The following is a 57671-nucleotide window of genomic DNA, read 5'->3' as shown; positions in this document are numbered from 1 at the left end:
CGTGGGCGACGGCGAAGAGGCGCCTCAGCTCATCACGGTCCCACTCCCCGGTGGACGGATCCTGCGGGACCTCCGGCGCATCGGGTTCCTCCGAGAGGGCGTCGTGCAAGGTCAGGCCGCCCGGACCGCACGCCACCAGCAGGGCCGCGATCGTATCCGGCATGCCCATGAATCCACCGTCCGCCCCGTCGCGAGCGTCCTTGCCGAACAGTGTCGCGGTGAGCACGGCGTGACCGAACTCGACGAACGCGTCGGGATTCTCGGACGCCGGGACGAAGCGGACCGGCCCCGTCTCGCGCCGCACCCAGCCGGCGCGGATCTCCAGCCACCCCCCGTCCAGCAGTGCGATCCACGGCCCGGCGAGCTCTGGGTGGTCCCACATGCTCCGCACGCCCCGCTCGATCCCCATCTGTTCGAGCAGGGCGGCAGAATCGGCGCGGCCGAGGGCGTCGGTACCGGTGACCCGGCGCCCGTCGCCGACGAACTCCAGGACAGCCACCGCCCGCTGGACGAAGGCGTTGGCGGCGAACGCCTCGCGCTCCTGGCCCGGGTCGGTACCGGCCAGCGGAGTGCCGATGTCCTCGTCCGGGGACGGCAGGAACCAGGGCCACGCCGAGGTCGACACGCCGGAGGCGGGGCTCTCGCGCGGCGCGGTGTCCGGATCGAACGGCGTCGAGGGATTCGCCAGCCGGCCGGTCTCGCTGAGCTCGAGGCGCTCCTCGTCGGGCAGCGAGTTGTACCAGTTCATGTAGATGGCCAGCTCGGCGTCGTCCTCGAGGTCGACGCCCTGGGCGAGGCCGTAGCCGAGGATGTTCGTGGAGAACGAGCGCCGGGACGGATCGTCGGCCGCCTCCAGCGTTGCGAACTCGAGGCTGCCCAGCAAGGTGGGGGCCTCCTGGGGACGCATGGAGTCGGGATCCCACCTGCCGGTCGCCCGCAGGTAGGCGAAGAACTGCTTCAGGGTGGGAACCAGATCCATCACCTGCTCGCGCGGCTGGATGACTGTGCGCGGGACGACCTCGGTCAGCAGCGCCGTGGTCTGCTCCTCCCGCCACACGCCGGGCTCCGGGCTGCCCTGCTGCTCGGCCTTCAGCCGCAGCAGGGTCTCGAGGGTCTGCACCTCGGTGGCGACATCGGCACGCTCGTCATCGCTGCTGCGCCATGTCCCGTACTCGGCCAGCACCTGCTCTCTTTCCCGTTGCCACTGCTGCCGTGAGGCCGAGTCGTGCTCGTCCTGCGGGTGCCCGTGGCGCTTCTTGTCCGACATCCCTCCAGCATGACGCCCTGACGGCCATCCGGCCACCATGGCCGGGACATCGGGATTCATCCAGCGTTCATCGAGTGACCTCACAGAGGTCGCGTCCGGTCCTTAGGTTGGGAGCGCTTCCAGTCCTCGATCCCCCTGGGAACCTCCTCATGTCTGCATCCTCCTCATCTCCCGCCCCTCTCCTCCCCGCCGGTGGCCCGGCCACGTCATCGGGCTCATCCCTGACCAGGCTGCTCTCCCTGGTCGCAGCTTTCGCGCTGCTGACGCCCTCGCTGCTCGCCCTGCAGGCGCTGCAGGCCCCGTCGGCATCCGCCGAGGTCACCGACGAGCAGCTCGCCGAGGGCGGCGTCCTGCCGGATACCCGCAACTACCGGGTCGCCCCCGGGCTCGAGCTGACCAACTTCTCCCGCCTGGAGTCGGGCGGGTGGAACGAGGGCAGCGTGCTGACGGCGGACCTGCGCGAATCCAGTCTCTCGATGGACGTCGCCGACGGAGGGTCGGTCTCCGGTCGCGCCCCGTTGCAGGACGTGATGACCTCTGGTCCGCAGGGCGACCAGGCGGTCGCCGCCGTCAACGGCACCTTCTTCGACATCAACCACTCCGACGCCCCGATCTACACCTCCGTCTCCCGTGACGGGGTCCGGATGGGCTCGCCCACGCCCCGCCCGGCCTTCACCGTCGCCGACGGCCAGGCCGCCGTGCAGGCACTCTCGGCCACCGGCACCCTGACCCTGGACGACGGCAGCAGCCAGGAGCTCGCCGGAGTCAACAACCCCTCGATCTCCGAGGACGGCATCGGCCTGTACACCGCCGCCTGGGGCGACTACACGCTGGATCGGCCCGTCGGCGCCCCCGATGCCCCAGCCGGGAAGGTGGCACGCGCGAGCGTCGTCGACGGTGTGGTCACCGAGGTCAGCGGAATCCAGGAGACCGCCGGGGATCCCGACATCGCCGACGGCGAGCAGGTGCTGCTGGGCCGTGAGGCGGGGGCCGACGCGGTCGCCGCTCTCGAGGTGGGTCAGAGCGTCGAGATCGAGGTCGGCCCCAGCGAGGACGTCGATCTCGGCATCGCCGGTTCCCATCAGATCCTCGAGGACGGCACAGTGCCGGACATGGGCTCGGGCTCGCTGGTGACCGGGGAGCACCCGCGCACCGCCGTGGGCGTCAGCAAGGACGGCTCCGAACTGTTCGTCATGGTCATCGACGGCCGCTCGTCCTCCTCGCGCGGCATGACGCTGCCCGAGGCGGCCAAGATCCTTCAGGACATGGGCGCCTACAACGCGCTGAACCTCGACGGCGGCGGCTCCTCGGCCCTGGCCGCACGCACGGCCGGCAGCGAGAGCTCCGCCATCTGGAACAGTCCCTCGGACGGCGAGGTGCGACAGGTCCCCAACGCGCTCGTGTTCTACTCCGAAGCCCCCGCCGAAGAGCTCAGCGACGTGCAGGCGACCCCGGCGATCGACGAGGCCGACGCCGTCTTCCCCGGCATGCGGCGCACCTACGAGGCCACCGGCCTGGGCGCCAACCTCGAACCGCTGATGGCCGACGGCTCCTTCACCGCCGACGGTCCCGCCCGGGTCGAGACCTCCGACGCCGAGGGCGCCGTCGTGCGCGGCACCGAGCAGGGTGAGGCGACGGTGACCTACGCCGCGGAGGGTCACGAGGCCCGTCAGCAGCTGCGCGTGCTCGGCGATCCCGTCGTCCTGCAGGCCGATCGGCGCGCCGTGAACCTCGCCGACGCCGAGGATTCCGCGCAGCTGACGCTGTCCGGCCTGGACAGCGACGGCCAGCGTGCCCGCATCGAGACCGGAGACGTCGAGATCGACGTCGAGGGAGACTTCGAGGTCGCCGCCGACGGTGTGGGCAGCTGGTCGGTCCGCGCGACCGGCGACTCCGGCTCCGGCGCCGTGACCTTCACAGCAGTCGGCCTGTCCACCACGGTCGCCCTGACCCAGGGCACCGAGACCCAGCCGGTCTTCGACCTCACCGATCCGGCGGCGTTCAGCACCGCCACCGCCCGCGCCAGCGGTGAGATCGCCGCCGCCGACGGTCCGGTCGGCGAGGACGGCGCTGCCACTTCCGCGATCGGCATGACCTACGACTTCACCGCCTCGACCGCCACTCGTGGCTTCTACCTGGTGGCGAACGAGCCGAAGCAGGTCGAGGGCACGGCGCTCGCCTTCACCCTCGATGTGCGAGGGGATTCCAGCGGGGTGTGGCCCCGGCTCCAGGTGCGCGATGCGGAGGGCACCGTCACCAACCTCGACGCGGAGAACATCACCTTCGACGGCTGGCAGCAGGTGCGGTTCACCGTGCCCGAGGGCCTCGCCCAGCCACTGACCGTCGAGCGCCTGCGGATGATGGAGACGCGCCCCGAAGCGCAGTATCAGGGGGACATCGCGGTGGCGAACCTGCAGACGGTGACCACTCCCGTCGCGGACACTCCCGAGGAGCCGCGCGTCCACGATGCCGCCCTGCTCAGCCACGGGAGCGTGGCCGATCGCCCCCAGCAGATCGCCGTGATGAGCGATGCCCAGTTCATCGCCGCGAACCCGGACAGCGGTGCCGTCGAGGGCGCCCGGCGCACTCTGCAGGAGATCAAGGCTGCCCAGCCGGACCTGCTGGTGATCAACGGTGACCTCGTCGACGAAGGCTCGCCGGAGGATTTCGCGCTGGCCCAGCAGATCCTCGACGAGGAGTGGGGCGAGGACATCCCCTACGTCTACGTGCCCGGCAACCACGAGATCATGGGCGGAGACATCGCGAACTTCGAGGACGCCTTCGGGCCGGTCACCACCGAGCGGAACCTGGGGCGCACCAAGGTCGTCACGCTCAACACCGCCTCCGGCACCCTCGCCGGCGGCGGGATCGACCAGATCGCCCAGCTCGAGGAGACCCTGAGCGAGGTCGCCGCCTCGGACACGCTCACGGGCGTGACGGTCTTCTTCCACCATCCGCCGACGGATCCGCTGCCGAGCAAGGCCAGCCAGCTCGCCGACCAGCGCGAGGCGCGGGCGGTGGAGGACGCGCTGGCGGAGTTCCGCCGTTCCTCCGGGAAGTCGGCGGCGCTGATCAACTCCCATGTGGGCGTCTTCCACGGCTCGGCGGTCGAGGGCGTGACCAGCCTGATCAACGGCAACTCCGGGAAGTCGCCTGCCGGCACCCCGGAGACCGGCGGTTTCACCGGGTGGACGATGCTGGGGATCAGCCCCGGCGCCGGTGTGGTGGGACAGGACCCCACCACGGCCGACCGGGTGAACTGGCTCGCCGCCGAGACCCATCCGTGGGTCGATGAGATCTCCCTGGAGGCGAGCTCGGAGCTGCCCGTCGGTGGCGTCGGCTCCGCCGCGGCGTCGTTCACGCAGGACGGCCGCACCGTGCCGGTGGCCTGGCCGGTCACCGCGCAGTGGGGCGGTGAGGGCGTGCAGGTCGACGGTGGCTCACCGACCTCTTCGGCCGACGGGGCAGAGATTGCGACCGTGGCCTCCGGTGACGCGCCGGAGCAGGCCGACGCCGGCGCCGTGGTCCGGGTGAACCCGGTGACCGGCGAGATCACCGGGCTGCGCCCAGGTACCGCGACGGTGCAGGTCACGGTGAACGGCCGCAGCGCCGAGAGCACCGTGACCGTGGTCGGTGGCGAGCCCGGACCGGGCCCGGACAAGCCCGGCAATGGTCATGGCAACGGCAACGGCAACGGTCACGGCAACGGCAACGGCCAGGGGAACGGCAACGGGAAGGGGAACGGCAAGGGCTCCGGCCGGAGCCCCGCGCCCGCGGACCCGCAGGATGAGGAGTAACCCGCGGCCCTTCCCCTGATGCGGACGCGGCCGCCCGGAGAGATCCGGGCGGCCGCGTCCTTGTCCGCTTCCACTGCCGGCGCACATCGGCGCAGGCTCTGAAGAGTCCCCTCAGGGACAGCTCACATCAGACCAGTTCGATCGTGGCGTCCTTGTCGTTGAGCACGATGACAGGAGTGATGGTCGGATGCCCGGCGTTGCGGATCGCTCCCAGGTCGACCCGCAGCAGGGGCGTCCCCGCGCTGACGCGCTGGTCGACCTCGACGAGCGGGGTGAAGCCCTCGCCCTTCATCTGCACGGTGTCCAGGCCCACGTGGATCAGCAGCTCGGTGCCGTCGTCCAGCAGCAGCGCGACGGCGTGCCCGGTCTCGAACACATGCTTGACGGTGCCGGCGGCGGGGGCGACGACCTCGCCGTCGATCGGCTCGATGGCGATGCCGGGACCCATGATCCCTTGCGCGAACGTCGGGTCCGGCACGTCGGCCAGTGCAACCTCGGCGCCCTGGAGCGGGCGGCGCAGACGCACCAGGTGACCGGCCCGCGTCATGGTGGCGAGGCCGCCGGCCGGCGCATCGGCCGCGGCGGAGCCCTCGTCCCCGCCGCGCTCCGGCTCGGCGACCGCGGCGGGATCAGCGACGGGGGAGGCCTGCCCGCTCATGATTCGGTCCATCGCGTCCTTGACGAACTGGACGTTCAGTCCGTAGATGACCTGGACCGAGCCACCACCGGGCTTCATCGTGCCCGCAGCCCCGGCGCGCTTGAGCGCCGCGTCGTCGATCACCGAGGGATCGGCGACCTGCATCCGCAGACGGGTCGCGCAGTGCTCGAGGTCGAGGATGTTGTCCTTGCCGCCCAGGGCACCGAGGAACGAGGTCGCCGTAGCGAGATACTTCTCGTCGCCGGTGGCGGCGTCTCCGCCGGCCGGGGCGCCGACGAGGTCCTCGTCCTCACGGCCGGGCGTCTTCAGATCGAAACGCTTGATGATCGCGTAGAACACCACGAAGTAGACGACGAACCAGAACACGCCCATCACGGGGATCAGCCACGGGTTCTGAGCCATGGGATTGACCCAGCCGAGCACCAGGTCGATGAAGCCGCCGGAGAAGCCGAAGCCCATGCGTACCGGGAGCATGGCGCTGACCGCCATGGAGATGCCGGTGAACAGGGCGTGGACGACGTACAGACCCGGGGCGAGGAACATGAAGGAGAACTCGAGGGGTTCGGTGACACCCACGAAGAAGGACGCGATCGCGCTGGAGAGCAGCACGCCGGCGGCGATCTTGCGGCGCGAGGACTTCGCGGTCACATACATCGCCAGCGCCGCGCCGGGCAGCCCCAGCATCATCACCGGGAAGAATCCGGTCATGTACTGGCCGGTGACCCCGTAGGTGCCGGAGCCGTCCAGGAAGTTGTTGAGGTCGTTGATCCCGGCCACGTCGTACCAGAACACGGAGTTCAGCGCGTGGTGCAGGCCCAGCGGGATCAGCAGACGGTTCAGGAATCCGTAGATGCCCACACCCAGCGGGCCGAGGGTCAGGATGAACTCACCGAAGTCGACCAGGCCGCCATAGACGAGGGGCCACAGGAAGAACAGCGCCAGTGCCAGAACCAGCGAGATCCCGGCGGTGATGATCGCGACGGAACGGCGGCCGGAGAAGAAGGCCAGTGCGTCGGGCAGCTTCGTGTCCTTGAACTTGTCATAGGTGTAGGCGCCGATGAGCCCGCACAGAATGCCGACGAAGACATTCTCGACCTGGCCGTAGGCCGGATCGACGGCGCCTTCCTCGATGCTCCGGAACAGCGCCACGCTCTCCGGGCTCAGCAGCGTGGTCACCGTCAGCCACGAGACCAGACCGGCCAATGCGGAGGTGCCGTCGGGCTTCGTGGCCATGCCGATGGAGACACCGATGGCGAACAGCAGCGCGAGATTCCCCAGCAGCGCACCGCCGGCGGTGGTGAGGAAGACACCGGCAAGATTGTTCTCGTCGCCGGTGGCGGTGAGGATCCAGTAGCCGAGGCCATTGAGGATGGCGGCGACGGGGAGAACGGCCACTGGCAGCATCAGGGATCTGCCGAGTCGCTGGAAGAACTTCATCGAAACCTCTCAGGGTTGTGAGCGCACCGAAAGTACCCGGCGGCGTCGCCGCGCGGTGCGCTCAAGGGATCAAGCACCTATTGTGCACACCTGTTGTGTTCTGGGCCCCGCCGGCGCCCCTCTGGACCGATCGAGATGACCTACGCCATAGGAGTCATGCCCGCCGGTGCGCCGCCGGCCCCGCTACAGCGACTTGAGCCGCACGTTGCCCTCGTCGAGGCGCTTCTGCGCACGGGCGATCGTGTGTGAGTCGTAGGTCCCGGTGGAGCGGGCGTGATTCAGGGTGTCCTGCTGGGCGTCGAACAGCAGCTCCATCAGTTCGGGGTACTGAGCGCGCACCGGATCGTCCTCGCGCTCGCTGCCGCCCCGATCCGTCAGCTTCGCGTACATCGTCTGGGCCCGCTCGATCACCGCCGGGTCGAAGGGGGTGCCGTCCCTGCGCCGGAGATCCGGGTTCTCGAGCACCTGACCGACGGCCGCCTCCCCCAGCTCGGTGAGCAGCAGGGACAGCTCGCGCTGGGCCTGCTCCTCGTCGGTACCGCGGACCCCGAGCACACGGATCAGCAGCGGCAGCGTGCTGCCCTGGCCCACCAGGGTCACCAGCGCCACGACGAAGGCGACCAGGATCAGCTGCGTGCGATAGGGGAAGTCGGTGGGCAGCGACTGGGCCGCGGCAAGGGTGACCACGCCGCGCATGCCGGACCACGCCAGCACGGCCCCGCCGCGCCAGCCGAGGCCGTTGCCGGCATAGAAGCGGGCGTCCGCATGGTGACGCTGCAGCCAGCGCCGGATGCGCGGCCCGCGAGGGTGCTGCTGGAAGCGCTCGTCCTCGGAGACGTGCTCGAGGATCTCGCCGAAGCGGCGGGCGCGCTCCTCGTGGTCGGAGCGACGCGCACGGGCGGTCAGCACCAGCGGGATCACGAATCCGGCGCGGACGATCCCGAGCACGACGGTCAGCGCCAACCCGATCCACACCGCGTTCCAGACGGACAGGCCGACGTTCTCGACGTCGTCGACCAGGGTGACCAGCTGCAGGCCCATCAGCAGGAACACCCCGTTCTCCAGCAGCAGCTGCACGGTCAGCCAGTTCGTGCGTTCGGCGTTGCGGTCCTGCACGCTGAGGCGCCGCACGCCCATCGCTCCGGTGACCAGCCCGGCAGCGACCACAGCGAGCACTCCGGAGGCATCGGCGAGCTCGGCGGGAAGGAAAGCGATGAAGGGGACGACGAAGGAGATCGCCGTGGTCAGCGCCGGCTGGTCGATCTTGGAGCGGATGCGTACCGCCAGGAATCCGACGGCCACTCCGACGAGGACTGCGACCACCACGGCGTAGACGAAGTCCCCGGCGGCCTCCCGGAAGGAGAAGGCGCCGGCCGTGGCGGCGACCGCGGTGCGCAGGAGAACCAGCGCGGTGGCGTCGTTGACCAAACCCTCTCCCTCGAGGATCGTCAGCAGACGCGGCGGCAGGCCGAGGCGCTTGCCGATCGAGGTGGCGGCGACAGCGTCGGGCGGGCTGACGACGGCCCCCACGGCTACCGCCGCCGCGAAGTTCAGGTCGGGGAAGATCCACCACAGCACACCGCCGATCGCGAAGGCGGAGACCAGCACCAGGACCACCGATAGAGCGCCGATCGTGCGCAGGTCCCGTCGGAAATCCATCACCGGCATGTTCACTGCCGCCGAGTACAGCAGCGGCGGCAGCACGACGGCGAGGATCAGGCCCGGCTCGGGCGCGATCGGTGGCATGCCCGGCACGAGGCTGAGTCCGAGGCCGACGAGGACGAGCAGGATCGGGGTGGCCAGGCCCAGCTTCTTCGCGAAGTACGACGCCGCGACGATGATCAGCACGGCCACCACCGCGACCATCTCGAACTGCTCGAGCTCCACAACGGTTCCTCACGCTCGGGGGCGGATGTACGTGAGGGGCCTGGGCCGGTGAGTGCCGCGGTCCCCCGAATCCGACGTTCTCGTCACCCGATCCTAGGCGTGCCCGCTGGTCACCTTCTCCGTGCCCGTCGGTCGCTGCACGCTCGGCTGCCGCACTCCGCCACCCGGAGACGGCCAGGCACGTCCTCGCCCCCTGCCCAGGTCACCGCAAGTTCTCGCAATGTCCAAGCACAGGACACCTCGACGTCCCGCATTCCGGCGGCAAATCAGTGGAAACTAGGTGCACAGGCACGCCACACTGCAGATGCTCGGTCCGCTCCGAGGGTTCCGCCACAGGGCCGAGTGGATCGACACTCGCGTCCGTCGGAAGGAGGTGGCGGCGATGTCACAGGTCCGGGTCTACAACCTCGGCTACGACCCCGAGACGGGGATCGGCGAGCTGCTGCACACCACCACCGTCCGCCACGCCTTCGGCATGATTCGCCGCGAGGTGGCCAACCCCGTCGAGCTGACGATGGTGATGGACCGGATCGTGCCCACGGCGCTCGAACTGACTCGCGAGCTCAGTGGCGCATGGGTCGAGGGCGGCGGACGGCGTTCGATCGGCTTCTCGTTCCGCGCCATCCACGAGCGCGATCACTGGACGTGCGCCTATTGCGGTCGCAGCGTGTCGAAGACTCCCGCCACGGAGGCGCTGCTGGCCACCGTGGACCACATCATGCCGATCTCGCGCGGCGGCCCGTCCTCTTGGCTCAACCTGGTCTCGGCGTGCAAGGAGTGCAACAACCGCAAAGCCGATCGCACGCCGCAGGAAGCAGGCATGGACCTGCGCTTCGAACCGTACGACCCGGCGCGGGCGTACCGCGTCGGCGGGCATGTCGAAGCGTTGCCCGTCCTGGCCGTCGCCTCATAGGATCGCCGCCTCCTGGGCTCAGCCAGCTCAGAAATCCATGGAATGGGCGGAGCCTGCGCCGATGCGGCGCAGGTGGACGCGGCGAGCCAGTCGAATGGCGGGCCGGATGGTCATCTGGATGCTCCCGATGAGGAACAGCCAGGTCCCCAGAGACATCAACTGCTCGGAGAAGAAGCAGATCGAGCCGATGATGAACCAGAGCCCGATCAGCACATCGTTGGCGATGCTCGCGGCCTCGTACCTGTTGCTCAGCTCGAGCTCGTGGCGACCGATGCGCAGCTCCAGCGCCGCGTTCCCGTGGTCCTGCTGATGCCCCATGTCCGCTCCCTCGAAACCGGCTCCACACGTGCCCGGGTGACATCCTCTCACCGGCCGCTCGCTCTCTCTCGCCTGCCGCGGGACCGTACCGCAATGCGCAAACCGTCACACCTCCACCCGTTTATCTCATAGAAGAGATACGGTGTGGACCATGACCGTCAACGAGACGTATCTCGCCCGCATCGGCACTCTTATCCGCGACGCCCGTCAGCACTCCGGCCTCACGCAGGCCGAACTCGCCGCTCAGCTGAAGACCAGCCAGAGCGCCGTGAACCGCATCGAGAAAGGCCAGCAGAACTTGACTTTGGAGACTGTCTCGAAGATCGGTTCCGCTCTGGACTCGGAGCTGGTCGGGCTCGGCACCTCCGGCCCCAGCCACCTGCGCGTGCAGGGGCAGACGACCCTCAGCGGTTCGATCGAGGTCAAGACCAGCAAGAACGCCGGCGTGGCCCTGCTGTGCGCCTCGCTGCTGAATACCGGCACGACCGTCCTGCGCCGAGTGGCCCGGATCGAGGAGGTCAATCGCCTGCTCGAGGTGCTCACCTCCATCGGCGTGAAGGCGCGCTGGCTCAATGCCGAGAACGATCTCGAGCTGCATGTTCCCGAGCAGCTCGATCTCGCGTCCATCGATGCCGACGCTGCCCGCCGCACGCGCAGCATCATCATGTTCCTGGGCCCGCTCATGCACCGCGCCGAGAAGTTCCAGCTTCCCTACGCCGGCGGCTGCGACCTCGGTACCCGCACCGTCGAACCGCACATGACCGCCCTGCGGCCCTTCGGCCTGGACGTCGTAGCCACCGAGGGTCATTACCAGGCTACGGCGACGCCGGGTGTCGGTCCGCGCCGTCCCATCGTGCTCACCGAACGCGGTGACACGGTGACCGAGAACGCGCTGCTGGCAGCAGCCACGTACGAGGGCGAGACGGTCATCCGCAACGCCAGCCCCAACTACATGGTCCAGGACCTGTGCTTCTTCCTCGAGAAGCTCGGCGTGCGGATCGAGGGCATCGGCACCACCACGCTGACGATCCACGGTGCCTCCGACATCCGCACCGATGTCGAGTACGCCCCCAGCGAGGACCCGATCGAGGCCATGAGCCTGATCACCGCCGCGATCGTGACCCGCTCGAGCATCACGGTGCAGCGCGTCCCGATCGAGTTCATGGAGATCGAGCTGGCGATCCTCGAGGAGATGGGCTTCCGCTACGACCGCTCCGCAGAGTACGTGGCCCGCAACGGGCAGACGCGTCTGGTGGACATCACCACCCAGCCCTCGGATCTCAAAGCCCCCATCGACAAGATCCACCCGATGCCGTTCCCCGGCTTGAACATCGACAACCTTCCCTTCTTCGCCGTGATCGCCGCAACGGCGGAGGGGCAGACGCTGCTGCACGACTGGGTCTACGAGAACCGGGCGATCTACCTCACCGAGCTGACCAAGCTCGGGGCCAACATCAAGCTCATGGATCCGCACCGGGTGCTGATCGAGGGCCCGACGCATTGGAGCGGCACGGAGATCGTGTGCCCGCCGGCTCTGCGGCCGGCCGTGGTGATCCTGCTGGCGATGCTCGCCGCGAAGGGCACCTCGGTGCTGCGCAGCGTCTACGTCATCAATCGCGGTTACGAGGATCTTGCCGAGCGGCTGAACGCTTTGGGTGCTCGGATCGAGACCTTCCGCGACATCTGAGCCCGGGCGACAGCCCTCCGCGTTCACTGCTCGCGACGGTCGTCCCCGTTCACTGCTCGCGTCGTCCCCGTTCACTGCTCGCGTCGTTCCCGTCGTGACACGCAGCTGCGCGGCCCGCTCACGGCTCCAGAAGTTCGCGGATCCGTGCGGGATCGAGCAGCGCCGGGGCCGTGCCGTCTGCCTGCAGCACCGACCGGGCCAACCGCCGCTTCTCGTCCTGCAGGGTCAGGACCTTCTCCTCGATCGTGCCGGAGGCGACGAACCGGTAGACGCTGACCGGTGAGGTCTGGCCGATCCGGTGGGTGCGGTCCACGGCCTGTTCCTCCACCGCGGGGTTCCACCACGGGTCCAGCAGGAAGACGTAGTCGGCCTCGGTCAGGGTGATTCCGGACCCACCGGCCTTGAGGCTGATGAGGAAGGCGTCCTGGTCCCCGTGGCGGAACTCCTCGAGCACGCGTTCTCGATCCCTTGTGGTGCCATCGAGGTAACTGGTGCTGATCCCGGCGCCCTCGAGGATCGCCTGGACGATCTTGAGGTGGCCGGTGAACTGGCTGAACACCAGTGCGCGGTGCCCTGTGGCCGAGGTCTCGCGCAGCCGTTCGACGAGTTCTGCGGTCTTGGCGGAGGGCTCCTCGACGGTGCCGGGATCCGTGGCGAGCAGCCGCAGTCGGGTCAGGCAGGCGAGGATCTCGACGCGATTCCGGTCAGGATCGGCGAGCAGGCCCATGATCCGCAGGCGCTCCCGGTTCAGGACGCGGGAATAATGGTCGGCGGCCTGCGGATGCAGGGGCTGTGTCAGCACGTCCTCGGACTTCTGGGGAAGATCGGTCGCGACCAGTTCCTTGGTGCGTCGCAGCATCGACGGAGCGATGCGCGTGCGCAGCTCCGCCAGGAGCTGGGCGTCGCCGGCCTTCTCGATCGGCTTGCGCCAGGTGGCGTTGAACTCCGCCAGCGAGGGCAGCAGCCCCGGCGCCGTCAGGGCCAGCAGCGCCCACACGTCCTGCAGCGAGTTCTCGACCGGAGTGCCGGTGATCGCGAAGGTGACCTCGCGCCTCAAGTGCCTCACGGTGCGGTGCAAGCGCGAGAGCGGATTCTTCGCCGCCTGGGCCTCGTCGAGCACCACAGCTGCCCAGTCGACACCGCTGTAGACGTCCTCATCCAGGCGCAGCAGCTGGTGGGAGACGACGTAGACGTCGGCCGGCTCCTCGTCGGCCACCGCCCCGGGCAGGCGCTGGGTGATCACCCGTACCCGCAGGTCGGGAGTGAACAGCTCGCTCTGCTGCGCCCACGTGGACAGCACGGAGCGCGGTGCCGCCACCAGCACGGGTCGCTCGTCGCGGCGCCGGTGTCGACGGATCGCCGCCAGCAGCTGGAGGGTCTTGCCCAGCCCCATGTCGTCCGCCAGGATCCCGCCGAGCCCGACGTCCCATCTGGCAGACAGCCACTGGTAGCCCTCCAGTTGATAGGGGCGCAGGGTGGCGTGGACGCCCTCGTCGAGCGGTTCCTCGGAGAGGTCGGCCGGGATGACGGCGCCGAGCCCCTCGCGCCACTGCTCCGCCTCGCGCTGCAACCTCGAGAGGTCGTGCAGCTCTTCCAGGAGGTCGAGGTCGTGTCGATTGATGCGCAGCCGGCCCTCGTCCGGAAGCGCGGCCGCCCTCTCGAGCAGCCGGCGCAGCGCCGCCATCTGCGGTGTGAACAGGTCGAGGTAGTGGCCTGCGGGTGTGACCAGCAGCGGTTCGCCGCTCAGCAGGGCATGGATCAGGGTACTGACCGCTACCCGCTCGTCGCCGACCCTGATAGCACCGGACAGGTCGAGCCAATCCCGCCGGTCGGTCTGGATGATGTCCCAGTCGATCGTCGGCTGCTCCTCCTCGACGAATTCGGGCGCGTCCTCCGTGGTCAGCACGATCGCGAGGTCGTGCTCGGACAGAGCACGCTGGACGGTGAGCGAGAAGCGGCACGCCTCGACGAGGTCGAGGTCGCGCGGGGCACGGTCGAGCCAGCGCTCGAGGCCGTCGATATCGCGCTTCAGTCGTGCCAAGGTCTCGAGTTCGTCGCCGGGACGTCGCCCGCCGTCGATCGAAGGCGCGAGCTCGAAGACATGGCGCATTCCGTCGCCTCCCCCGTATGTCCACCCCCAGGTGAGTCGGAGTCCGTGCGTCGAGCGTGACGTCAGGGTCGCGACCAGCAGGATGGGGCCGGGAAGCTCCGGAGGTTGACCGCTGAGTTCCCCGGGCGAGTGGACTGGGCTGCGCTGGACGTGCACCGGTGCCACATCTCGCAAGGTCGGCAATGCCCTTTCGGTGAAGTCGTCGATATCTCCGCGGGGAACCCAGAGATCGCCCTGCTGGGCGAGCGCGATGAGAGAGGGATCAGCCACGACCGGGGCCACCACGGTGTTCTCCGTCGCGGTGGCCAGCACGGCATGCACCGGCCGTCCCAGCAGTCGCCATCGCCGGATGCCCCGGCTCCGGGGCCACACCGGCTGGGCGCGCACCGTCAGCCCGTCGCCGGCCGCAGCCACTCTGGTCTCGAATATCACCGGCTCCCGATCCAGGTGCAGATCGCCCTCGGCCTCGACCTCGAGTCCGACGTCGACCGCGCTCTCCAACAGGGACCAGATCTCCGGGCCGACGTGATCCAGCGGCACTTCCCGGGCTTCGAGCGTGCGAAACCGCATCAGGGTGCGCAGCACGGATTGCTGCTCGGGCGGCAATGCGTCGAGGTTCTTGCGGATCTCGTCCCAACCGAGGGTCTGGTGCCACGTGCCTTTCTGGGTCCGACGCGACGGCCGCACCGCCACGCCGCAGTCCGCGTAGGTACCGGGGCGGTCGATGGTCCCGATCACCAGCCCGGTCACCACCGGTGTGTCCGCCGGGCGGCCGCCGGTCGACGAAGCGCGTCGGTCGCGACCCTCCAGCGCGGCGCTCACGGGCTCACGCCAGAGCGTGCGCGTACGGCCTTCAGCCAGGGCACGCAGGGCCGTGGCCACGTGCTGGCATCGGCCGCGGCCGCATGAGCACTGCGAGGGTGAACCTGCCACGTACAGCGGATTCTGCACGTGTGCCGTGGTGCCGTCGGGAAAGACCAGCTCAGCGCGCAGGTGTTTGGAAGGCGTCGCGCACGCCGGGATCACCCCGTGCTCCAGCTCCTGCCCGGCGCGTTCCCACTGCCAGGGCTGCAGATCCATCTGCGCAGGGCGGATCCCGGACCACAAGCCGTGGTCGCGACCGACGGGCCCGGATGAGCCGCCCTCACGAGCGGCATCGAGGTCGTCGTCGGCATCGGGCCGGTCCGGGTGTTCGTCGAGCATGCGGCGAGTGTGGCAAGCCGCCGATCCCGCTCGTAGGGGCCTGTGGACGCGTAGTGGTTGGGGAGGAACAGTTGCGGCTTCGTCCTGCCCTCGGGCGCTGGGGTCCCGGCAACGGGCCTTTCCGCGATTCCCGCCCGTACGAGGAGCATTCCGCGTCGGCCCCGCGAGCCAGCTCACTGTTCGCTGAGCGCCGCCTCCAGTCTCTCCACGAAGGCCACCTGAGCCGGGTTCAGCTTCTCGCGCGCAACATCTGGTGAGCACCACATCGCCCGGTCGACCTCGGGGAAGCTCTGGACGCGCCCGGATCTCGGTGGCCAGGTCATCTCGAACGTGTTGCTCTGGACCGTCGTGACGTCGACATCGCCTTCGACCGCGTAGCCGGTCACGATCTTTCCGCTCTTCAGCCGCACCTCGCCGAGGTCGAGCACCGGACCGTCGGGCGGCGGGCTGCCCATCTCCTCGGCGAACTCGCGCCGCGCCGCGGCCACAGGCTCCTCGTCGGGGTCGTACAGCCCTTTGGGCAGGGACCAGGCGCCGGCATCCTTCGCGGCCCACAGCGGTCCGCCGGGATGGACGATGAGCACTTCGAGCCCGTTGCTCCTGGTGCGGTGGACGAGGAGCCCGGCGCTTCTCTGCGTTCGTGATGAGGGCACCCGACCAGTGTGCCTGACCGTTATCGACAAGAGGCCCGGGTATTCACGCCGCAGCGTCTATCGGGGTCCGCGTGAGCGACGGGCGAGTCGGCGCATCGGCGGCCGGGACGGGCTTCCCGTGTCGGGCGGCGAGATCGGTCACGAGGCGCTGGAGATGGGTCTCGAAGGCCACCAGTCGACTGACCAGCACCACCACCGGCACGCCGACGCCTGCCGCGGCGAGGCCTTCATGGTCACGAGCGGTCGTGAGGGCCGGCGAGAGGGACAACCCGTCGACGTGGTCGCGCAGCGCCTGGACGGTGGCGGCGCTGAGGCCGTGGACCTCGCTGCGGATCGGGTCGGCCGCGGTGATCCGTGGATCCGCTCCCTTGGCGCGGTGCCAGTCCGCCAGAGGACCGCTCCCCTGCCAATCGGCGACCACGGCGGCGAGGGCATGCAGCACGGGCAGAGGCAGCGGCTGTTCGCGCCGGTACAGCGCGTCATATGCCTCGCGCGTCCCGGCCAGAACCTCGGGCGTCAGGTCAGCGAGCGAGCCCTGCTCGTCGGGCGAGTCACGAAGAATGGCATCGAGAATCTGATCGGCTTCCAGGGCGGAATTGATTCGGCTCATAGATTCACCTTATGCCCGCCAGAAGCTGCACTATAAGGTCCGGACACGTGACCCCGAGCACATCGCCCGGACCTCGATGTTCGACCGGCACAGTCGCTGTGAGATCAGGCCAGGCGTGCCGGCGGGCCGGTGTGCTGCACGTCGCCGATGAACCACATGTCCGTGCCGGCGCCACCGGTGTCGCCTCCGGCGACGAGGTCGCGGCCCTGCGAGGCGACCGGGAGTTCGCCGAGCGCACGGCTGCGACGCAGCAGGCCCGAGAACCAGGCGACGTACCCCGGATCGTCACTGGTGGCCTCGACCGGCGGGATCACGGCGAGGATTCGGTCTGCGATCGTCTCGGCACTGGTCCGGGTGACCAGTGTCGACTCCGCGAAGCTCCACTCATCGCGGAGATCTCCGCCGAACGAGCCGCGAGCAACCTTCATGACGTCCCGCAGCTGGTCGAGGGAGTCGCCCACCTCAGCGTCCCGCCCGACGTGCACACGCAGGTGCATGCCCGACGGGGACAGGGTGGGGAGGAATCTGATCCGGTGGTAGCCGCGCTCGTGGAGCACCGCCACCGCGTCCATGATCCGCCAGACGATCGCGCAGGTCGCGGCTCGCCCTGCCAGGGAGTCGTAGACGGAGACGGGGAACGGCACCGTGTAGTAGGTCCGCTTCTTCGCCGCCGCGAGCCGCTCGCTCAGCATGTCACCCGAGAGGTCGAGCAGCCGCATCCGCAGCGGATCACCGGAGCGGACGTTGTCGACCACGTAGAGATGGAAGTTGCGTTGGGTCCGCCCGGTCTCCACCTGGGGCTCCTCGAGCCAGAGGTCATCGCCGCGAGCGGATTTTCCGTAGGCCTTGACCTCGATCAGCCGCTCCTCGCCCGTCCCGTCGTCGGTGCTGACCATGTCGGCGGGGCTGCCGGGCACATGGCGGGTGTCGCGTGCCGTCCGGCCTGCGGCTGCTTCGTACGCGGTCACGAATTCGACCGCGGCGTCCTCGACCTGTCTGTTCGTCATCGAAGTTAGACGCGTACTGCGCGGTGCGGGGCTCATGTGCTGATCATGTCAGGCACACCTGCCGCGCGATACCGATCCGGGCCGCTCACCCCTCCAGCCACCTCGGCTCGACCAGCGTGGTGCGGGGCCCGGCTCCGTCCACGCGCAGCAGACGCACGAGCTCCTGGACCGCGAGCTCGCTGATCTCGACGCGCCGCGGGTCGATCTGGGGCACGGCGGCCAGCAGCGGGCTGACGTCCCGAAGGTCCTCTCCGCTCAGCGCGATCAGCATGCGGGTGTCATCGACCAGCGCGCCATCGGCGGCCATGGCGAACAGCGCCTGGCGCACCCCGGTGATCCCGAACAGGGCCGTGCGCTCACCGGGCCGCGTCAGCCGCAGAGCCCGGTGGGGGATCTTCGCCAGCGGCCCGGCGTCGAGAACCACGTCGAGGTCGGTCTCGTCGGCGTAGTCCTCGATGCCGGCGAGGAAGCGGGCGACATCATTGCGCTCGCGCTTTCTCCCGGGGGCACCGAACAGCAGCAGGCGGGCGCACCTCTCCTCGACCGCGCGATCGACGATCATGCGGCCCAGCAGCTCGAAGTCCAGATCGACGACGGATCCGTGGGGGAACTCGTCCGGCTTGCCGATGGTCACGAACGGCAGACCGGAATCGATCACAGCGTTCACACGCTCGTCGTGCCGGCCCAGCTCCATGAGGATCAGCGCCTCACACACGCCAGTGCGGACCACGCGATCGATGCCGCGCGCGCCCTCCTGCGCGGTCACCAGCAGGATGTCGTAGCCGTAGCGCTGGGCCTCACGGGCGATGGCGCCGATGAACATCATCAGCACGCCATCGTCCGCGTCGGCCTCAGGGACCATCAGTCCGATCACGCCGCTGCGCTGGGAGCGCAGGGTGCGGGCACCGGAATTGGGGTGGTAGCCGAGCTTGTCGATCGCGTCCTCGACCCGCCGGCGGGTGGCCTCGGAGATGGGGCGGGAGCCGGTGAGCACGTAGCTCACCGTCGATTGGGAGACACCGGCCAGACGGGCGACGTCCTGGCTCGTCGGCGGCTTCTTCCTCACGGGTGCGGCTCCTCCCCCATCGTCGCGATGCTGCGCCCGTCGAGCTAGTGCATGCTCAGACCGGAGGTGCCAGTCTTCCACGTGGCCAGCGCCGTGCTGCGCCCGTCGGCCGCATCCAGGAAGCGGGCGGACTCGAGCGCCTCATCCAGCACCTCGGCAAGCTGGACGCTGCGACCCTCGTCCGCCGCGCGCACGGCCGCCTCGACGATCGCCTGGGTCCATATGTTGCCGTGGACCTCGCTCGCCGGCCTCGCCCCGGTGCGCAGCGCCTCGCAGAACTCGGCGAGGGATGCGTCCAGCTCCCAGCGGGCCCCGGCCGACGGTTCGCGGCCGCTCACCGGGTCCGCACCTTCGCTCTGGGCCGACGGTGGCCGCTCACCGTCCCAGGCGACGGATCCCCGCGGGCAGCTGATCGTCCATTCACCGTTCCAGCTCGTCTCCCGGCCCGGCGCGCACCAGGAGCCGCTGTACGTATGCACCGCGCCGCTGTCGTAGGTGATCACCACGGTGGCGGCCGCGTCGCCCGCGTACCAGCTCCATGGCGGGTTCGATGAGTTCGCGGTGACCGAGACGGGGTTGCCGTCCACGAGGACGCGCCCGGCGTCGAACGCATGGATCGCCATGTCGATGATCAGCGGATGGGACATCTCCTCGCGGAAACCGCCGAAGCGCGGCGCCCGGTAGAACTGCGTGTCGAGGATCCCGGCGCCGCCGAGCTCGTCGGCGAGGCGCCGGGCCTCGTGCAGGTGCGGGTTGTTGCGGCGGGACTGGGAGACCATGAACAGCTTCCCCGTGGTCTCGGCGTGACCGGCCAGCGAGACGGCCTCGGCGAGGGTGGCCGCGCAGGGCTTCTCCCCCAGCACCGGGTAGCCGGCGTGGAGGGCGTCGGCGGTGACCGGGTGGTGCGCGGCCGGGATCGTCACGTCGATGAGCGCATCGGCGCCCGACTGGCGAGCAATGGCCAGCGGATCCGTGCCGGCGAGGATCCCCGGGCGTTCGTGCTCGGGGACCACGTCGGTGACGGCGTTCTTGGCGGTCCCGTCGATCACGTCGGCGACGCCGACGAGCTGCGCGGCCTCGGAGGCGAGCACGGTACGGATCCATGCCCGCCCCATCCCGCCGGCGCCGACGACGACGACTCTCACGGGCGAGTGCTCGTCGCCGGTGGCCGCGGTCGTCCCGGCATCTGTACGGGACCCCTCATGTGCAGACCTGTCGGCGGCGCTCATGCGCCCTTCCCGGCGGCCGCGGCGTCACCCACACCCTGGCCCGCGGTCCCCTTGACGAACCATTCCGTCTCGAAGCGGTCCAGCACCGGCACCTGGCGGTCCGCGACGGCCGGCCGGGCCCACCCGACCCCGTTGGCGATCACACGGCGTACCTCGGGCTGCTGGTAGACGGGGTAGTCCTGGTCGCCGGGGCTGAAGTAGAAGATCTTGCCCTTGCCACGGCGGAACGTGCACCCGGAGCGGAATACCTCGCCGCCGCTGAAGGAGGAGACGAACACGAGCTCGTCGGGCACGGGGATGTCGAAGTGCTCCCCGTACATCTCCTGCTCGGGAATGATGATCGGGTGCGGGATGCCTTCGGCGATGGGGTGGCTGGGGTTGACGGTCCACACCAGCTCGCGGTCGGCCTCGTTGCGCCAGCGCAGGGTGCAGGTGGTGCCCATGAGGCGGGTGAAGGGCTTGGACCAGTGCCCGGAGTGCAGCACGACCAGCCCCATGCCGGCCAGCACGTGCTTCTGCACGCGCTCGGCGACCTCGTCGGAGACCTCGTCGTGAGCCATATGGCCCCACCAGGTCAGCACATCGGTCTCGGCCAGCACCTCCTCGCTCAGTCCGTGCTCGGGGTCATCGAGCAGTGCGATGCGCGTGGTGACGTCCTGGCCGTGGTGCTCGACGATGCCGTCACGGATGGCGGTGTGCATTCCGTCGGGGTAGATGTCCCGGACGCGCTGGTCGCGCTTCTCGTGGCGGTTCTCGCCCCACACGGTCACGCGCAGAGGCGGTGCGGTAGCGGAGGCGGAGGACGATGCAGCAGGGGTCGACATGGGTTGTCCTTTCGAAGGGGATGGTGGAGAGGGTCGGGCCTATTTCACGGCGCCGCCCGTGGCACCGGCGGCCACGTACTTCTGGGCGACGATCATGAGGATCACCGCGGGCAGCGAGGACAGCACCGCCGTGGACATCACGGCGCTCCAGTCGGTGTCGTTGGTGCCGATGTAGGTGTACAGGCCCAGCGTCACGGGCCGGATCGATTCGCCCGTGGTCAGGGTCAGGGCCATCAGGAAGTCGCTCCAGGCGAACAGGAACGAGAAGATGCCAGCGGTGATCAGCGAGTTGCGGCTGACCGGCATCACGATCGACCAGAACGCCCTCACGTGACCGCAGCCGTCGACGCGAGCGGCTTCGACGATGGAGGCCGGGAACGTCTCGAGGTAGGCGCGCATGATGAGGATCGCGAACGGGATGCCCTGCGAGGCGTCGGCCAGGATCAGGCCTGGGATCGAGTTCACCATCCCCAGCGGCGTGTAGACGGTGTACAGCGCGTTGGCGATGACGATGCCGGGAATCATCTGGCTGATCAGCACGAAGAACAGCAGCGCCGCGGTGCCCCGGATGCGGAACTGGGCGAGCGCATAGGCGCACGGGGCCGCGATCACGACGGACAGGGCGCACGCGCCGATCGCGACGATCAGCGAGGTGATGAGGTTCGGGCCCTGATCGGCGATCGCGCGGGAGTAGCCCGAGAAGTCCGGGTTCAGCGGGAGCCATTGGATGTTCAGGCTGTTGCCCGCCGGGGCGAGGGAGGCGTTGACCATCCAGTAGACCGGGAACAGCATGATCGCGACCAGGACGATGCCGATCACGGTGTGGAGGTAGGAGCGGCCCGGTCGGGTGCGGCGCGGGGCGCCGGAGAGGGCGGGCCCTGCGGAGTGACCGGCGGGCGAGACGGGAGCGGCGGTGCTCATCGGGGTCATCCGTTCTTCTCGGCGCGGGCGTTGGCGCGCAGGTAGACGAGGCTGAAGGCCAGGGCGATGAGGATCAGGATGTTGCTGAGCGCGGCGCCCTGACCGAAGTCGAACTCGACGAAGGACATCTCGTAGCTGCGGGTGGCGAGGGTCTGGGTGGCGTTGGCCGGGCCGCCGCCGGTCAGTCCGATGATCAGGTCGAGGACCTTGATCGTGTAGATCACCCCGAGCAGCAGCACCACGCTGACGACCGGCCGCAGCATCGGCAGGGTGATGTTCCAGAACGACGTCCAGCCCGTGGCGCCATCGAGCTGGCCGGCCTCGTAGAGCTCATCGGGAATGGATTGCAGGCCGCTGTAGAGCAGGACCACGTTGAACGGGATGCCGAGCCAGATGTTCACGATGATCACGGCGATCAGCGCTGTATCGGAGCTGTTCAGCCAGGGGATCGGGTCGGAGATCAGTCCGATCCCGGTGAGGAACTCGTTCAGTGCCCCGTTGTCCTGCTCCAGGATCCATCGCCACACCGCTGCCGAGACGATCATCGGCAGCAGCCACGGCAGCAGCAGCAACGAGCGCAGGAACCCGGACAGGGGGAACTTCTTGCGGAAATACAGTGCCAGGCACATGCCGAGCACGAACTGCCCGATGATGGAGCCGACCGTGAACAGTCCGGTGTTGCCCAGGGCCCGCAGGAAGATCGGATCGGAGAACGTGGCGGCGTAGTTGTCGAGGCCGACGAACGGGGCCTGGCCGTTGAAGAACGTCGCGAAGTCGTAGTTCTGGAAGCTCATCACGACGTTCTTGATGATCGGGTATCCGAAGAACAGGACCATGTAGAGCGCGGCCGGGGCGATGAACGCGTAGCGCACCATGAGGTCCCCGCGATGGCGGCGCCGCCTGGGCGTCCGAGGCGCTCCGCCGGACTCCGCGAGCCCCGACCTCGCGGCGGTGGGCTGGGTGGTGGTCATCATCGATCTCCTCAGCTGACGGTCTTGGTGGCTTCGTCGAACGCGTCCGCCGGGTCGGTGTCATCAACCAGAACCCGCTGGTTGGCGGTGTAGATCGCCTTGGCGGTGCGGGGCCAGTCGGGGCCGAGCTGCGCCGTGCGGGAGCGGGCGGAGGAGACCTGGTCGACGAAGGTCCTTAGGTCGGGGTTCTCCTCGGCGAACCGCTCCGCAGCGTCGGCGTCACCGGGGATCGTGTTGCGCTCCCCCGCCATGTACAGCTGATTCTCCGGAGCGACGAAAGCCTTCAGCAGCTCGGCGGCCTTGCGCTGCTTCTCCTCGTTCCCCGTGATCGGAACGGTCCACACCTCGCCGCCCAGGGGTGCGACGGAGTCGTGCTCGGCGGTGGGCACCGGGATGGTGACCACGTCCCACTCCAGCTCCGGGGTGTCCGCGGTCAGGCCGGCGATGTTCCACGGCCCGTTGATGCACATCGCGGCGTTGCCGGCCTTGAACTGGTCGATCACATCGCCCTGGCCCCAGTTCACGACCGAGCGCGAGGCGAGCCCATCGCGAACCATATCTGACCAGAAGCGGGAGGCTCCGAGCACTCCCTCCCCGTCCAGGTCCGTCTCGTCGCCGTCGTTGGACCACATGAACGGCATGAACTGGAACGTGCCCTCGTAGCTGGCGATCGCGGAGAACGCGAAGCCGTAGCGGTCCTCGGTGGTCAGCGCCTCCGCGGCGGCGCGCAGCTCGTCCCAGGTCGTGGGAGGTTCGACGCCCGCGTCCTCGAGCAGCTGGACGTTGTAGAACAGAGCGATGGTGTTCACGGTCGGGGCGATGCCGTACAGGGTCCCGTCGTACATCCCCAGGTCGGCGACCGGCGCGGTGAGCCCGTCTGTGGTGATCCCGTAATCCAACAGCGGTGCCAGAGCTCCGGAATCGGCGACCTGCTGGACGTTGGGGTTGTCGAGCATCAGCAGGTCCGGCAGGGTGCGCGAGGACCCCATCTGCAGGACCTTGGCGATGAGCTGGTCCCCGGGTACGCGCTCCCGGGAGAAGCTGAGACCGAGCTCCTCGGCGCAGGTGGTGAAGGTGCCGTTGATGGCGACGTCATCGGCCGGGGTGTTGTAGTAGTCCACGATCCGGATGGAGTCCGGATCTCCTGTCCCGCCGCCGGATCCGCACCCGGCCAGGCCCAGCAGCCCTGGGGCCGCCACGGCACCGAGGCCGAGAGCCCGACGGGTCAGGCCCGAGCGAGGCGGCGCGGTCGCCTCGAGGCGCGCCGGACGGGCCCGGGCGGGCGGACGGGGGCGTCGTGGCCGGGAGTTCGAAGACATCTTCGTCCTGCTTCCTCTGTCTCACGTCGGGTGGTGCGCGACGCGTATCGATTCGTATCGATAACGGGGACAGTCGTCGACGATGGCGAATGGGTTGGCTGTATCTGGCGCAGCGATGCCCGCGTCCCGACATCGGGTGGGCCGCTCGCTGCGACGACCGCCATCATGGCGCAGCTTCTGCGTGGACGCAAGGCTCGGAGAGTCGGAGAACGCGGGCGCCCGCAGAGCTCCGCGTGCCAAGCCTTGCCGTTCGCGCAGGCTCTGGGCAGTAACAGCGGTCCGCGGTCGACCGTGACGCGCCATCGATTCGTATCACTGCGCAGGGCGAGGGCGTCGCTCCTCCGCTCCGTCACAACCGGCGCCCGGCACCGACGCCCGGCACCGGCACCGGTACCGGCACCGGCACCGGGCCGAGCGTCCGTGGGAGTCAGGTTAGAGAGATCAGCGCCTGGACCGGAGCGTGGTCGGAGGGGTAGGAACCGTCGCGGTCCCGCGAGACGTTGATGGCGGCCTCGTGGGTGGTGATGTCCTCGGTGGTCAGCACCCAGTCGATGCGCTCACCGTCCTCGACCGGTTCCTCGTACCCGGGAAACGTGCCCCACGCCGGAGTGACCTGCTGTTCGGCGCTGTCCCAGGTGTCGACTGTCGGGCCGTCGGTGACCAGGGTCGTGTAGGCCCCCGAGTCATGGGCGATGGAATTGAAGTCGCCGGTGACGATGGTGGGCAGCTCATCGAGCTCACCACCCTCGAACAGCTCGATCATGGCCTCGCCGCTCTTGATCCGGGCCGGCTCCGACTCATGATCGAAGTGGGTGTTGATCATGGCGAACTCCTGGCCGCTGGCCAGGTCCTTGAGTCGCGCCCACACGACGATGCGAGTGACGTTGTTGCCCCAGGTGGCCGAGCCGATCACGTCCGGGGTGTCCGAGAGCCAGAACTGGTTCCAGGCGAGCACGTCGAAGCGCCGTGCGTCGTAGAAGATGGCGGAGTACTCGTCGTTGCTCCCACCCTGGCGGCCGTACCCCACCATGCGATGACGCGGCAGCGCTTCCTCCACTGCGCTGAGCTGGGCATACTTGGCTTCCTGGACCCCGAGAAGACAAGGCTGCTCGCGCTCGAGGAGGTCGATCAGGATCGGCCGACGGTCCGGCCAGTGGTCGGGTTCGCCCGGCTGCGTCTCGGTGGAGCGGTCCAGGCGGATGTTGAACGTCATCACGTGGAGACGCCCACGCGTCGCCCTGCCGATCAGGGGCCGGTTCGGGCCGCCCTTGCCAGGCGCGGCGGGAGCAGCGGCCGCGGGTGCGGCGAAGGCAGCGGCGGCCGTGGCCCCGGCGGCGGCGGTGCCGAAGCCGGAGATGAGCGTGCGACGGTCGATCGGGCGGGCCATGAGGATCTCCTGAGGTGGAGGGGAACAGGGGCGCGAGCCAGCCTAGGAACGGCACCGGCGTCGCGGGCCCCAAGCCCTCGACAGTTCACGACCTCGGCACCTGGCCGTCATCGTCGACCTGACGTCGAGCGTCCTATCTCCCCGGATTCTCGCCCCTGCCGGAACTGAGGCGTGATCGGTTGCCTCAGATACTGAGCGGCCCCTAGTCGCTCCGTCAGCTAGGTCTAGGATCAGCGGATCCCCGACGTTGTGCGGCGCCCGATCGGCGTCGTGCAGTCCACGCCTCCTGGAGTCCCTCCCCCATGACCCTCGATGACATCTATCCGGAGGTGCGCGATCTGGTCGACGACCTGTGGCGCCACCCCGAACTCGGATACAAGGAGCATCACACCGCCGGGCTCGTCGATCAGTTCCTGCAGCGTCACGGGCGCGGACTCGAGATCGAGCACTTCTCCACCACCGGCCTGAAGGTGGACCTGCCCTCATCGTCTCCGGACCACCGCCGCGTCGCCGTGGTGGCCGAGCTTGACGCTGTGATCTCTCCCGCCCATCCGGATGCTGACCCCGCGAGCGGCGCAGTCCACGCCTGCGGCCACCACACCCAGGTCGGTATCGCGCTCGCTGCTTTCGCGCATCTGGTGGCTACCGAAGCCTGGCGAGAGGCGGATGTCGACCTCAGCTTCGTGTTCGTGCCTGCCGAGGAGTTCGTGGATCTTCCTGCCCGCGGCGTTCTGCGCCGGGACGGTGCGATCACCTGGTACGGCGGCAAACCCGAGGCGATGATGCTCGGCGTGTTCGACGATATCGACGCCGCCGTCTGCCTGCACGCGATCGGTGGGCGGTTGCCCGAGCCGACCGTCGAAATCGACTGCGACCTGGCCGGGTTCCTCTACAAGACCGTGGAATTCCATGGTGCGGCCTCGCACGCCGGCCTGGACCCCTTCAGTGGTACGAACGCGTATGCCATGGCCACGCTGTTCACCACGGCGCTCGGGTTGGGCCGGCAGCAGTTGCGCGAGGACGTGCTGGTACGGATGAACCCCGTCATCTCCTCCACAGACATGACCACGAACGTCATCCCGCACCGCGCGACCGTAGGCACCGATGTTCGCTCGACCGACCTCGACTACCTCGCGGATGTCGCCGCCCGCGTGGACCGCGCCGCTCACGGCTGCGCAGCCGCGCTCGGCGGCACAGCGAGCGTCACCACGGAGATGGGCTACCTGCCGTTCGTGCAGAACCGCACGATGAACGGCGCCTTCCGTGAGGCGTTCGAGATCGACGACCACTTCACCCGGCTGATCGAGGACCGCGGAGCGATCGCCGCAGCAGGAGATGCCGGCGACCTGTCGTTCATGATGCCGACGGTGCAACTGTCCTACGGCGGCTTCGACGGCACCATCCATGGCAAGGACTTCCGCCTGGTCGACCCCGAGACGGTGCTGAAAGCGGTGCCGCGTCTACTCGTACGCGCACTGCTGCGTATGGGCCGGCACCTTCCCGACCCCCTGTACTGGCGCTCCTTCACGGAATACGCCGCGGCGATCGGCGCAATGGCCCCCGTCCCTACCCCCACGGAGGAACCGTGACCGCCATGACTCAGTCCGCTCCTGTTGCCGAGCGGCCACTAGCCCGAGCCCTGGACTTCGTGCTGCTGATCGCCCTCGTCGTCGTGGTGATCATCATTGCGGAGGGCATCGGCCTGCGCGTCATTCCCTTGACTCCGTCGATCACGATCACCGTGCTACCGCTGGTGTTCGCCGTGCTCATGACGATGGCTCTGGGCGTGCCGGTGTGGCGCCGCGGGCTGCTGCGGCGTATCTACTCCCCACGGAACGTGAAGTTCTCCTCGTCGTTCCTGATCATCATCATGCTGCCGCTGATGGCGCGGTACGGGGCCGACGTCGCGCCCCAGCTCGGGGAAATCCTCTCGATCGGATGGGTCTTCCTCATCCAAGAGCTCGGGAACGTGGGCACCGTCGTGCTGGGTCTGCCGCTCGCTCTCGCTCTCGGTCTGCGCCGCCACGCGATCGGTTCGACCCTGGGCCTGGGCCGGGAAGGCGAGTTGGCCTACATCTCCGAGAAGTACAGCCTGGATTCCGATCCTGGGCGCGGTGTGCTCTCGATGTACCTGCTCGGCACCTTGTTCGGCGCCGTGTTCTTCTCACTGTTCGCCCCGATACTGCTCGGGCTCGGATTCGATGTGCGCGCCCTGGCGATCGCCTCCGGTCTCGGTTCCGCGTCCATGATGACCGCGGCATCGTCGACTCTCGCCGCGCAGAGTCCCGCCATGCAGGAAACCATCGTCTCGTACGCCGCCGCCAGCCAGCTGCTGACCAGCTTCCTGGGCACCTACACGATGGTGTTCCTCGCCGCTCCTCTGCAGCGCCTCATGTACAACCTGCTCATGCGGGGGAAGGACCGACTGTGACTGCTCCCGATCCCGCCACTGACAGCGGAGGACTCTCCGAGGATCGCGCTCGTGCTCAGTCGCCGGTCGCCGGTTCCCAGGCAACGACCGCGAACGCCCGCAGCCTGTTCGAGCGCCGCCGCTATGTCACGTTCGCCGCCGTGCTGCTGCTCTCGATTGCACTGGTGCTGTTCACCCAGCAGATGAAACTGTGGGTCGATCCCGCTTCCACGCCGATCTCCGGCCACACCCTCGCCGGTCTCGCATCACTGTGGCTGTTCTCGCTGGCCGGTCTCGTGATCGGTGACCTGATGACGCTGTCGGGCATTCCAGTGGTCAAGGGCTTCCCGGTGTTGGGATGGGTAGCGCTGGTCTCACTGTTCAGCTGTCTCGTCTGGAGCGGATTCGTGGAGGCGATCGCCAGTGTTGACTTCCTTTCGCTGACCACGCCGATTCTGGCCTTCGCCGGCGTGAGCGTCGCCGATCGACTGATCGATCTGTCCAAGACATCGTGGAAGGTTGCGATCACCGCGGTCTTCGTGTTCATCGGCACCTACACGGGTTCCGCGATCCTGGCCCAGTTCGGACTGTTCGTATCCGGCAGCTGACGTGAGGGCATCCGCTCTCCGGTCGGTGGTCGAGAAGGTTGCTCCCTCCCCGCGTAACGCGTGCCCAACGCAGGCCACAGCTCGACCAGCCGGTCGACGGGCGCGTCACTGAGACCTTCCGGCACGAATCGCCCGGTCGTAACGGTATCCAGTGCCTCTTTCGTGCCGAAGCGATGCTCCGTCTCCATGCCGCCGTCTCCGACGGACTCCGACATCTTGAGTGCCGTGATGCAGGGCTCATAGGATCCAAGTCAGTGCGGGACCGAGGTATACCCGAACATGACGCAGAGAGGCACCGCGATGAGCGATCCGTCGAACCAGGACCCCACCAGTAAGCACCGCGAGGAGGGTTTCGAGAAGCAGGACATGGCCCAGCCCGGGCTGACCGGTGACATGTCCGCCCAGCCCGACCACGGCGAGGAGAGCTATGTCGGGACCGATCAGCTCACCGGCAAGGTCGCTCTGATCACAGGCGGCGACTCCGGGATCGGGCGCGCCGTCGCCATCGCCTATGCCCGCGAAGGTGCCGACGTCGCGATCGTGCATCTGCCCGAGGAGCAGACAGATGCCGACGAGACCAAGAGCTGGGTCGAGAAGGCGGGCCGGAAGTGCCTGAGCCTCCCCGGTGACGTCCGTGATGAGCAGTTCTGCACAGAGGCCGTCGAGCGCACGGTCAGCGAGCTGGGCCGCCTGGATCTCGTCGTGCTCAACGCCGGCTATCAGAAGGACCGCGAGGGCTTCGACAAGCTGCCCACCGAGGAGTTCGATCGAGTCTTCAAGACGAACCTCTACGGTCTGATCTGGACGGCACGAGCAGCCGTGCCGCACTTGCAGGAGGGCAACTCGATCATCACCACCTCCTCCGTCCAGGCGTATCAGCCGAGCCCCACGCTCATCGACTACGCGATGACGAAGGCCGCGCAGGTCGCCTTCACCCAGGCACTCGCTCAGGAGCTGGGTCCCAAGGGCATCCGCGTGAACGCCGTGGCTCCGGGCCCGATCTGGACGCCGCTGATCCCGGCGACCGGGTGGCCCGAGTCCCTGCCCGAGTTCGGTCAGAGCACGCCGCTGGGGCGGGCCGGGCAGCCGGCCGAACTGGCGGGGGCCTACGTCTACCTGGCTTCGGAGCAGTCCTCGTACGTCTCGGGCGCGGTGCTGCCGGTCACCGGCGGCAAGGGGGTCTGAGCGAAGGGTTGCCCTCCCGCCACCGATCTCGACGCAGGCCGCCACCCACAGCGGCGCTCCACTGCAGAAGGAGAGCACCATGATTCAGCGCGGAAGCGACAAGAACGGACCGAACCTCGACGACGAGCTCAAGCACGAGACCAGCGGCATGGTCGACGGCACCCAGCCCGACCACGTCGAGGAGTTCCGCCAGACCGAGCCGATGCCGGACGACACCGACGCCGACGAGGTCGAGGATGCAGCCGGTATGACCGGCAACGAGGTCGACGCCGAGCTCGTCTGGGAAGAGGACAGCGAGAATCCAGGCGCATCAGACGCCTGACCGGGCACGACCCACACAGACGCTCCCGTTCGACGTCACGTGATCTCGGACGGGAGCGTTCCCTTGCCGGGGAGCCTCCCTCACGGTCCGCAGTGGTGCAGGATTCAGCAGTCCGCGACGAGCCGAAGCAGGACGCGGGCACCGAACCGGATCGCGTCGACCGGGACACGCTCGTCGATGCCGTGGAACAGCGGAGCGAAGTCGAGGTCGGCGGGCAGCTGCAGCGGAGCGAAGCCGTACCCGTCGATGCCGATCTGCGCGAGCTGCTTGTTGTCGGTGCCGGCGCTGAGGCAGTAGGGCACGAGTTCGGCGCCCGGATCCTCGGCGAGGATGGAGCGGTGCATCGCATCGACGAAGGGCGTCTCGTGCGGCGCGTCCAGCGAGATGCCGATCTTGTCGACGATCACCTCGACATGCTCGCCGGAGAGCTCGTCGATCAGCGCCAACAGGTCGTCCTGGTGCCCGGGCAGGAAGCGGCAGTCCAACTCCGCCTCGGCCGTCTGCGGGATGACATTGCCCTTGTACCCGGCGTGGAAGGTGGTCACGTTCGCGCTGTCGGCGAGGGTGCCGGTGACGAACTGGCGGGCCCCACCCAGCAGCGGCAGGAAGGACTCGACGTCCTGTTCGTCCCATGGGGTGCCGGTGATCGAGGTGACCCGGTCGAACAGCGTGCGGACGCTCGCCACGTACTCGCGCGGGAAGACGTGGTCGTCGATCGCCGCGACGGCCCGCGAGAGACGCACGATCGCGTTCTCGTCGTTGGGTACGGAGCCGTGGCCGGCGCGGCCGGTGGCTCGCAGCCGCATCCACGCGTACCCCTTCTCCGCGGTCTGGAGCAGGTAGGCGCGCACATCCTGCCCAGTCGCCCGGTCCGGAAGGGTGATCGAGTAACCGCCCACCTCGCTGATCGCCTCCGTGCATCCCTCGAACACGTCGGGGCGATTGGCGATCATCCAGCGCGATCCGTAGGTCCCGCCCGCCTCTTCGTCGGCGAACATGATGATCACCAGGTCGCGCGGCGGCTTCTGGCCGGTTCGGGCGAGGTGACGGACGACGGCGAGGATCATGCCGTCCATGTCCTTCATGTCCACCGCGCCGCGGCCGTAGAGGACGTCGTCGACGATCTCGGCGGCAAAAGGATCCACTGACCAGTCCTCGGCGTGAGCCGGCACCACATCGAGGTGACCGTGGATGACCAGACCGCCGCGCTCGCGATCCGATCCCGGGACCCGCACGACGACGTTCGCGCGGCCGGGCCGGGATTCGATGATCTCCGGTGCCAGGCCGACCTCTTCGAGCTGGGCGACGACGTAGTCAGCGGCCGTGCGCTCCCCCGGTCCCCACGTGGCCGGATCGTGGCCGCCGTAGTTGCTGGTGTCGATGCGGATCAGATCGCGCGTGATGCGCACGGCCTCGTCCTGAACGAGGGCGAGCTGCTCATCGGTGGCGGCGGTGATGGTCACCGGGGTTCCTTCCGTCGGGGTACTGCGGTGGGTCCTGCAGCAGCGGGGCCAGCTGCACGATAGTGGGGCGGTCCGTGCCCGGGGGCGTCCCGGGGACGGCGACGTCCGCGCCTGCGCGGTGGTCGACCCCGAGCAGTGAGCGGATCCGGTCAGCCCGGGCGGCATCACCGGTGGCTGCGACCAGCTTGTCGCGCAGGGCGGGCGCGGGCAGCGGGTTCTTCGGTGCCCCGAGTGGCCGATCGGCATGCGCCGTCAGGGTGCGGCCATCGGTGGTGCGCAGCACGACCTCCGTCCAGAAGTCTCGACGGCCGGCGCCAGCCCGGGCAGGGCTGCTCGACCCGGCGGGACCACCTGACACGGGAGGATCCTCGGGCGCGGCGGGGCCCGCCTGGCTCCGGAGCCCAGGGGCTCCGGCGGGCGCGGGAACGTGTTCCCGGCGGATCCGGGCGCCGACCTCTGCGACCAGCGGGTCCAGGCTGCCTCCGGCGAGGTGCTCGAGGGAAGGCTTGTGACCCAGGAGGATCAGGGCGACGACGGCCTCGACGCTGAAGCGGGCTTCCTCTGCGGTCCGCGGAGCCGTATGGATCAGTGCCGCATCAGCGCCCGGGCGCATCCGCACGGTCACCGAGGCGATCTCTCGTGCGCGCTCAGAGGCGGATCCCTCGAGCCCGGCCGCGAGGGCGAAGGCGGCATCCGACGCGGCCATCGCTGCTGAGCAGAAGGGGTAGCGCTTGAACCAGAGACCGGGGTCCAGCAGCGCCCAGGCGGTGCCGGGGGCCGGGCCGGTGGAACCGTCGATCCGAGCACCGGAGCCGCTGCCCACGGCGTCCCGGGCCATCCGTGGCGTCCCGAGACCGGCCACCACCGCACGCCGTCCCTCCTCGGGGACGCCGTGAGCGGCGAGCAGCCCGGCGGGGCCGAGCACGGCGTCCTCGGCCGTGCGGAGGCCCGCCTGGGCCCAGCCGACGGCGTCGACGCCGCTCTGGGATGCGAGACCGGCGTGCAGCGGCTTACCCGAGGTGCCGAACTGCGCACGCACACCCCCGGCCCTCGAGGCGGCGACGGAAAGTGCTGTGGCGACCTGGGAGACGGGCAGGGAGCGCAGGTGCGCTCCGGCGGCCGCCGCCGCGACCGCACCGGCGGTTCCGGTGGGATGCCATCCCGCCTGGTAGTGCATCGGCCCGAGAGACTCGCCGAGTCGGGCCATCACCTCCAGCCCGACGGTGTAGGCGGCCAGCAGCCGGTCGATCGGGTCGTCCGGGCCGGCCAGGGCGAGGAGGGCGGGCACGAGCACCGCGGAGGGGTGGCCCCGAACCAGTTCATGGGTGTCGTCGAGATCGAGCAGGTGAGCCTGGAATCCGCCGACCAGGGCTGCGCGCGATGGTGACAAGGCGTGCCCGCTGCCGATCACAGCCCGCGGGTCTGCCGGGGTGCCTTCGGCCAGGGCCCAGTCCAGGAGCCCGTCGCGATCTGCACGGGCGGACGGGTCGGCGTCGACGGCGAAGGATGCGGCGATGACATCGGCCACCGCCGTGCCGGCCGCGTCCCGCAGCCAGTCTGCGCAGGAGGGGTCCGAGAACGGGTCGGCCTCGTGCACGGCCCGGGCGAGAGCGTCCCGGACGGACTCGTCGGCGCTCTCCGGAGCGTTCACGCTCACCCCAGCGGACCCCTCGTATCCAGTGGAGAGCGGCCCAGGCCCGGGGCTTCCTCCCCCGGCTCCTCGGCGCTCTGTCCGGCCGCCGGCGCGGGCGGCCGTGGACCGCTGGTCTCACGCAGGAACCGCTGTGTGCGCTCCTCGCGCGGGGTCGAGATGACCTCGCGAGCCGGTCCCTCCTCGACGATGCGGCCTCCATCGATGAAGACCACGCGATCGGCGACGTCGGCGGCGAAGGCCATCTCGTGGGTGACGATGACCAGGGTGATGTTCTGCTCTGCGAGGTCCTGGATCACGGCGAGCACCTCCCCGACCAGTTCGGGGTCCAAGGCGCTGGTGGGTTCGTCCAGCAGGATCGCCGAGGGCTGCGCACCCAGGGCACGGGCGATCGAGACACGCTGCTGCTGCCCGCCGGACAGCGTCACCGGGAACTGCTGCATGGTCGTCTCGGCGATGCCCACGCGCTCGAGGAGCTCGCGCGCCCGCGAGGCGGCGTCCGCCTTCGAGGTCCCGCCGGCGGTCATCGGGTCCATGACATTCTGCAGCGCCGTGCGATTGCGGAAGAGGTTGTAGCTCTGGAACACCATGGCTGTCTTCGAGCGCAGCGCTCGCTTCTGAGGGCCCGTGATGCGGGGCGCGACGACGCTGACGTCGTCGATGCCGATGGTCCCCGTGTCGGGGGCCTCCAGCAGGTTCAGGCAGCGCAGCAGGGTGGACTTCCCCGAGCCGGAGGGCCCGATGATCGCGACCACCTCGCCGGTCCCGACCTGGAGATCCACGCCGTCTAGGACGGTGTTCTCTCCGGACCTGCCGTGAAAAGTCTTGCTGAGGTCTTTGACGTCGATCATGCGGGGTTCACCTCACGTAGGCGCGGCTGAGGCGCTTCTCGAGTCGGCCCTGCAGCCAGGAGTAGGCGATCACCAGGAGCCAGTACACCAGCCCCACAACCAGGAAGGTCTCGAAGAACCGGAAGGATGCGGAGGCGACGATCTTGGCCTCGGCGAACAACTCGGTAAGGCCCAGAGTGAAGGCCACCGAGGTCTCCTTGAGCAGGGAGATGAAGATGTTGCCGGTAGCCGGCAGGGCGTTGTAGGCGGCCTGAGGGATGATGTAGCGCCGGTAGACCTGCGGCGCGGTCATCCCCGTCGCCAGACCGGCTTCCAGTTGTCCGCTGTCGACGCTGGTCAGGGCGGCGCGGAAGATCTCCGCGAGATACGAGGACTCCTTGAGGGAGAACCCGACGATCGCGGCGGTCAGCGCGTCCATGGTCGACAGCGAGGGGATCAGCTGCGGCAGCCCGTAGTAGATGAGGAACAGCTGAACCAGAGTGGGGATCCCACGGAACAGAGAGACGTACAGCTGGGCCAGCTGATCCAGCACGGGGATCTGCAGGAAACGGATCAGCGCGACGAGCAGACCGATCAGGATGGCGAACACCATCGAGGCGACGGCGATCAACAGTGTGATCGGCAGGAACTTCAGCAGCTGGGGCAGTACCTCCAGCATGTATGCCGGATCGAGATCCATCGATCAGCTCCCTTCGTAACCCTCTGGCTCCGTGGTCACGTCATCGCCGTAGTACTTCTGGGACAGCTCGACCAGGGTGCCGTCCTCATGCAGCGCGGCGATCTGCTCGTTGAACTGAGCGACCAGCTCGGAACCCTTCTCGAAGGGGAAAGCCACCGACTCCCAGGCAATCGGGTCTCCGACGAACTTCAGGTCCGTGCCGTTCTCGGCCATCTCGGCGAGAAAGATGCCGGTGGAGTTGATGTACCCGTCCACGCGGCCGGAGAGCAGATCCTGCATGGCGCCATCGCGTGTCTCATAGGTGCGGATCTCGACGTCCACGCCGTGTTCGGAGATCCAGTTCTCCAGATGAGTGGTGTTGTTCGATCCCAGCACGCCGGCGATCGTGTGCCCGGCGATGTCTTCGAGCTCGTTGAGCTCGTCGTTGTCGCCGGTGGTGACGATCGTGGCGCCCATGTAGGCGTACGGATCGGTGAAGTCGTACTGCGCGGCGCGCTCCTCGGTCACGGCAACGTTGTTGGCGATCGTGTCGAGTTTGCGGGCCTCCAGCTGTCCCATCAGGCCGGAGAAGTCGGCATTGGTCCAGTCCACGCTGCGGCCCAGGTTCTCCGCGATGGTCTCGATCGCCTCGACGTCGAATCCGACGAGCGTGCCGTCCTGCTGGTAGCTGTTGGGGAAGGACTGGCCGGTGGACCCGGCGCGGATGGCGCCGGAGTCACCACCGCTGCACGCCGCCAGCAGCGCCGGGAGGGCCAGCGCAGAGAGGGTGAAGGTGCGTCGCTTCATGAGGAGAGTCCTTTCAAGAGCTCGGTGTGACGTGCCTGCCAGCCGGCGTAGGCGACGTCGTCGAGGGGGCGGATGTAGAAGTCGGTGATGTGGCCGAGGCCGAGGTCCCGGCTGCCGACAGGCTCGAAGCCGAGCCGGCGGTAGTACGCGCCCAGCCAGGGATGATCCTGGGCGGTGCCCAGCGAGACCGCCGGGGCATGGAGCTGACCGATCAGAACCTGCTGCTCCAGCTGGCTGAGGAGCGAACGCGCCAGGCCCTGCCCGGCGTGGCTCGGGCGGGTGGCGAGCCAGCCGATGTGCGGCAGCCCCAGATACCCCGGGTTCGGTCCCCACGGCATGCGCAGGGAGACGGTCGCGATGAGGGCGCCGTTCTCGTCGCACGTGCCGTAGGCGATGTTCTGGCGCAGATGCGTCAGCACATCGTCTCGAGAGGCCTGCGAGGCACCGAAATGCACTCCGAGCTCGACGTTCGCTGAATAGGCGGCCTGCAGCAGATCACGGTACTCATCGGCGCGCTCGGGCTGGATCTGTTCGAGCCGAGCCAACCCCGGCCGGCTGGTCGCGCTCTGTCCCGTCTCGGAGCCGGTCACGAGGCGGATCCGTCGGACGGTGCCGATCCGGCCGGGCCGGGCCTCGTGGACTCACCGGCGGGCAGCCCGGCGGCGTCGGCCGCGGCGAGGACATCATCGATGGCCGCACCGGTCTCCCCGAGATAGGCGCCCGCCTCCAGCCAGGAACGGATCATCGTCGGCTCGAAGCGGGAGGCGACACGCTCGTCCTCGGCGAGGACGTCGGCGAGGTGCCGGCCGGTCTCGACCGCGGCCATCGACGCGTCGTACACGATCTGGTGCGCGGTCTGCTTGCCCAGCTCGCGACCGATCTCGAACATGGCCTTCTCGCTGAGGATCAGTCCGCCCTGCAGCTCAAGGTTGCGCGCCATGGCGTCCTCGTGCACGACGAGCCCGGACAGGATTCCGCCGAGCGTCTTCAGCTGCGCCGAGAGGTAGAGATGGATCTCGGGAAGGGCGATCCATTCCGCCCTCCAGCTGATCGCATCGCGCTCGTGGACGGTCGCAGAGCCGTCCAGGACCAGCGCCATGGCGTGCTTGATGGGCGCGGTCAGCGCCGCGGCACCCTCCAGCAGTGCGGGATTGCGCTTGTGCGGCATGGTGGTCGACCCGATCTTGCCGGCAGTGAAGGGCTCCTCGACCTCGCCGATCTCGCTGTGCATGAGGGTGGACAGCTCGGTGGCGATCTTGCCGAGCGTGGTGGAGATCAGTCCGAGCACGGTGGCGTACTCCGCGATGCGGTCCCGGGCGGCCTGCCAGGCGATCCGCGGCGTGGCCAGCTCCAGGCGCTGCAGCGTCTCCCGCTCGATCTCGCGACCGCGCCCCTGGAAGGACGCGTAGGTGCCCACGGCCCCTGAGACGTTGCCGGTCAGCACATCCGGGGTGACGCCGTCGAACCTTTCGAGGTGGCGCAGGGCCTCGTCCAGCCAGATGGCGGTCTTGAATCCGAATGTCGTGGGCAATGCCTGCACGTAGTGCGTCCGCGCGGCCATCGGGGTGTCCCGGTGCGCCGCAGTGAGGTCGCGCAGTGCGACTGCGACAGCGGTCAGGTCCCGCCGCAGCGGGACGATCGCGGCCTTGATCTGCAGGATGGTGCCGGTGTCGACGATGTCCTGCGTCGTCACGCCGTAGTGGACCCATTCCCCGTACTCACCCGAGGCGTGCTGGAGAGCGGTGACCGTGGCGTTGAGCGAGTGCATCGCCTTGGCACCCTCGGCAGCGATTGCCGAGAGATCGAAGTCGCCGTGGGCCGCGCGCTCGATCGCGTCGGCCGCCTCGCGCGGGATCACACCCAGTGCACCCTCGGCCGCGGCGAGGGCCGCCTCGACGTCCAGCTGACAGCGCAGGCGATTCTCCTCGCTCCAGATCTCCCGCATCTCTGGGGTGCTGAAGCTGTTGCCGATGGTCAGCATGTCGACGACGTGGGAAGCCACGGGGGTCCTTCCGTGAAGGTGGGTCGGTGGATGCATGGGGGCACCCGGATGCCCGGGCTGCGCTCCGTGCCCTGGCGAAGGCGTCGGGGGCGACAGGTCTCGCGGAGGCCTGCAGGCGCCTGGAGTGGCCCGATGCATCGGATCGGTCGTCCATAACGCTACGTGATGCAGGGGCTAATGTGACGCTTTGCGTCGCATTGTGAGCCGAATGTGAGCCCCAGGTAACGGTGGGCGTGCGGAAGGCCACTCCGACCACCGCCGCGCCCTGCCGGATCGGTCCTGTCGCGCATCCCGCCGACCCGGCCGCGGGCGACGCCTCATGCTGGAGCATCCCCGTGCGACCAGGAGGCGACCGGATACCCGCGCACAGACGCGACCTCTCCCTGACCCAGCTGACGTACTTCGTGACGGCTGCGGAGGCTCGCCGTCGTCGAAGACGTCGCGTGGCGAACCACGGACCTGCGGGTCGACGACAGCGGTGACCCGCTCGCCGACCTGACGCGTCTGCTCCAGCTGTGGCTACCGCAGAAGCAGGACTACCTCACACGTGCGGTCGATCCGACGTCGGCCCCGTCGTACGGCGTGCCGGGCGATCAGTGATGACTCTCGTGGTGATCGGCGGGGGCGCGAGAGCCTTCCCGGCGTCGCGCACGGCGCACGGCGAAGGGCGACACGGAGCGCCGCCCCCTGCCCGCCTCGACGGCCGGGCAGGGAGCGCAAGCGATCAGTCGTCCAGGTGCTCGATCGCGTAGTCGGCCTGTTCCTGCGTGAACTGTTCGCCGTATTCGGAGGTCAGCTGATCATGGATGGCGTCCGGCGACATGTCCATGGTGTCCCGATACGAGCGGGCGCTCTCCAGCGCATTCTCGTTCCAGTCCGCCTCGATGGTGTCGATGGCGTACTGCGCCTCCTCGGGGAGGAACTGCTCGCCGTGCTCCGAGGTGAGCTGGTCGTAGATTCCCTGCTTGGACATGTGCATGGTCTCCGAGTAGCTCTCGGCCGAGGCCAGCGCATTCGCGTTCCAGTCCGCCTCCACGTTGTCCACGGCGTACTGCGCCGCCTCATCGGAGAACTGGTCGGCGTACTCCGAGGTGAGCTGGTCGAACAGCCCCTGCTTGGACATGTGCAGCAGATCGGAGTAGCTCTGGGCGCTGTTCAGCGCAGAGGTGTATTCCGCCGGGACATCATCCTCAGCTGGCGCCTCCTCCTCGGCCGGCGCCTTCTCCTCGGCGGGGGCTTCCTCAGTGGGCGCGTCGTCCCCCTCAGCTGCCGCCTCCTCCGCAGGGTCCTCATCGGCCGGGGCGTCGTCGACCGGTGCCTCGGCCTCCGCAGGCTCCTCGACGTTCTCGACGTCGGCGGGTTCGGCGACCGCAGTCTCCGTTTCGCTCGGCTGAGGATCTCCACTTCCTGAGAGGGCGATGGCGGAGCAGCCGCCGACGAGCACCACGAACAGAGCGATGCACCCGCAGCCGGCAGCGAACAATCCTCTTCTCTTCTTCCGCGACGGCGCAGGGGCATTGGGTGGGACGGCAGCCGAGTCATCGCGGTGCGGTCCGGGAGCACCGGCGCCGACATTCGGGGCGGGCGGCAGATTCGAGGCCGACGGATCGTCGGGCGTGGGCGCATTGCTGTTCACAGCTGCACTCCATTCTGTGTACATGGTGAGGGCCCTGGGCACGGGCGTGCCAGGGCTACTGCTGAGAAAAGAGGCCTGCTGCGGATACGTGAGCTCGACGAGGGTCAGGATCTGCGACGAGCATCGGCGTCCGACGCGATGTCGGAGGCGAACACCTACCGGTTGGGGCCTTCAGGAGAAAAGGTACGAATGGGGTCAGACAGCCGACCCCTCGAATCGGGCGTGGCCGCGGAGTGGTCGTGCCGAGAATTCACCGATACGCCCCGACCAGTCCTTGTCCCTATCGCCGCACCTGTGCGGGGTTCCGGGAGTTCTACGATGCCCGTGTGCTGCTGCTTTCGGATCCGACGCTCCTCGATATACCCGTCACCGAGTGCGGTGACGACCTGGTCGACATCCGGACCGCTCCGGACCTGCTGCTGGACCGGCGCAAGGAGGATCCGGAAGGGGCCTGGGCCACGCTCAGACGCGGCGTGCTCGATCGGCTCGTGGTCGCCCAGCGCGCCCTGCCGGACGGGATCCGGATCCTGGTCGTCGAAGACCACCGTCCCGTCGAGCTGCAGCATCGATATTTCGACCAACGCTGCCAGGATCTCGCCGGGCAACATCCCCACTGGTCCGCTCAGAGGGTTCATGTCGAGGCGAGCAAGCACATCTCTCCTCCCGCCGTCGCCCCGCATCCGTGCGGCGCGGCAGTGGACCTCACGCTGGTCCAGGACGGGCAGGAGCTGGATCTGGGCTGCCCGGTCAACGCCACGCCCGAGGCGAGCGACGGCGCCTGCTTCACAGATTCCGGGAACATCACGGCGAAGGCGCGATGGTGGCGCGACACGCTGGGAACAGCCCTCACCCGTGCCGGCCTCGTGAACTACCGACCTGAGTGGTGGCACTGGTCGTTCGGAGACCGGTACTGGGCCGCCGTGACGGGGGCCGAGAGCGCGATCTACTCGCCTCGCTGATCACGCGGCCGAGCCTCCGCGCTGACCAGCGTCGATGAGTCGGCACACCGACACTGATACGTCAAGAGAGCACGTCGGGTTCGCCGGGCGGCCTTTGCACGCCGTGCTCTACTTAGGTGATGAACACTCTCTCTGCCACCCGCCGCCGGATGACCCGTGACGAGGCGCTCGCGTGGAACTCGAACTGGTCCCTCGCCGACATCCGCCTGATCGGGGAGAACTTCGATCGCATCGGGGCGCGGACGTTCTACCGCACCCAGTCCAACGGCAGCATCACCGCGCAGGACGAGAACGGGCGCTCCCTGATGTACATCCATCCCGGGTATGTCCAGTTCCGCAAGGGCCTCGCCCCGACGGACCGCCCGGATCAGCAGGTCGAAGGGTTCGACCTCTCCACCGCGCAGCCCCGCGAGAAGACGCCCGCCAAGGGGGAAGAGGTCCTGACCATCTGCCCGTCCTGCTTCTACGCCATGCCCTACACCGGGGTCTGCGACACCTGCGGCTGAGACCCACCGATCAGGGCCCGGCCATCGAGCGCAGTGTCCGCTGCAGGACGAGGCAGTTGCCCAGCACGGACGCCCGGGGTCTCATGACGCGATGTCACGCCTCCGCGCCGCGCCGCGTTGTCGCGGTCCCGGTCGCCCAGGCTCGCCAGCTCGGCGCAGCGCGGCCAGCGCCACGACCGTGCATGCGGCGAAGGACGGCCACAGTGCGAAGCGCTCGATCAGACCGCCCCACTGCACCTCGAGCCTGACCAGCAGGACAACACCCGAGACGAGGCTGAGCGCTCCGATCGCGACGAGCCGGCACCATCGTGGATCCCACGATCGTGCCAGCACGGCCCCGGTCAGCGCCATGGCGACGCCGCTGAGCACGATGCCCGGGAGCGAGACGATCACGTGCAGAGTCAGCAGCTGATCCAGCGGCGTCAACCCGGTACCGATCGACGACAGGCCCGTCATCACCCACAGTGCCACCGCCGCCGTCATCATCGCTCCCGTCGGCAGCTGCGGGCGCAGCAGCACGGCGCCCACCGCCATCGCCGCTCCGAACAGGATGAAGGCACCGTTGACGGCCACGTGAGCCGGGGAGCAGACCGGGACGTGCTGCGAGTGGTAGGGAATCGACGTGCAGGTGACCGCGCCCAGATCGCTGATCGTGTTGTGCGCCAGGCTGTAGGGCGCGGTGCTCCACGCCGCGGCGGCCAACTCGATCGGGACGTACAGCACCTGCACTGCCCACAGGACGATCCCGGCACGGGCCGATGCGGACAGAACCGGTGTGGACCGGGCGGGTGACTCCATGTCGCCATGGTGCGATGGCAGCGTCGCGACGTCTTCGTCCGAACGGACGATGTCGGGTCGAGCGTGGGCGAGTCGGTTGTCACACCCTCGCGCCAGACTGCTCCCATGATCCTTCCACCCGAGCCGAGCGACAGCGTCGGCCGACCGCTTGAGTTCCCCGAGCGTGGAACGTGCCCGAGCTGCGGTTCGGGAGAGATCGTCCACCATGTCCGAGGGCTGCCGGACGTGCTGTACGTGGAGGCCGCACCGGCGTGGATGGTCTTCGGCGGCTGCACGATGATCGGCCCCGACCGCACGTGCTCATCGTGTCAGCACCAGTGGTGGGGACCGTATGACGAGGACTTCGAGGAGGAGGATGAGGACGACAGCGAACACGACACCAGCGACGAGGACGATGGATGATGGCCCGGTCCACCGCGGTCCGCCACGCCGGCCCGTGCCCCATACAGTGGTGAGCATGGACGAGCCCCACCCCGCCGACCCGATCCTGACTTCCGACGGGCATGTCGCCGTCGACTCCGCCCCGGCGAACGGCTCCCCCACCGACCCGGCGCTGCGCATCCTCTCGACCGTCTTCGGCTACGACTCCTTCCGCGGCGAGCAGGCAGCCATCATCGAGCACGTCGCCTCCGGCGGCGACGCGGTCGTGCTCATGCCCACCGGCGGCGGCAAGTCGCTGTGCTACCAGATCCCGGCCATGCTGCGCGAGGGCACCGGTATCGTCGTCTCCCCGCTCATCGCGCTGATGGCCGATCAGGTCGCCGCGCTCGAAGCCGTCGGGATCCGGGCCGCCTTCCTCAATTCCACGCTCGAGCCGCACGAGGCACAGGCCGTCGAACAGCAGCTTCTGGCCGGCGAGCTCGATCTGCTCTACATGGCGCCCGAGCGTCTCGTCCTCCCCCGCACCCTCGATCTGCTGCGCCGCGCCGAGCTCTCCCTGATCGCGATCGACGAAGCCCATTGCGTCTCCCAGTGGGGCCACGATTTCCGGCCGGACTACCTGGGACTGGCCGTGCTGGCCGATGCATTCCCCGGCGTGCCCCGGATCGCGCTGACGGCCACCGCCACCGAGGCCACCCACGCAGAGATCACCGACCGGCTGCGGATGGAGGGCGCCCGCCACTTCGTCTCCAGCTTCGACCGCCCCAACATCCAGTACCGCATCGATCCCAAGGCCTCCCCGCGCGAGCAGCTGCTGCGCCTGATCACGACCGAGCACGAGGGCGAGTCGGGCATCGTCTACTGCCTCTCGCGCAAGAGCGTCGAAGCCACTGCCCAGTGGCTCTCCGATCGCGGGATCCCGGCGCTGCCGTACCACGCGGGGCTCGACGCGGCGGTGCGCCAGGATCACCAGGAACGGTTCCTGCGGGCCGAGGGGCTGATCGTCGTGGCGACGATCGCCTTCGGCATGGGCATCGACAAGCCGGACGTCCGGTTCGTCGCCCACCTGGATCTGCCCAAGTCCATCGAGGGCTACTACCAGGAGACGGGCAGGGCCGGCCGTGACGGGCTGCCGTCGACGGCATGGATGGCCTACGGCCTGGGCGACCTGGTCAACCTCCGCAGGTTCATCGACTCCGGGGACGGCGACGAGCAGTTCAAGCGCAACGCCCGCGCCCACCTCGACGCGATGCTCGCCCTGTGCGAGACCGTCTCCTGCCGCCGCGTGCAGCTGCTGCGCTACTTCGGGCAGGACTCCGAACCGTGCGGGAACTGCGACACCTGCCTGAGCCCGCCGCAGACCTGGGACGCCACCGTCGCCGCCCAGAAGCTGCTCTCGGCAATCATCCGCCTCGACCGCGAGCGCGATCAGAAGTTCGGCTCCGGGCAGGTGATCGACGTGCTGCTGGGCCGCGAGAACGAGCGCTCCCGCCAGTCCCGACACGATGAGCTCAGCGTCTGGGGCATCGGCGCGGAACTCAGTGAGAAGGAGTGGCGCACGGTGCTGCGCCAACTGCTGGCCCGCCGCATCGTCGAGGCCGTCGGCGACTACGGCGTGCTCGTGCCGGGGCCTGAATCACCGGCTGTCCTGCGCAGCGAGGTCACCGTCGAACTCGCGGTGGACCGCACGCCCACGAAGCCATCGCGCTCGCGCAGCTCCTCCCGCGGTTCCTCCTGGGGCGGCGGGGCGACGTCTCGAGCGGCCGACGGTCTCGAGCCCAGTCAGCGCGAGGTCTTCGAGGCGCTGCGCGCGTGGCGCACCTCCGTGGCCAAGGAGAAGCAGATCGCCCCGTACATGGTCTTCTCCGACGCCACGCTGGTGGGGATCATCGAAGCCCGCCCCGGTTCGGTGGCCGCCCTCGGCGGGGTCAGCGGGGTCGGCGCGAAGAAGCTCGCCGAGTACGGCGACAGCGTGCTCGAGGTGCTCGCGACGACATCGTCCTGACCGGGTCGCTCTCAGTCCCGCCCCGTCGCCGCTCACGGCCGCCGGCGGACTTTCACTCCCCCGACTCGCTCGGCGTCGTCGACCAGGGTGAAGGCACGCGTCTCCGGCGGGTACGGGAGATATCGTGGATCGGTCTCACGAAACAGCGGCCCGGCGCTCGGGATCCTGATGGGCCAGTTCTCCATGGCCCGGGTCACGCGATGGTTCAGACGATTCCCCAGGTCCTTGTCGCGGAACTTCGGTGCGTCGATCCGAGCGACCACCAGGGTGTGGCGCCCGCCCACCTCGATTCTCTCGATGTGCTTCCACGGCACCAGTCCCTGGCCGTGCAGAACATCGATCCAGCCCTCGCTCGTCACGCGGGCGCTTCGGCGCCCGACGGTGCGCAGTAGGCGCCACAGTCTCGGGACGAGGATCACGAAGCCCAGTACGGGCGCCCAGGCGAGGAGGACCAGGACCCACCACGGCGCGTTTCCCAGGAGGACCGCCACGATCATCGCCCCGCCCAGGAGCCCGCAGACCGCGGTTGCCCAACTCATGAGCGCGATGTGAACCCACTGCCCAGCGCGGGGCGCCACCCCGGATTCCGGATCTTGAGACCACTCGGGATCCAACCCGAGACCACGGACCTCCGCGGCGGTGGGAGCGAAACCCTCCTGCGTCCAGCGCCGTACCGCCGTGTGCGCCCCGGGCCGCCAGCGGACGCGCTTCCCGAGCCCGGCGCCGACATCGGGCGGCAGCGATGAGACGGCCCGCGACTCTCCCAGCACCAGCCCGACACGATCCCAGGGAAAGGTGGTGGCGTCCCCGCCGTGGTCCGGGACGACGGCCAGGCCCTCAGGGGACACGGCCACGATCCCGGCTCCGTCGGCGTACCACCGGCTGAGCCGGGGCAGCAGCGAGGACACCGCGAGTCCGAAGACGGCGGCGAGCACGGATCCGGCCGCCATGAGGCCCGCGGAGGGACCTTCAGTGCCGACGCCGACCAGAACGCAGAGGACCACGATGGCGACGACCAGCACCGCCAGGGCGATCCAGGACACCACGATCGCGAGCCGACGAGGCCGCTGGGCGATCATGACGGCACCACCGACACGCCGCGGCTCCTGCACGTCCTGAAGGAACCCTCTGAGAGTGACAGCCCAGGGCACCGCGCTGAGCAGGAGGAGGACCAGCGCCAACCCGATCCGGCTGGCGATCCCCAGGTCCGGCTGGAACGGCAACGTGACAGTGAACAGGAGTGCCACCACCGAGACGAGTCCCCGCACCGGCGGGATGCTCAAGAGCGCCATGGCGCTCGCCTGGCTCATCGCCATGGTGCTCCTCCGAGCGTCGAGGAACCGGGTTCTCCGCCCGCCGGGCCGCCATCCCGGCGTGCCCGGCCGGTCGCATCATACTCGGGTCGCTCGCAGCCAGCGGAATCCGTACGCCCCCAGCTCCACCTGGAGCTGTCCGTTCTCCGGGCGGGTCACGCTCTCCGGCTGCAGGAGGTCATGGAACTCGGCCGATGCGATCTGCTCGGCCAGAGCACCGACATCGACCGTGGCCGTGCAGTCGTGGTCGGCGAAGTTGTGCAGGGCGACGAAGACGGCCCCCTCGGAGACCGCGGCATGGGCGAGGGCGCTCCCCTCTCCTGTCTCCAGGACCGCGAGGTCACCGAAGGCGATCTCCGGGGTCGCACGGTATTCACCGATCAGCGTCTTGAGGAAGGACAGCAGGGAGTCGGGATCGTGCAGCTGGTCGTAGACGTTGACACGCTCGGGGCCGTAGTCGCCCTCGGGCAGCTGCTCCACGAGGTCGTCGCGGCGCGCGGTGGAGAACCCGCCATTGCGCCCGGAGTGCCACTGCATCGAGGTCCGCACGCCGGAGCGGTCCTCGGTGCCGGCCGGCTCCCCCATCCCGATCTCCTCGCCGTAGTAGAGCACCGGTGCCCCGGGCAGGGAGAACAGGAGGCTGTAGGCCAGGCGGATCCTGCGCTGGTCCCCGCCGAGCATCGGGGCCAGTCGCCGCACGATGCCCCGCCCGTACACCCGCTGGCGCGGGTCCGGTGAGAGCGCCTCGAAGACCTCCTCCTTGGCATCGCCGAGCAGTTCGAGATTGAGTTCGTCATGGGTGCGCAGGAAGCTGGCCCAGCCCTGACTGACGTCGACCGCGGGCAGCTCCCGCAGCACTGTCGCCAGCGGCGCGGGATCGTGGCGGACGAAGGAGAGGAAGGCTGCCTCGGCGGTCTCGAAGTCGAACTGCAGGTCCAGCTCCACACCCGGGTTGCCGAAGTAGTCCAGCTGGTCCTGGTGGTCCAGGCCCACCTCGCCCAGCAGCGCCGCGCCGCCGTAGCGCCGGGCGACGAACCGCCGCAGCTCGCGCAGGAAGGCGTGGGGGTCGCTCTGGTTCCCCGCTCCGGGCGGGTGGATCAGGAACGGCACCGCGTCGATGCGGAAGCCGTCGGCCCCGAGTTCGAGCCAGAATCCGAGAATGCGCGAGATCTCCGAACGGACCTCGGGATTGGAGTGGTTGAGGTCCGGCTGGTGGTGATGGAAGTGGTGGAGGTAGTACTGCCCTGTCTGCTCGTCGTACTGCCAGACGCCGTCCTCCTCGGTCGGGAAGACGTTGCTGCCGGCATCGTCGGTGGGCTCGTCCTGCCAGACGTAGAAGTCGCGGAGCCGGGCGTCGCGGCTGCTGCGGGCATCGACGAACCACGGGTGCTGATCGGAGGTGTGGTTGATGACGAGGTCGATGATCACGCGGATGCCGCGGTCGTGGGCGACGCGGATCAGTTCGACGAACCGGCCGAGATCGCCCAGGCGGCTGTCGACGCCGAAGTAGTCGGTGACGTCGTAGCCGTCGTCCCGGTCCGGCGTGGGTTGGAACGGCATCAGCCACAGGCAGGTCACGCCGAGATCGGCGAGATACTCGATGCGGTCGAGAAGACCGTCGATGTCGCCGATCCCGTCACCATCGGAGTCCTGGTACTTCTTGATGTCCAGGCAGTAGATGACGGCGGATCGCCACCACAGGTCGCTGCGGTCGGCCGGCCTCATAGGGTCTCCTTCAGGACGCTGATCAGGCCGTCGGCCCGATCCAGGAAGTAGCTCTGGTCCTGGCCGACGTGATGGATGTAGAGGTGGTCGAAGCCTCGGCCCGCCGCGGTCAGCTGCCCAGCGAGCTGCTCGACCGAGCCGGCGATCGCCACGGAGGACCGCATCGCCTCGGGAGTCGGCTCCGCGAGGGCGTCGAAGTCCTCGGGCTGCTCGACGTCCCACATCGTCGCCGAGGCGGTGGCGTGCTTCCACTGGTCGGTGGCGATGGCCAGTGCCTCGTCCTCGCTCGGGGCCAGGCTGACATGGGCCTGCAGCATGGTCTCCCCCGTGCCGCCGGCGTCGCGGTAGGCGCTGAGCACCTGCGAGGTGCTCTGCGGGTCGATGCCGACGGTGATCATCCCGTCGGCCCATCCCGCCGCCCAGTGGGCGCTGTCGGGGCTGGCGGAGGCGGCGATCGCGGGCGGCTGGGTGGCCGGACGGCTCCAGATCCGTGCCTGGTGGATCCGCACGACGTCGTCGACGTCGACCTGCTCGCCCGCCAGCAGACGGCGGATCGCCTCGACCGACGCCGTCACGCGCCGGCGCCGGGTGTCCTTGTCGGGCCAGGGGTCTCCTGTGACGTGCTCGTTGACGGCCTCGCCGCTGCCGTAGGCCGCCCAGAACCGGTCCGGGAACATCTCGGCCAGGGTGGCGACGGCCTGTGCGATGACCACGGGGTGGTACCGCTGACCGGGCGCTGTGACGACGCCGAAGGGCAGTGTCGTGCTCGCCATCGCGGCGCCGAGCCAGCTCCACGCGAAGCCGGCCTCCCCCTGCGCCGTTCCCCAGGGTGCGAGGTGGTCCGAGCACAGGGCGGCGTCGAACCCGACCGCCTCGGCGCGCTGGACGTCGGCGAGCAGGGTGCTGGGGGCGATCTGCTCGTGGGATGCGTGATACCCGATGATCGTCATGCTCACTCCTGGATCATGCGCTGCCGGTCTCGTCCTCGGCACGGAAGGCGTCCTCTGCTCCGGCCCGCCCGACGTCCTCGACCGAGGTCCTGCGCACCGGTGCTTATCGACGATATGCGCACCGGAGCGTGTACTCCAGCACCGAGAAGACCACTCGGTTGCTTCGTCCAGCTGCCGCCCGTCTCGTCGAGGCCGGCTGGCTGGCTCGGACCGAGAGGGTCCCGAGTCGGGGCCGACGCGGTCAGCTGATCCCCTCGGGGAAGTCCGCCGGCTCCCCGGGCTGAGCCCCCGCGCTGAGGTCGATGCCGTAGTCAGCCGCGAAGCGCAGCTCGGTGCCGGCGAGGACGTCCTCGGTGCCTTCATCGAGGTGGAACACGCGCGCGCCCCGCAGGCGGTGGTCCTCGTCGCCGCCCAGCCCGTAGGTGCCGAATCCGGTGCCGGGCGCATAGCCGAGCTTGATGCCGTAGTAGTCGCCGACGTAGGTGTTGATGTGGTCGTGGCCGACGAACAGGCCCTTGACGTCGCCGCGCTGCAGCATCGCGGAGAACATGCCCGAGTTGAAGGGGCCCGGGCACTCGTCCTCGTTGCGCTCGCCGGTGATCCCGTGCTTCTCGAGTGCCCGGGCGTGGTCGGCCTCGGTGCGGGAGTCGACGCTGGCGAACCACATGAACCGGTGCTCCCAGAGGGCGATGTGCTGGAACACGAGCCCCGGCACGAGCGCCTTGTTCTTCTTCTCCAGCTCCTGGGAGGCCTCGAGATACCACTGGATCTGATCCGGGCGCAGCCAGTCCCAGTCCGGGTATCCCTCGAAGTCCTGCCCGGCGATCTCCTCGGGGGCGTAACGGCCGGAGTCCAGCAGCCACAGCGCGAAGGCGTCGCCCTTCCCGGCTGCGGAGGTCACCGTGAGCACCTGGTTGCCGGTGCCGGTGATGCCGCGCGCCCCGGCGGTGTTCACGTTGTGGCGGTACTGGCGCACGAAGTCGATGTAGTCGTTCTCGTCGAGGCCGGTCTTCTCGGTGGAGTCCTCGTCGTGGTTGCCGAAGGTCAGGGCCCACGCGATCCCGCGGTCCTCCATCGGGCGGACCACGTTGTTGATGGCCTGCTTGGCCTCGAGCGCCGTGGAGGGACCGCCGTTGAAGACGTCCCCGTTGATCAGCGCGAAGTCGGGACGGACGTCGTCGAGCACCGCTTCCTGCAGCTGAATCGTGCGCACGTCGGTCTGGTGCGTGTCCTGGGTGTCATTGAACTGGACGACGGTGAACGTGCCGTCCTCACGGAAGCTCAGCTCGCCGCGCACGACGCCGTCCTTGGGCGGGGCTCCGCCGCCCGTGCCCGCCACCGGCGCCGCCGCGGCCGCTCCCATCGTGCCTGCGGCGGCGAGGCCGGTCGCAGCCGCGGTCGAGAAGCGCAGCACGTCGCGACGGGTGCGGGCTGCCCGAGCATGCGGGGCCGACGGGTTCTGGGCGGGATTCTGCGGAGAGTCGACCATGGTGTCACCGTGCCTGGTTCTGGAGGAGTGAGGAACTCTCGAACCGTAGCCACGGGTCCATACCAGCCGACGACGCGACCGTGAGCATCGCCCGTCGGCCCGCGGAATTCCGGGTGAACCGCGGACGGTGACCGTGCCCGGTCGCGCTGGATCTCCTCGTCCGCGCCGAGGCGGCCGAGAGATCTCGGCGTATCGGCTAGCTCGCCGCCCCGCTCCCCCATTGCTGGATGAAGGCCTCGCGCCGCTTCGCCTGCTCGATGGGGTCCGGCACGGGCAGGGAGGCGATCAGTTTGCGCGTGTAGTCGTGGCGGGGCCGTTGCAGCACCTCGGGGCCGTGGCCGTCCTCGACCAGCTCCCCGCGGTACAGCACCCCGATCCGATGGGCGAGGGTGTCCACCACAGCGAGGTCGTGGCTGATGAACAGGGCTGCGAAACCCAGCCGGGACTGCAGCTCCCGGAACAGGTCCAGCACGGTGGCCTGCACCGACACATCCAGCGCGCTGGTCGGCTCATCGGCGATCAGCAGCTCGGGACCGAGCACCAGCGCCCGCGCCAGGGAGACGCGCTGGCGCTGCCCGCCCGAGAGCTCGTGAGGGTACCGGCCGGAGTAGGCGCCGGGCAGCTCCACGGCCTCCAGCAGGTCTCGGACCCGCTGGGTGCGCTCGGCCGCGCTGAGCGAGGGCTCGTGCACGATCAGCGGCTCGGCGATGCACTGCTCGATCGTCAGGTGCGGGTTGAACGAGGTCGCCGGATCCTGGAAGACGAAACCGATACGGCGGCGCACGGGTTTGAACGCTCGTTCCCTGACGCCGTTCATCTCGTGGCCGAGCACGCGCAGACTGCCGCCGGTGGTGCGCTCCAGCCCCACCATGGCACGGCCGATCGTGGTCTTGCCGGAGCCGGACTCGCCGACCAGGCCGTAGACCTCTCCGGCGCGGATCGTGAAATCCACGCCCTTCACGGCCCGGAACGGGGGCCGCCCCAGCCGGCCCGGGTACTCGATGACCAGGTCCTTCGCCTCGACCACGGGATCGGCGTCCTCGATCACCTGGCGCTGCGCGGTGCTCAACTCCGTCCATGCGGAGCGGCGCCCCAGGTGCGGCACGGCCGCGAGCAGCTTCTGCGTGTACTCCTCGCGGGGCTCGGCGAACAGCTCCTGGACGCCGGCGCGCTCGATCACCTTCCCGCGGAACATCACGGCCACGGAATCGGCGAGATCGGCCACCACACCCATGTTGTGGGTGATGACGATGACGGAGGTCCCGAAGCGGTCGCGGACATCGCGCAGCAGCTCCAGGATCTCGGCCTGCACCGTGACGTCCAAGGCAGTGGTGGGCTCGTCGGCGACGATCAGCTCCGCCCCCAGGGCCAGCGCCATCGCGATCATCACGCGCTGCTTCTGGCCGCCGGAGAACTCGTGGGGGTAGCGGTCGATGCGCTCGGCCGGATCAGGGATACCGACCGACTCGAGCGCCTTGATGGCTTCGGCCCGGATCTCCTTGCGCGTCAGCTTCGGCCGGTGCGCACGCAGACCCTCGCCGATCTGCCACCAGATCGGGTAGACCGGATTCAGCGCACTGGAGGGCTCCTGGAAGATCATCGAGACGTCCTCGCCGCGCAGTGCGCGCAGCCGCGGCCCGGTCAGGCCCACGACGTCGGTGCCGGAGATGAGGATGCCCCCGGTCTCCTCGGCGGTCTCGGGCAGCAGCCCCAGGATGGAGCGGGCGGTGACGGACTTGCCGGAGCCGGATTCGCCCACGATCGCGAGGATCTCGCCGGGCGCGACCTCGAGGCTGACGCCGTCGACGGCGTGGACGTCGCCGGCGTCGGTCGCGAAGTGGACGTCGAGGTCGCGGATCTCGAGCCGCGCCGTGCGGTCCGTCGCGGGCTCGGTGGCGGTGCCGGTGTCGCTCATGCGCTCGCCTGCTTCTCTGTGGTCGCGGCCGTCACGGTCTTGCGGGATCGCTTCTTGCGGGTCCGCAGCCGTGGGTCGTTGAGGTCGTTGATGGATTCGCCGACGAGGGTCACCCCGAGCACTGCCAGCACGATGGCCAGGCCGGGGAACAGGCCCGTCCACCAGATGCCGCTGGTGGCATCGGCCATCGCGCGGTTGAGGTCGTAGCCCCATTCGGAGGCGCTGGTGGGTTCGATCCCGAAGCCCAGGAAGCCCAGCGCGGCGAGGGTCAGGATGGCCTCGGAGGAGTTCAGGGTGAAGATCAGCGGCAGCGTGCGGGTGGAGTTTCGCAGCAGGTGGGTTCCCATGATGCGGCGGTGCCCGGTGCCGACCACTTTCGCGGCCTCCACGAACGGTTCCGCCTTCAACCGCACGACCTCCGCACGGATCACGCGGAAGTACTGCGGCACGAAGACGACCGTGATCGAGATGGCTGCGGCGAGGATGCCGCCCCACGCGTTGGACTGCCCGCCGGAGATCACGATCGACATGACGATCGCCAGCAGCAGGGAGGGGAAGGCATAGATCGCATCGGCCAGCATCACCAGCACCCGGTCCAGCAGGCCGCCGACGTACCCGGAGAGCAGGCCGAGAGCCACGCCGAGGAACAGGGAGGCCACCACCGCGCACGCCATCACGGCGACCGCGGTGCGGGTTCCCCAGATCACGCGGGAAAGCACGTCGAAGCCGGTCACGGTGGTGCCGAGCGGATGGGCGGCCGACGGGGGCTGCTGACCGCCGAAGTTCGTGCCGTCGGCCGCGGTCTGCGCGAAGCCGTAGGGGGCGATCAACGGCGCCGCCAGCGCCGTCAGCAGCAGGATCGCGACGAGCACCAGACCCGTCACCAGCATGCCGCGCTGGAGGCCGACGCTGCGGCGATAGTGGCTGACCACAGGCAGGCGCAGATACCAGGGGGCACGGGCGGAGCCCGCCACGATCGTCGACTCGGTCGAGAGATCGGCCTCGGCGGGATCGCCCTCGCCCGGGGGCACGGGGTTCGACAGCGTCATCTCAGTACCTCACTCGCGGGTCGATCAGAGCGGCGACGACGTCGACGATGAAGTTGGAGACGGCGACGATGACGGCGAGGGTCATCACGATGCCCTGGACGGCCACGTAGTCGCGGGCCTTCATGTACTCGGCGAGCATGTAGCCCAGTCCGTTCCATTCGAACGTGGTCTCGGTCAGCACGGCGCCGCCGAGCATCATCGCGATCTGCATGCCCATCACCGTCACGATGGGGATCAGCGCCGGCCGCAGCGCGTGCCGGGTGGTCAGGCGGGACTCGGCGACGCCGCGGGAGCGGGCCGAGTCGATGTACTGCATCTCCAGGGTGCCGATCATGTTGGTGCGCACCAGGCGCAGGAAGATGCCGCCGGTCAGCACGCCGAGGGCGATCGCCGGCAGCAGGGCGTGGCTGAGCACGTCGGCCAGCACGTCCAGGCGTCCCAGCCGGATCGCGTCCAGCAGATAGAACGGCGTCGGGTTCAGGATCGAGCCCATCGTCAGCTCACCCCGCGTCGAGATGCGCCCGGCCACCGGCAGCCAGCCCAGGCCCACGGAGAAGACGAGCTTGAGCAGCAGGCCGACGAAGAACACCGGCGTCGCGTAGCCGAGGATCGCGACGATCCGCAGCACCGCGTCGGGCCAGCGGTCGCGGGTGCGGGCTGCGATCATGCCCAGCGGAACCCCGGCGACCAGCGCGACCACCACGGCGTAGGCGACCAGTTCGAAGGTCGCCCCGCCGTAGGTGGTGAGGATCTGCGTGACCGGGGTGTTGTCGGTGTAGGCGGTGCCGAAGTCCCCGCGCAGCACCCCGCCGAGATAGTCGAAGTACTGCACGATCAGTGGCCGGTCGTAGCCGGCCTCGGCGCGGCGCTCGGCGAGCTGGTCCGGGGTGAGTCGGCCGCCGAGAGCGGCCGTGATCGGGTCCCCGGTGATCCTCATGAGGAAGAAGACCATGGTCATGAGGATCAGCACGGTCGGGATGATGAGCAGGAACCGGATGAGGATGTAGCGGCCCAGCCCGCCCGAGGAACGTGCGCGCCCCGGACGGCCGGAGCCCCCGGTGCCGGGTCCTGCGGCACCGGGGGCTGCCGGGCTGTCGAGCTCTGCCGTCACTTGGCGAGCGGAGCGAGGCGGAACTTGAAGGACGAATCGAGCGTGACGCCCTGGAGGTCCGCCGTGGACACGGCGATCTGGGCGCCCTGCAGCAGCGGCAGGGTGGAGATCTCGTCGGCCACGATGTCCTGGATCTGGACGAACAGCTCCTCGCGCTCGGCCTCGTCCTGGGTGCCGCGCTGCTGAGCGATGAGCTTGTCCACCTCGGGGTTCGAGTAATGGTTGACCAGGAAGTTGTCCTCGGGGAAGAACGGCGAGAGGTAGTTGTCGGCATCGGAGTAGTCCGGGAACCAGCCCAGCTGGTACGCCGGGTACACATCGGCGGTGCGGTCCTCCGAGTACTGCACCCACTCGGTGGACTGCAGATCCACCACGAACAGCTCGTCGGCCTCCAGCTGCGCCTTGACCGCCGCGTACTCGTCTCCGGAGGAGTTGCCGTAGTGATCCGGGTTGTACTGCAGGCTCAGGTTCACCGGGATCTCCACCCCGGCGTCCTCCAGCCGCTGGCGGGCCTTGGCGGGGTCGGGGCCGCCGCTGCCGTCGCCGTAGAGGTCCTGGAACTGGGTGCCGTTGCCGGGCAGCCCCTCGGGGATGTACGAGTACAGCGGCGTGTAGGTGTCCTTGTAGACCTCGGTGGCGATCGCCTGGCGGTCGATGAGGTCCGCCGCGGCCTGACGGACGGCCTTGGCCTTGGCCGGGTCGGCGTCCTCGGTCTCCGCCCCGTACGGCATCGTGTTGAAGTTGAAGACGATATAGCGGATCTCGCCGCCGGGGCCCTCGTGCACGGCGACGGCGTCGTCCCCCTCGAGGTCCTCGATGTCGGTGGCAGAGAGCGAACGCCACACGCAGTCGATGTTGCCCTGCTGGATGTCCAGCTTCATGTTGTTCTGATCCGCGTAGTACGTCATCGACACGCTCGAGCTCGAGGGCTTGCCGAACAGACCCTTGTAGTTCTCGAAGGCCTCGTAGGAGACCAGCTCGTTGAGCTTCCAGCTGGTGATCTGGTACGGGCCGCAGAAGGCCTTCTCGGAGACGATGTCGTTGTCGGGCAGCACCTCGTCGGCGGGGAACACGTCGGCGTCGACGATGGGACCGGCGGGGCTGGTCAGCACGTACGGGAACGTCTGATCATTCGGCTCCTTGAGGTGGAACTCGACGGTCAGGTCGTCGACGGCTTCCACGCTGTCGAGGTTCGCCAGCAGGCTCGAGGGTCCGTTGGGGTCGGCGATCGCGAGCTGGCGATCGAAGCTGTGCTTGACGTCCTCACTGGTGAGCTCATTGCCGTTCGCGAAGGTGAGGCCCTCCTGGAGCGTCACGGTGAAGACGTTCTCGCTGGTGAACTCAGCCGTCTCGGCCAGGTCGGGCTCGGGCGCGCCGTCCTCGGAGCCGATGCTGGTGTTCAGCAGGTAACCGTAGACCTGGGCCCACACGGTCGATGAGCCGTTGTCGTAGGCCGCGGCAGGGTCCAGGGCGGTGACCTTGTCGGTGGTGCCGACGGTCAGAGCGCCCTCACCGCCGCCGCCTCCCCCGCTGCCCCCGTCCTCGGAGGTCTGGGCGCAGGCCGAGAGCAGCAGCGGGGCTCCGGCCGCGGTCAGCAGCACCGTCCGTCGCTTGGGGGTGAAAGCGGCATCGAACATGGGGTCCTCCAGGGAATGAAGCAGGCCGCGTGGTCACGGCACTGTGGTGCACGCAGCGGCCTCGTGTGGCATGGCGCACCCATGGTGTGCCCTGGAACCTAGCACTGCAAAATGCTCCGGCCCGCCCGCAGGCACGGATCGGCGTCCACGTTTGCCGAACCGTTATTGGAATGGCCCGGATTCTGGCGTGAGGAGGGCGAAATACCGTGAGCGCGGGCAACGATCTCTCCCGGCTCCGCGCCGTTCTCTCGGCCGAGGAGGCGTCGTGACCATAGGATCTGTGCCCACCAGTCGGAGTCGACGTCCCGGCACCTTGACGCCTCGCGCGGATGCGGGCGTTCTCCGATGGTGCCGAGGAGCCCCCATCACCGAGGAGATCCACATGACCACCGAACCTCCGCCGCTCCTGGCCGACGGCGCCCAGCTCGAGAAGGTCGCCACCGGGGCGATCTGGGCGGAAGGGCCCGTCTGGGTCCCGCTGCGCCGCGCCCTGCGCTTCAGCGACATCCCGAACAACCGGATCCTGGAGTACTCGGAGACCACCGGCGAGCTGAGCGTCTTCGCCGAGGGCGTCGAGTTCACCAACGGCCGCACTCTGGACCTCGAGGGATACGTCATCGAATGCTCCCACGGTCGCCGTGCCGTCCAGCGCGACACCGCCGTCGGCCCCGGCGACGAGCACCGGCCGGTCACCGTCGCCGACCGCTTCGGGGAGGTCCGCCTGAACTCCCCGAACGACGTGGTCGTCAGCTCCGACGGGGCGATCTGGTTCACCGATCCCTCCTACGGCATCAAGCGAGAGGTCGAGGGGCATCCCGGCGAGGAGGAGTACGGCGACCGGTACGTGTTCCGGCTCGACCCCGGCACCGGAGCCCTCACACCCGTGGTGATCGACGTGGAGGCCCCCAACGGTCTCGCCTTCTCCCCCGACGAGAGCCTGCTGTACGTCGCGGACTCCTCCCGCTCCCCCGCCGATCAGGAGAATCCGAACCCGCGGCGGCCCCGCGGGCACGCGATCCACGTCTATGACGTCGTCGAGGGCCGGCACGCCAAGAACGGTCGGATCCTCACCGAGGTCTCTCCCGGCCTGCCCGACGGCATCCGGGTGGATGTCGAGGGCCGGATCTGGAGCTCGAGCGGGTCCGGCGTGCAGGTGTTCACTCCGGCGGGTGAGCGCCTGCTGGATCTGCCCGTGCCGGAGAAGGTCGCCAACCTGTGCTTCGGCGGGGACGACGGGCGGACCCTGTACATCGTCGCCACCACCAGCCTCTACCGGGTACGCACCTCCACGGTGGATGCCGCCCGGGCAGCCCGCGGGCGCCGATCGGACGTCAGCCCTCCCCCCACCACCTGAGGACCCGCAGAGCCTGCAGCGTCACCCATGGAGACGGCTCGCCGTCAGGCACATCGATCTCGAACCACACGTGGCCCGGCAGCACCATCTGCTGCAGCCAGGTGCCGTCGGGCTGCTGGGCCTCGCGGACCATGGAGACCGCCTCGGCCATCCGCGGGTCGCGCACACCGGCGCGGCGGAAGTGCTCCAGCGCGCCGAGAGCGGTGTAGATGTGCCGCGTGGGGTAGAAGAACGTATCGACCCACGGGCCGACGAGCTCGCCGGTGCTCAGTCGCCGCGTGAGAGTGCGGGCGAGCAGGTACTCCTGCCCCGATGCCCGGGCCGCGCGAGTGGCCTCGGTCCCGCCGGTGGCCTGCTCGTGGACCAGCAGCGCCCGCACGGCGTTCAGGGTCGAGTGGAAGCTGGAGCGCACCGACCCGTTGGCCCATTCGCAGTTCCAGCCCCCGTCGGGCAGGCGGTGCTCGACGAACCAGGTCGCGAGGTGCTCGACGTCGACTCCGAGCCAGAGCCCGTTGGCCAGCGTCATCGCGTTGATGCAGCAATCGACCTCACCGCCCCAGTACGGGAGCGTCCGGTCGTACTCCCAGTGGGAGTTCCGGGCCAGGAGCTCAGGTGTGCCGCGATCGATGAGCGGGGCGGGGTCCATGCCCCAGTCGCGCAAGGTGGTCAGCGTCCAGGTGGTCGCCGTCCAGGGCTGGCCGGGCAGATTCCGGTTGGCCGGATCGTCGAAGAACCCCGCCGGGAAGAAGGCACCGCCGGCCCATTGCCCGTCAGGATCCTGACGGTCCAACAGCGCGGCGCCGAAGCCCTCTCGCGGGATGCGGGCACGGGTGGCTTCCCACTGCTCGGCCGGGAGATCGAGCAGGTCGCGCTCGACCTGCCAGCGCAGCGCGGGGTCGGAGTCCAGCAGCCAGGCGATCACGTCAGTGGGTGACATGGACCCACTCTGCCACTGCGGTCCCGCGCTGTCGCTGACCGCGACGTCGTACACCGCGACCCGGGGTCATCGCCGGCGCTCACCAGCCCGGGGGCGGCCAGGGCTGCCCTTCGGCCAGAGCGTTCAGCTCGTACGCTCCCTTGCCGTCGATCGATTCGCGCAGGATGTCCGCGTGGCCGGCATGGCGCGCGCCTTCCTCGATCGCGTGCAGGGCGCACCAGCGCACCGTCCAGTTCTCGCAGCCCACGAACCACGGACGATCCGGGACCGGTACGGACGTCTCGAGATCCGCGGCGCGGATCGCCTCGGCGAGCCGGCTCGCCACGGCATCGAGCTCGGCGCTGAGCGATTCGGCGGTGTCGCCTTCCCGCACGGCCGACGGATCGATGGTGCCCTCGGCGTAGGCCTGCGCGGGCTCGCGCTCGGGTTCGGAGGCATTGCCCGGAGCGGCGAGGATTCCGGCGGTGACGTTCTCGACCATGAGGATCGCGTGCCGGGCGAGAGCTCCCAGGCTCATCGCCGACGCGCTCGGTGTGGCGGTCAGCTGGTCCCTGTTCAGCCCGTGCAGGGCCGTGGCGAGCTGGCGGTACTGCTGGAGGGCGAAGGTGGCCAGGCCGTCGTGCTCCGTGGTGATATCGGCGGTGAGGAAAGGCATCCGAGGCTCCTGGGGGCTGAGGCGGGGCGA

At 69.0% G+C, this 57671-nt stretch carries 47 protein-coding genes (1 of these 47 only partly in view); 13 read left to right on the top strand and 34 right to left on the bottom strand.

Features of this window, described 5'->3' with window-relative positions; genetic code table 11:
- Positions 1–1267 carry the 5' portion of a hypothetical protein gene (locus AC5020_RS02660; protein WP_464987121.1) on the bottom strand. 131 nt of this gene lie to the left of the window's left edge, so the window shows 1267 of its 1398 coding nt (coding positions 1–1267); the start codon lies at positions 1265–1267; its stop codon lies off the left edge, out of view.
- Positions 1268–1416: 149 nt separating this feature from the next.
- On the opposite strand from AC5020_RS02660, the gene AC5020_RS02655 reads away from it, so the two are divergent.
- The gene (locus AC5020_RS02655) at positions 1417–5064 is read left to right on the top strand and encodes a phosphodiester glycosidase family protein (RefSeq protein ID WP_464987120.1); all 3648 of its coding nucleotides are present in this window, start codon (positions 1417–1419) and stop codon (positions 5062–5064) included.
- A gap of 127 nt (positions 5065–5191) precedes the next feature.
- On the opposite strand, the gene nagE is transcribed toward AC5020_RS02655, so the two are convergent.
- Complete coding sequence (nagE, locus tag AC5020_RS02650) at positions 5192–7159, bottom strand: N-acetylglucosamine-specific PTS transporter subunit IIBC (protein WP_464987119.1); 1968 nt, start codon at positions 7157–7159, stop codon at positions 5192–5194.
- 183 nt (positions 7160–7342) lie between these two features.
- Positions 7343–9046 (bottom strand): cation:proton antiporter, encoded by a 1704-nt coding sequence (locus AC5020_RS02645; RefSeq protein WP_464987118.1) that lies wholly within the window; start codon positions 9044–9046, stop codon positions 7343–7345.
- Positions 9047–9428: 382 nt separating this feature from the next.
- Between AC5020_RS02645 and AC5020_RS02640 the strand changes: the two genes are divergently transcribed.
- A complete protein-coding gene (locus tag AC5020_RS02640; RefSeq protein ID WP_377016710.1) occupies positions 9429–9959 on the top strand; it encodes an HNH endonuclease in 531 nt (176 codons plus the stop codon).
- A 27-nt stretch (positions 9960–9986) separates the two neighbouring features.
- Here AC5020_RS02640 and AC5020_RS02635 read toward each other — a convergent pair whose 3' ends face one another.
- The gene (locus AC5020_RS02635) at positions 9987–10277 is read right to left on the bottom strand and encodes a YrhK family protein (RefSeq protein WP_464987117.1); all 291 of its coding nucleotides are present in this window, start codon (positions 10275–10277) and stop codon (positions 9987–9989) included.
- 151 nt (positions 10278–10428) lie between these two features.
- Here AC5020_RS02635 and AC5020_RS02630 point away from each other — a divergent pair, with 151 nt between their 5' ends.
- Complete coding sequence (locus tag AC5020_RS02630) at positions 10429–11964, top strand: UDP-N-acetylglucosamine 1-carboxyvinyltransferase (protein ID WP_464987116.1); 1536 nt, start codon at positions 10429–10431, stop codon at positions 11962–11964.
- 118 nt (positions 11965–12082) lie between these two features.
- On the opposite strand, the gene AC5020_RS02625 is transcribed toward AC5020_RS02630, so the two are convergent.
- The 11 genes from AC5020_RS02625 to AC5020_RS02575 form a co-directional block, all read right to left on the bottom strand.
- Entirely contained in the window at positions 12083–15277 is a 3195-nt protein-coding gene (locus tag AC5020_RS02625) for a DEAD/DEAH box helicase (protein ID WP_464987115.1), read from the bottom strand.
- Between the two features lie 173 nt (positions 15278–15450).
- A complete protein-coding gene (locus AC5020_RS02620; protein WP_464987114.1) occupies positions 15451–15930 on the bottom strand; it encodes an NUDIX hydrolase in 480 nt (159 codons plus the stop codon).
- A 43-nt stretch (positions 15931–15973) separates the two neighbouring features.
- Positions 15974–16540: a hypothetical protein gene (locus AC5020_RS02615; protein ID WP_464987113.1), complete on the bottom strand. Its 567-nt coding sequence runs from the start codon at positions 16538–16540 to the stop codon at positions 15974–15976.
- A gap of 104 nt (positions 16541–16644) precedes the next feature.
- On the bottom strand, positions 16645–17547 hold the full coding sequence (locus tag AC5020_RS02610; protein ID WP_464987112.1) for a protein NO VEIN domain-containing protein: 903 nt from the start codon (positions 17545–17547) through the stop codon (positions 16645–16647).
- Positions 17548–17632: 85 nt separating this feature from the next.
- Positions 17633–18613 (bottom strand): LacI family DNA-binding transcriptional regulator, encoded by a 981-nt coding sequence (locus AC5020_RS02605; protein WP_377794034.1) that lies wholly within the window; start codon positions 18611–18613, stop codon positions 17633–17635.
- A gap of 44 nt (positions 18614–18657) precedes the next feature.
- Positions 18658–19842: a Gfo/Idh/MocA family protein gene (locus tag AC5020_RS02600; protein ID WP_377794035.1), complete on the bottom strand. Its 1185-nt coding sequence runs from the start codon at positions 19840–19842 to the stop codon at positions 18658–18660.
- Positions 19839–20666, bottom strand: a complete 828-nt coding sequence (locus tag AC5020_RS02595) for a ThuA domain-containing protein (protein ID WP_377016692.1) — start codon at positions 20664–20666, stop codon at positions 19839–19841. Before AC5020_RS02595 ends, AC5020_RS02600 begins: the two co-directional genes overlap by 4 nt.
- 39 nt (positions 20667–20705) lie before the next feature.
- The gene (locus AC5020_RS02590) at positions 20706–21587 is read right to left on the bottom strand and encodes a carbohydrate ABC transporter permease (protein WP_464987111.1); all 882 of its coding nucleotides are present in this window, start codon (positions 21585–21587) and stop codon (positions 20706–20708) included.
- Positions 21588–21592: 5 nt separating this feature from the next.
- On the bottom strand, positions 21593–22561 hold the full coding sequence (locus AC5020_RS02585) for a carbohydrate ABC transporter permease (RefSeq protein ID WP_377794036.1): 969 nt from the start codon (positions 22559–22561) through the stop codon (positions 21593–21595).
- Between the two features lie 8 nt (positions 22562–22569).
- Positions 22570–23877 (bottom strand): extracellular solute-binding protein, encoded by a 1308-nt coding sequence (locus AC5020_RS02580; protein ID WP_464987110.1) that lies wholly within the window; start codon positions 23875–23877, stop codon positions 22570–22572.
- 427 nt (positions 23878–24304) lie between these two features.
- On the bottom strand, positions 24305–25264 hold the full coding sequence (locus AC5020_RS02575; RefSeq protein ID WP_464987109.1) for an endonuclease/exonuclease/phosphatase family protein: 960 nt from the start codon (positions 25262–25264) through the stop codon (positions 24305–24307).
- 302 nt (positions 25265–25566) lie between these two features.
- Here AC5020_RS02575 and AC5020_RS02570 point away from each other — a divergent pair, with 302 nt between their 5' ends.
- The 5 genes from AC5020_RS02570 (at position 25567) to AC5020_RS02550 (ending at position 29789) form a co-directional block, all read left to right on the top strand.
- Entirely contained in the window at positions 25567–26853 is a 1287-nt protein-coding gene (locus tag AC5020_RS02570) for a M20/M25/M40 family metallo-hydrolase (RefSeq protein ID WP_464987108.1), read from the top strand.
- 5 nt (positions 26854–26858) lie between these two features.
- Positions 26859–27695, top strand: coding sequence for a DUF3100 domain-containing protein (locus AC5020_RS02565; protein ID WP_464987107.1), 837 nt, complete (start codon positions 26859–26861; stop codon positions 27693–27695).
- Positions 27692–28282, top strand: a complete 591-nt coding sequence (locus AC5020_RS02560) for a hypothetical protein (RefSeq protein WP_464987106.1) — start codon at positions 27692–27694, stop codon at positions 28280–28282. The genes AC5020_RS02565 and AC5020_RS02560 overlap by 4 nt, the downstream gene beginning before the upstream one ends.
- A 300-nt stretch (positions 28283–28582) precedes the next feature.
- The gene (locus tag AC5020_RS02555) at positions 28583–29467 is read left to right on the top strand and encodes an SDR family oxidoreductase (protein WP_494564384.1); all 885 of its coding nucleotides are present in this window, start codon (positions 28583–28585) and stop codon (positions 29465–29467) included.
- 79 nt (positions 29468–29546) lie between these two features.
- Complete coding sequence (locus AC5020_RS02550) at positions 29547–29789, top strand: hypothetical protein (protein WP_377016665.1); 243 nt, start codon at positions 29547–29549, stop codon at positions 29787–29789.
- Positions 29790–29893: 104 nt separating this feature from the next.
- On the opposite strand, the gene AC5020_RS02545 is transcribed toward AC5020_RS02550, so the two are convergent.
- The 8 genes from AC5020_RS02545 to AC5020_RS02510 all read right to left on the bottom strand — a co-directional run bounded on the left by AC5020_RS02545 (position 29894) and on the right by AC5020_RS02510 (position 38704).
- Positions 29894–31252 (bottom strand): M20/M25/M40 family metallo-hydrolase, encoded by a 1359-nt coding sequence (locus AC5020_RS02545; protein ID WP_377016663.1) that lies wholly within the window; start codon positions 31250–31252, stop codon positions 29894–29896.
- Positions 31227–32909: an MmgE/PrpD family protein gene (locus AC5020_RS02540; RefSeq protein ID WP_464987104.1), complete on the bottom strand. Its 1683-nt coding sequence runs from the start codon at positions 32907–32909 to the stop codon at positions 31227–31229. Before AC5020_RS02540 ends, AC5020_RS02545 begins: the two co-directional genes overlap by 26 nt.
- Positions 32906–33754: an amino acid ABC transporter ATP-binding protein gene (locus AC5020_RS02535; protein ID WP_377016659.1), complete on the bottom strand. Its 849-nt coding sequence runs from the start codon at positions 33752–33754 to the stop codon at positions 32906–32908. Before AC5020_RS02535 ends, AC5020_RS02540 begins: the two co-directional genes overlap by 4 nt.
- A 7-nt stretch (positions 33755–33761) precedes the next feature.
- Positions 33762–34433, bottom strand: coding sequence for an amino acid ABC transporter permease (locus AC5020_RS02530; RefSeq protein WP_377016657.1), 672 nt, complete (start codon positions 34431–34433; stop codon positions 33762–33764).
- A 3-nt stretch (positions 34434–34436) separates the two neighbouring features.
- A complete protein-coding gene (locus AC5020_RS02525; protein WP_377016655.1) occupies positions 34437–35219 on the bottom strand; it encodes a transporter substrate-binding domain-containing protein in 783 nt (260 codons plus the stop codon).
- On the bottom strand, positions 35216–35809 hold the full coding sequence (locus AC5020_RS02520; RefSeq protein ID WP_377016653.1) for a GNAT family N-acetyltransferase: 594 nt from the start codon (positions 35807–35809) through the stop codon (positions 35216–35218). The genes AC5020_RS02525 and AC5020_RS02520 overlap by 4 nt, the downstream gene beginning before the upstream one ends.
- Positions 35806–37221, bottom strand: a complete 1416-nt coding sequence (purB, locus tag AC5020_RS02515; protein WP_377016651.1) for an adenylosuccinate lyase — start codon at positions 37219–37221, stop codon at positions 35806–35808. Before purB ends, AC5020_RS02520 begins: the two co-directional genes overlap by 4 nt.
- 724 nt (positions 37222–37945) lie before the next feature.
- Positions 37946–38704: an Ltp family lipoprotein gene (locus AC5020_RS02510; RefSeq protein ID WP_464987103.1), complete on the bottom strand. Its 759-nt coding sequence runs from the start codon at positions 38702–38704 to the stop codon at positions 37946–37948.
- A 479-nt stretch (positions 38705–39183) separates the two neighbouring features.
- Here AC5020_RS02510 and AC5020_RS02505 point away from each other — a divergent pair, with 479 nt between their 5' ends.
- Positions 39184–39816, top strand: coding sequence for a M15 family metallopeptidase (locus tag AC5020_RS02505; RefSeq protein WP_464987102.1), 633 nt, complete (start codon positions 39184–39186; stop codon positions 39814–39816).
- 119 nt (positions 39817–39935) lie between these two features.
- Positions 39936–40322, top strand: a complete 387-nt coding sequence (locus tag AC5020_RS02500; protein WP_377016645.1) for a hypothetical protein — start codon at positions 39936–39938, stop codon at positions 40320–40322.
- Positions 40323–40403: 81 nt separating this feature from the next.
- Here the strand turns inward: AC5020_RS02500 and AC5020_RS02495 are convergent, their stop codons facing one another.
- Entirely contained in the window at positions 40404–41120 is a 717-nt protein-coding gene (locus tag AC5020_RS02495) for a DUF998 domain-containing protein (RefSeq protein ID WP_464987101.1), read from the bottom strand.
- Positions 41121–41225: 105 nt separating this feature from the next.
- Between AC5020_RS02495 and AC5020_RS02490 the strand changes: the two genes are divergently transcribed.
- Positions 41226–41522 carry a hypothetical protein gene (locus AC5020_RS02490; protein WP_464987100.1) on the top strand — a complete coding sequence of 99 codons (297 nt, stop codon included), beginning with the start codon at positions 41226–41228 and terminating at the stop codon, positions 41520–41522.
- A gap of 55 nt (positions 41523–41577) precedes the next feature.
- Entirely contained in the window at positions 41578–43506 is a 1929-nt protein-coding gene (gene recQ, locus AC5020_RS02485; RefSeq protein WP_464987099.1) for a DNA helicase RecQ, read from the top strand.
- 32 nt (positions 43507–43538) lie between these two features.
- On the opposite strand, the gene AC5020_RS02480 is transcribed toward recQ, so the two are convergent.
- From AC5020_RS02480 to AC5020_RS02445, 8 genes are all read right to left on the bottom strand, one after another.
- Positions 43539–44816 carry a hypothetical protein gene (locus AC5020_RS02480; RefSeq protein ID WP_464987098.1) on the bottom strand — a complete coding sequence of 426 codons (1278 nt, stop codon included), beginning with the start codon at positions 44814–44816 and terminating at the stop codon, positions 43539–43541.
- Between the two features lie 81 nt (positions 44817–44897).
- Positions 44898–46544: an alpha-amylase family glycosyl hydrolase gene (locus AC5020_RS02475; protein ID WP_464987097.1), complete on the bottom strand. Its 1647-nt coding sequence runs from the start codon at positions 46542–46544 to the stop codon at positions 44898–44900.
- Complete coding sequence (locus AC5020_RS02470) at positions 46541–47494, bottom strand: LLM class flavin-dependent oxidoreductase (RefSeq protein WP_464987096.1); 954 nt, start codon at positions 47492–47494, stop codon at positions 46541–46543. The genes AC5020_RS02475 and AC5020_RS02470 overlap by 4 nt, the downstream gene beginning before the upstream one ends.
- Before the next feature lie 241 nt (positions 47495–47735).
- Positions 47736–48983: a metallophosphoesterase family protein gene (locus tag AC5020_RS02465; protein ID WP_464987095.1), complete on the bottom strand. Its 1248-nt coding sequence runs from the start codon at positions 48981–48983 to the stop codon at positions 47736–47738.
- A 196-nt stretch (positions 48984–49179) separates the two neighbouring features.
- Complete coding sequence (locus AC5020_RS02460; RefSeq protein ID WP_464987094.1) at positions 49180–50898, bottom strand: ABC transporter ATP-binding protein; 1719 nt, start codon at positions 50896–50898, stop codon at positions 49180–49182.
- Positions 50895–51947 (bottom strand): ABC transporter permease, encoded by a 1053-nt coding sequence (locus AC5020_RS02455; protein WP_377016627.1) that lies wholly within the window; start codon positions 51945–51947, stop codon positions 50895–50897. The genes AC5020_RS02460 and AC5020_RS02455 overlap by 4 nt, the downstream gene beginning before the upstream one ends.
- A gap of 1 nt (position 51948) precedes the next feature.
- Entirely contained in the window at positions 51949–52962 is a 1014-nt protein-coding gene (locus AC5020_RS02450) for an ABC transporter permease (RefSeq protein WP_377017262.1), read from the bottom strand.
- 92 nt (positions 52963–53054) lie between these two features.
- Positions 53055–54695, bottom strand: a complete 1641-nt coding sequence (locus tag AC5020_RS02445; RefSeq protein WP_464987092.1) for an ABC transporter substrate-binding protein — start codon at positions 54693–54695, stop codon at positions 53055–53057.
- A gap of 382 nt (positions 54696–55077) precedes the next feature.
- Between AC5020_RS02445 and AC5020_RS02440 the strand changes: the two genes are divergently transcribed.
- Positions 55078–56049, top strand: a complete 972-nt coding sequence (locus tag AC5020_RS02440) for an SMP-30/gluconolactonase/LRE family protein (RefSeq protein WP_464987091.1) — start codon at positions 55078–55080, stop codon at positions 56047–56049.
- Here AC5020_RS02440 and AC5020_RS02435 read toward each other — a convergent pair.
- Both AC5020_RS02435 and AC5020_RS02430 read right to left on the bottom strand, forming a co-directional pair.
- Complete coding sequence (locus tag AC5020_RS02435) at positions 56027–56986, bottom strand: squalene cyclase (RefSeq protein ID WP_464987090.1); 960 nt, start codon at positions 56984–56986, stop codon at positions 56027–56029. The two genes, AC5020_RS02440 and AC5020_RS02435, sit on opposite strands and share 23 nt — an antisense overlap.
- A 79-nt stretch (positions 56987–57065) precedes the next feature.
- Positions 57066–57641 (bottom strand): mycothiol transferase, encoded by a 576-nt coding sequence (locus tag AC5020_RS02430; protein WP_377794061.1) that lies wholly within the window; start codon positions 57639–57641, stop codon positions 57066–57068.
- Positions 57642–57671 lie beyond the last annotated feature (30 nt).

This window comes from Brachybacterium sp. SYSU DS0246, from assembly GCF_059391765.1.
The sequence above is the reverse complement of the archived record's forward strand: the minus strand, read 5'-3'. Positions and strand labels throughout refer to the sequence as shown.

What these genes read in the sequence shown, in the direction of transcription:
- AC5020_RS02590 (WP_464987111.1), bottom strand. Translation starts at nt 21,587, where the DNA reads ATGAGCACCGCCGCTCCCGTCTCGCCCGCCGGTCACTCCGCAGGGCCC.
- AC5020_RS02595 (WP_377016692.1), bottom strand. Translation starts at nt 20,666, where the DNA reads ATGTCGACCCCTGCTGCATCGTCCTCCGCCTCCGCTACCGCACCGCCT.
- AC5020_RS02555 (WP_494564384.1), top strand. Translation starts at nt 28,583, where the DNA reads ATGAGCGATCCGTCGAACCAGGACCCCACCAGTAAGCACCGCGAGGAG.
- AC5020_RS02490 (WP_464987100.1), top strand. Translation starts at nt 41,226, where the DNA reads ATGATCCTTCCACCCGAGCCGAGCGACAGCGTCGGCCGACCGCTTGAG.
- AC5020_RS02575 (WP_464987109.1), bottom strand. Translation starts at nt 25,264, where the DNA reads ATGGCCCGCCCGATCGACCGTCGCACGCTCATCTCCGGCTTCGGCACC.
- AC5020_RS02430 (WP_377794061.1), bottom strand. Translation starts at nt 57,641, where the DNA reads ATGCCTTTCCTCACCGCCGATATCACCACGGAGCACGACGGCCTGGCC.
- AC5020_RS02530 (WP_377016657.1), bottom strand. Translation starts at nt 34,433, where the DNA reads ATGGATCTCGATCCGGCATACATGCTGGAGGTACTGCCCCAGCTGCTG.
- nagE (WP_464987119.1), bottom strand. Translation starts at nt 7,159, where the DNA reads ATGAAGTTCTTCCAGCGACTCGGCAGATCCCTGATGCTGCCAGTGGCC.
- AC5020_RS02635 (WP_464987117.1), bottom strand. Translation starts at nt 10,277, where the DNA reads ATGGGGCATCAGCAGGACCACGGGAACGCGGCGCTGGAGCTGCGCATC.
- AC5020_RS02480 (WP_464987098.1), bottom strand. Translation starts at nt 44,816, where the DNA reads ATGAGCCAGGCGAGCGCCATGGCGCTCTTGAGCATCCCGCCGGTGCGG.
- AC5020_RS02445 (WP_464987092.1), bottom strand. Translation starts at nt 54,695, where the DNA reads ATGTTCGATGCCGCTTTCACCCCCAAGCGACGGACGGTGCTGCTGACC.
- AC5020_RS02525 (WP_377016655.1), bottom strand. Translation starts at nt 35,219, where the DNA reads ATGAAGCGACGCACCTTCACCCTCTCTGCGCTGGCCCTCCCGGCGCTG.
- AC5020_RS02440 (WP_464987091.1), top strand. Translation starts at nt 55,078, where the DNA reads ATGACCACCGAACCTCCGCCGCTCCTGGCCGACGGCGCCCAGCTCGAG.
- AC5020_RS02610 (WP_464987112.1), bottom strand. Translation starts at nt 17,547, where the DNA reads ATGACGAACAGACAGGTCGAGGACGCCGCGGTCGAATTCGTGACCGCG.
- recQ (WP_464987099.1), top strand. Translation starts at nt 41,578, where the DNA reads ATGGACGAGCCCCACCCCGCCGACCCGATCCTGACTTCCGACGGGCAT.
- AC5020_RS02580 (WP_464987110.1), bottom strand. Translation starts at nt 23,877, where the DNA reads ATGTCTTCGAACTCCCGGCCACGACGCCCCCGTCCGCCCGCCCGGGCC.
- AC5020_RS02495 (WP_464987101.1), bottom strand. Translation starts at nt 41,120, where the DNA reads ATGGAGTCACCCGCCCGGTCCACACCGGTTCTGTCCGCATCGGCCCGT.
- AC5020_RS02465 (WP_464987095.1), bottom strand. Translation starts at nt 48,983, where the DNA reads ATGGTCGACTCTCCGCAGAATCCCGCCCAGAACCCGTCGGCCCCGCAT.
- AC5020_RS02475 (WP_464987097.1), bottom strand. Translation starts at nt 46,544, where the DNA reads ATGAGGCCGGCCGACCGCAGCGACCTGTGGTGGCGATCCGCCGTCATC.
- AC5020_RS02585 (WP_377794036.1), bottom strand. Translation starts at nt 22,561, where the DNA reads ATGATGACCACCACCCAGCCCACCGCCGCGAGGTCGGGGCTCGCGGAG.
- AC5020_RS02435 (WP_464987090.1), bottom strand. Translation starts at nt 56,986, where the DNA reads ATGTCACCCACTGACGTGATCGCCTGGCTGCTGGACTCCGACCCCGCG.
- AC5020_RS02600 (WP_377794035.1), bottom strand. Translation starts at nt 19,842, where the DNA reads ATGAGCGCCGCCGACAGGTCTGCACATGAGGGGTCCCGTACAGATGCC.
- AC5020_RS02615 (WP_464987113.1), bottom strand. Translation starts at nt 16,540, where the DNA reads ATGAGCCGAATCAATTCCGCCCTGGAAGCCGATCAGATTCTCGATGCC.
- AC5020_RS02630 (WP_464987116.1), top strand. Translation starts at nt 10,429, where the DNA reads ATGACCGTCAACGAGACGTATCTCGCCCGCATCGGCACTCTTATCCGC.
- AC5020_RS02550 (WP_377016665.1), top strand. Translation starts at nt 29,547, where the DNA reads ATGATTCAGCGCGGAAGCGACAAGAACGGACCGAACCTCGACGACGAG.
- AC5020_RS02570 (WP_464987108.1), top strand. Translation starts at nt 25,567, where the DNA reads ATGACCCTCGATGACATCTATCCGGAGGTGCGCGATCTGGTCGACGAC.
- AC5020_RS02640 (WP_377016710.1), top strand. Translation starts at nt 9,429, where the DNA reads ATGTCACAGGTCCGGGTCTACAACCTCGGCTACGACCCCGAGACGGGG.
- AC5020_RS02470 (WP_464987096.1), bottom strand. Translation starts at nt 47,494, where the DNA reads ATGACGATCATCGGGTATCACGCATCCCACGAGCAGATCGCCCCCAGC.
- AC5020_RS02535 (WP_377016659.1), bottom strand. Translation starts at nt 33,754, where the DNA reads ATGATCGACGTCAAAGACCTCAGCAAGACTTTTCACGGCAGGTCCGGA.
- AC5020_RS02460 (WP_464987094.1), bottom strand. Translation starts at nt 50,898, where the DNA reads ATGAGCGACACCGGCACCGCCACCGAGCCCGCGACGGACCGCACGGCG.
- AC5020_RS02655 (WP_464987120.1), top strand. Translation starts at nt 1,417, where the DNA reads ATGTCTGCATCCTCCTCATCTCCCGCCCCTCTCCTCCCCGCCGGTGGC.
- AC5020_RS02565 (WP_464987107.1), top strand. Translation starts at nt 26,859, where the DNA reads ATGACTCAGTCCGCTCCTGTTGCCGAGCGGCCACTAGCCCGAGCCCTG.
- AC5020_RS02455 (WP_377016627.1), bottom strand. Translation starts at nt 51,947, where the DNA reads ATGACGCTGTCGAACCCCGTGCCCCCGGGCGAGGGCGATCCCGCCGAG.
- AC5020_RS02500 (WP_377016645.1), top strand. Translation starts at nt 39,936, where the DNA reads ATGAACACTCTCTCTGCCACCCGCCGCCGGATGACCCGTGACGAGGCG.
- AC5020_RS02625 (WP_464987115.1), bottom strand. Translation starts at nt 15,277, where the DNA reads ATGCTCGACGAACACCCGGACCGGCCCGATGCCGACGACGACCTCGAT.